Annotated in this window: 51 protein-coding genes (2 of these 51 only partly in view); 30 read left to right on the top strand and 21 right to left on the bottom strand. The window is 63.8% G+C overall.

Annotated elements, in window-relative coordinates; translation table 11 throughout:
• Positions 1 to 453, top strand: partial view of a uracil phosphoribosyltransferase gene (upp, locus tag AC1D75_RS23975; protein WP_495517843.1) — the 3' portion only. 171 nt of this gene lie to the left of the window's left edge; only the last 453 of its 624 coding nucleotides appear in the window; the start codon falls outside the window, past its left edge; it ends in the stop codon at positions 451 to 453.
• Positions 454 to 469: 16 nt separating this feature from the next.
• On the opposite strand, the gene AC1D75_RS23970 is transcribed toward upp, so the two are convergent.
• The 5 genes from AC1D75_RS23970 to AC1D75_RS23950 are packed head-to-tail and all read right to left on the bottom strand — an operon-like array spanning position 470 to position 4831.
• Positions 470 to 883, bottom strand: a complete 414-nt coding sequence (locus AC1D75_RS23970; RefSeq protein WP_495517842.1) for a VOC family protein — start codon at positions 881 to 883, stop codon at positions 470 to 472.
• A 30-nt stretch (positions 884 to 913) separates the two neighbouring features.
• Positions 914 to 1723, bottom strand: a complete 810-nt coding sequence (locus tag AC1D75_RS23965; protein WP_495517841.1) for an ABC transporter ATP-binding protein — start codon at positions 1721 to 1723, stop codon at positions 914 to 916.
• 2 nt (positions 1724 to 1725) lie between these two features.
• On the bottom strand, positions 1726 to 2325 hold the full coding sequence (locus tag AC1D75_RS23960; RefSeq protein ID WP_495517840.1) for a hypothetical protein: 600 nt from the start codon (positions 2323 to 2325) through the stop codon (positions 1726 to 1728).
• Positions 2326 to 2334: 9 nt separating this feature from the next.
• Entirely contained in the window at positions 2335 to 3966 is a 1632-nt protein-coding gene (locus AC1D75_RS23955) for a phospho-sugar mutase (protein ID WP_495517839.1), read from the bottom strand.
• A gap of 25 nt (positions 3967 to 3991) precedes the next feature.
• The gene (locus AC1D75_RS23950) at positions 3992 to 4831 is read right to left on the bottom strand and encodes a purine-nucleoside phosphorylase (RefSeq protein ID WP_495517838.1); all 840 of its coding nucleotides are present in this window, start codon (positions 4829 to 4831) and stop codon (positions 3992 to 3994) included.
• A gap of 110 nt (positions 4832 to 4941) precedes the next feature.
• Between AC1D75_RS23950 and AC1D75_RS23945 the strand changes: the two genes are divergently transcribed.
• Genes AC1D75_RS23945 through AC1D75_RS23935 form a run of 3 tightly spaced genes read left to right on the top strand, consistent with a single transcriptional unit; the run spans position 4942 to position 8092 of the window.
• The gene (locus tag AC1D75_RS23945; RefSeq protein ID WP_495517837.1) at positions 4942 to 5634 is read left to right on the top strand and encodes an enoyl-CoA hydratase/isomerase family protein; all 693 of its coding nucleotides are present in this window, start codon (positions 4942 to 4944) and stop codon (positions 5632 to 5634) included.
• A gap of 41 nt (positions 5635 to 5675) precedes the next feature.
• A complete protein-coding gene (locus AC1D75_RS23940; protein WP_495517836.1) occupies positions 5676 to 6875 on the top strand; it encodes an amidohydrolase in 1200 nt (399 codons plus the stop codon).
• Between the two features lie 35 nt (positions 6876 to 6910).
• On the top strand, positions 6911 to 8092 hold the full coding sequence (locus AC1D75_RS23935) for a M20 family metallopeptidase (protein ID WP_495517835.1): 1182 nt from the start codon (positions 6911 to 6913) through the stop codon (positions 8090 to 8092).
• A 25-nt stretch (positions 8093 to 8117) separates the two neighbouring features.
• Here the strand turns inward: AC1D75_RS23935 and AC1D75_RS23930 are convergent, their stop codons facing one another.
• Complete coding sequence (locus tag AC1D75_RS23930; RefSeq protein ID WP_495517834.1) at positions 8118 to 8606, bottom strand: gamma-glutamylcyclotransferase; 489 nt, start codon at positions 8604 to 8606, stop codon at positions 8118 to 8120.
• A 119-nt stretch (positions 8607 to 8725) separates the two neighbouring features.
• On the opposite strand from AC1D75_RS23930, the gene AC1D75_RS23925 reads away from it, so the two are divergent.
• The 6 genes from AC1D75_RS23925 (at position 8726) to AC1D75_RS23900 (ending at position 15522) form a co-directional block, all read left to right on the top strand.
• The gene (locus AC1D75_RS23925) at positions 8726 to 10144 is read left to right on the top strand and encodes an NAD(P)H-quinone dehydrogenase (RefSeq protein WP_495517833.1); all 1419 of its coding nucleotides are present in this window, start codon (positions 8726 to 8728) and stop codon (positions 10142 to 10144) included.
• A gap of 145 nt (positions 10145 to 10289) precedes the next feature.
• A complete protein-coding gene (locus AC1D75_RS23920) occupies positions 10290 to 11465 on the top strand; it encodes an aminotransferase-like domain-containing protein (RefSeq protein WP_495517832.1) in 1176 nt (391 codons plus the stop codon).
• A gap of 76 nt (positions 11466 to 11541) precedes the next feature.
• On the top strand, positions 11542 to 13101 hold the full coding sequence (locus AC1D75_RS23915; RefSeq protein ID WP_495517831.1) for an HNH endonuclease signature motif containing protein: 1560 nt from the start codon (positions 11542 to 11544) through the stop codon (positions 13099 to 13101).
• A gap of 120 nt (positions 13102 to 13221) precedes the next feature.
• Entirely contained in the window at positions 13222 to 13536 is a 315-nt protein-coding gene (locus AC1D75_RS23910; RefSeq protein ID WP_495517830.1) for a hypothetical protein, read from the top strand.
• The gene (locus AC1D75_RS23905) at positions 13533 to 14135 is read left to right on the top strand and encodes a DUF3558 family protein (protein WP_495517829.1); all 603 of its coding nucleotides are present in this window, start codon (positions 13533 to 13535) and stop codon (positions 14133 to 14135) included. Before AC1D75_RS23910 ends, AC1D75_RS23905 begins: the two co-directional genes overlap by 4 nt.
• A 94-nt stretch (positions 14136 to 14229) precedes the next feature.
• Complete coding sequence (locus AC1D75_RS23900) at positions 14230 to 15522, top strand: hypothetical protein (RefSeq protein ID WP_495517828.1); 1293 nt, start codon at positions 14230 to 14232, stop codon at positions 15520 to 15522.
• A gap of 39 nt (positions 15523 to 15561) precedes the next feature.
• Here the strand turns inward: AC1D75_RS23900 and glpK are convergent, their stop codons facing one another.
• Positions 15562 to 17070 carry a glycerol kinase GlpK gene (glpK, locus tag AC1D75_RS23895; RefSeq protein WP_495517827.1) on the bottom strand — a complete coding sequence of 503 codons (1509 nt, stop codon included), beginning with the start codon at positions 17068 to 17070 and terminating at the stop codon, positions 15562 to 15564.
• Between the two features lie 141 nt (positions 17071 to 17211).
• Here glpK and glpD point away from each other — a divergent pair, with 141 nt between their 5' ends.
• Positions 17212 to 18957: a glycerol-3-phosphate dehydrogenase gene (glpD, locus tag AC1D75_RS23890; RefSeq protein WP_495517826.1), complete on the top strand. Its 1746-nt coding sequence runs from the start codon at positions 17212 to 17214 to the stop codon at positions 18955 to 18957.
• A gap of 28 nt (positions 18958 to 18985) precedes the next feature.
• On the opposite strand, the gene AC1D75_RS23885 is transcribed toward glpD, so the two are convergent.
• From AC1D75_RS23885 to AC1D75_RS23870, 4 genes are all read right to left on the bottom strand, one after another.
• Entirely contained in the window at positions 18986 to 19393 is a 408-nt protein-coding gene (locus AC1D75_RS23885) for a Zn-ribbon domain-containing OB-fold protein (protein WP_482138495.1), read from the bottom strand.
• Between the two features lie 14 nt (positions 19394 to 19407).
• Positions 19408 to 20619 (bottom strand): thiolase family protein, encoded by a 1212-nt coding sequence (locus AC1D75_RS23880; RefSeq protein WP_495517825.1) that lies wholly within the window; start codon positions 20617 to 20619, stop codon positions 19408 to 19410.
• Positions 20620 to 20683: 64 nt separating this feature from the next.
• Entirely contained in the window at positions 20684 to 21295 is a 612-nt protein-coding gene (locus AC1D75_RS23875) for a TetR/AcrR family transcriptional regulator (protein WP_495517824.1), read from the bottom strand.
• Between the two features lie 126 nt (positions 21296 to 21421).
• Positions 21422 to 26008 (bottom strand): ATP-dependent helicase, encoded by a 4587-nt coding sequence (locus tag AC1D75_RS23870; RefSeq protein ID WP_495517823.1) that lies wholly within the window; start codon positions 26006 to 26008, stop codon positions 21422 to 21424.
• 348 nt (positions 26009 to 26356) lie between these two features.
• Here AC1D75_RS23870 and AC1D75_RS23865 point away from each other — a divergent pair, with 348 nt between their 5' ends.
• The 8 genes from AC1D75_RS23865 (at position 26357) to AC1D75_RS23830 (ending at position 33851) form a co-directional block, all read left to right on the top strand.
• Positions 26357 to 26527 (top strand): CbtB domain-containing protein, encoded by a 171-nt coding sequence (locus AC1D75_RS23865; RefSeq protein ID WP_495518399.1) that lies wholly within the window; start codon positions 26357 to 26359, stop codon positions 26525 to 26527.
• Positions 26528 to 26542: 15 nt separating this feature from the next.
• Complete coding sequence (locus tag AC1D75_RS23860; RefSeq protein WP_495517822.1) at positions 26543 to 27355, top strand: CbtA family protein; 813 nt, start codon at positions 26543 to 26545, stop codon at positions 27353 to 27355.
• Entirely contained in the window at positions 27256 to 27873 is a 618-nt protein-coding gene (locus tag AC1D75_RS23855; RefSeq protein ID WP_495518398.1) for a histidine phosphatase family protein, read from the top strand. The genes AC1D75_RS23860 and AC1D75_RS23855 overlap by 100 nt, the downstream gene beginning before the upstream one ends.
• Positions 27874 to 27963: 90 nt before the next feature.
• Positions 27964 to 29196, top strand: a complete 1233-nt coding sequence (locus AC1D75_RS23850; protein ID WP_495517821.1) for an acyl-CoA dehydrogenase family protein — start codon at positions 27964 to 27966, stop codon at positions 29194 to 29196.
• A gap of 239 nt (positions 29197 to 29435) precedes the next feature.
• Positions 29436 to 29963, top strand: coding sequence for a TetR/AcrR family transcriptional regulator (locus AC1D75_RS23845; protein ID WP_495518397.1), 528 nt, complete (start codon positions 29436 to 29438; stop codon positions 29961 to 29963).
• A complete protein-coding gene (locus tag AC1D75_RS23840) occupies positions 29960 to 31498 on the top strand; it encodes a flavin-containing monooxygenase (protein WP_495517820.1) in 1539 nt (512 codons plus the stop codon). The genes AC1D75_RS23845 and AC1D75_RS23840 overlap by 4 nt, the downstream gene beginning before the upstream one ends.
• Positions 31495 to 33201, top strand: a complete 1707-nt coding sequence (locus tag AC1D75_RS23835; RefSeq protein ID WP_495517819.1) for a GMC oxidoreductase — start codon at positions 31495 to 31497, stop codon at positions 33199 to 33201. The genes AC1D75_RS23840 and AC1D75_RS23835 overlap by 4 nt, the downstream gene beginning before the upstream one ends.
• Entirely contained in the window at positions 33201 to 33851 is a 651-nt protein-coding gene (locus AC1D75_RS23830) for a hypothetical protein (RefSeq protein ID WP_495517818.1), read from the top strand. The genes AC1D75_RS23835 and AC1D75_RS23830 overlap by 1 nt, the downstream gene beginning before the upstream one ends.
• A 26-nt stretch (positions 33852 to 33877) precedes the next feature.
• On the opposite strand, the gene AC1D75_RS23825 is transcribed toward AC1D75_RS23830, so the two are convergent.
• The 3 genes from AC1D75_RS23825 to AC1D75_RS23815 are packed head-to-tail and all read right to left on the bottom strand — an operon-like array spanning position 33878 to position 38795.
• On the bottom strand, positions 33878 to 36610 hold the full coding sequence (locus AC1D75_RS23825; RefSeq protein WP_495517817.1) for a molybdopterin-dependent oxidoreductase: 2733 nt from the start codon (positions 36608 to 36610) through the stop codon (positions 33878 to 33880).
• A gap of 14 nt (positions 36611 to 36624) precedes the next feature.
• On the bottom strand, positions 36625 to 37437 hold the full coding sequence (locus tag AC1D75_RS23820; RefSeq protein WP_495517816.1) for an FAD binding domain-containing protein: 813 nt from the start codon (positions 37435 to 37437) through the stop codon (positions 36625 to 36627).
• Positions 37437 to 38795 (bottom strand): 8-oxoguanine deaminase, encoded by a 1359-nt coding sequence (locus tag AC1D75_RS23815; RefSeq protein WP_495517815.1) that lies wholly within the window; start codon positions 38793 to 38795, stop codon positions 37437 to 37439. The genes AC1D75_RS23820 and AC1D75_RS23815 overlap by 1 nt, the downstream gene beginning before the upstream one ends.
• 134 nt (positions 38796 to 38929) lie before the next feature.
• On the opposite strand from AC1D75_RS23815, the gene AC1D75_RS23810 reads away from it, so the two are divergent.
• From AC1D75_RS23810 to AC1D75_RS23800, 3 genes are all read left to right on the top strand, one after another.
• Positions 38930 to 40411, top strand: a complete 1482-nt coding sequence (locus tag AC1D75_RS23810; RefSeq protein WP_495517814.1) for an APC family permease — start codon at positions 38930 to 38932, stop codon at positions 40409 to 40411.
• Positions 40368 to 40622, top strand: coding sequence for a citrate/2-methylcitrate synthase (locus AC1D75_RS23805; RefSeq protein ID WP_495517813.1), 255 nt, complete (start codon positions 40368 to 40370; stop codon positions 40620 to 40622). The genes AC1D75_RS23810 and AC1D75_RS23805 overlap by 44 nt, the downstream gene beginning before the upstream one ends.
• 106 nt (positions 40623 to 40728) lie before the next feature.
• Entirely contained in the window at positions 40729 to 44112 is a 3384-nt protein-coding gene (locus AC1D75_RS23800) for a pyruvate carboxylase (protein ID WP_495517812.1), read from the top strand.
• Positions 44113 to 44167: 55 nt separating this feature from the next.
• Here AC1D75_RS23800 and AC1D75_RS23795 read toward each other — a convergent pair whose 3' ends face one another.
• A complete protein-coding gene (locus AC1D75_RS23795) occupies positions 44168 to 46096 on the bottom strand; it encodes a flavin-containing monooxygenase (RefSeq protein ID WP_495517811.1) in 1929 nt (642 codons plus the stop codon).
• Between the two features lie 215 nt (positions 46097 to 46311).
• Here AC1D75_RS23795 and AC1D75_RS23790 point away from each other — a divergent pair, with 215 nt between their 5' ends.
• The 4 genes from AC1D75_RS23790 (at position 46312) to AC1D75_RS23775 (ending at position 50353) form a co-directional block, all read left to right on the top strand.
• Entirely contained in the window at positions 46312 to 46950 is a 639-nt protein-coding gene (locus AC1D75_RS23790) for a nitroreductase family protein (protein ID WP_495517810.1), read from the top strand.
• Positions 46951 to 47037: 87 nt separating this feature from the next.
• A complete protein-coding gene (locus AC1D75_RS23785) occupies positions 47038 to 48624 on the top strand; it encodes a class I adenylate-forming enzyme family protein (RefSeq protein WP_495517809.1) in 1587 nt (528 codons plus the stop codon).
• Positions 48621 to 49244, top strand: coding sequence for a TetR/AcrR family transcriptional regulator (locus tag AC1D75_RS23780; RefSeq protein WP_495517808.1), 624 nt, complete (start codon positions 48621 to 48623; stop codon positions 49242 to 49244). Before AC1D75_RS23785 ends, AC1D75_RS23780 begins: the two co-directional genes overlap by 4 nt.
• A complete protein-coding gene (locus tag AC1D75_RS23775) occupies positions 49241 to 50353 on the top strand; it encodes a CaiB/BaiF CoA transferase family protein (protein ID WP_495517807.1) in 1113 nt (370 codons plus the stop codon). Before AC1D75_RS23780 ends, AC1D75_RS23775 begins: the two co-directional genes overlap by 4 nt.
• Positions 50354 to 50373: 20 nt before the next feature.
• Here the strand turns inward: AC1D75_RS23775 and AC1D75_RS23770 are convergent, their stop codons facing one another.
• A complete protein-coding gene (locus AC1D75_RS23770; protein ID WP_495517806.1) occupies positions 50374 to 51270 on the bottom strand; it encodes a hydroxymethylglutaryl-CoA lyase in 897 nt (298 codons plus the stop codon).
• A gap of 128 nt (positions 51271 to 51398) precedes the next feature.
• On the opposite strand from AC1D75_RS23770, the gene AC1D75_RS23765 reads away from it, so the two are divergent.
• Genes AC1D75_RS23765 through AC1D75_RS23755 form a run of 3 tightly spaced genes read left to right on the top strand, consistent with a single transcriptional unit; the run spans position 51399 to position 53582 of the window.
• The gene (locus tag AC1D75_RS23765; RefSeq protein ID WP_495517805.1) at positions 51399 to 52043 is read left to right on the top strand and encodes a GntR family transcriptional regulator; all 645 of its coding nucleotides are present in this window, start codon (positions 51399 to 51401) and stop codon (positions 52041 to 52043) included.
• 52 nt (positions 52044 to 52095) lie between these two features.
• The gene (locus AC1D75_RS23760) at positions 52096 to 52263 is read left to right on the top strand and encodes a hypothetical protein (RefSeq protein ID WP_495517804.1); all 168 of its coding nucleotides are present in this window, start codon (positions 52096 to 52098) and stop codon (positions 52261 to 52263) included.
• Between the two features lie 26 nt (positions 52264 to 52289).
• Positions 52290 to 53582: a DUF222 domain-containing protein gene (locus tag AC1D75_RS23755; protein ID WP_495517803.1), complete on the top strand. Its 1293-nt coding sequence runs from the start codon at positions 52290 to 52292 to the stop codon at positions 53580 to 53582.
• Positions 53583 to 53963: 381 nt separating this feature from the next.
• On the opposite strand, the gene pucL is transcribed toward AC1D75_RS23755, so the two are convergent.
• From pucL to uraD, 3 genes are all read right to left on the bottom strand, one after another.
• Positions 53964 to 54905, bottom strand: a complete 942-nt coding sequence (gene pucL, locus AC1D75_RS23750; protein ID WP_495517802.1) for a factor-independent urate hydroxylase — start codon at positions 54903 to 54905, stop codon at positions 53964 to 53966.
• 24 nt (positions 54906 to 54929) lie between these two features.
• A complete protein-coding gene (uraH, locus tag AC1D75_RS23745; protein WP_495517801.1) occupies positions 54930 to 55256 on the bottom strand; it encodes a hydroxyisourate hydrolase in 327 nt (108 codons plus the stop codon).
• Positions 55257 to 55317: 61 nt separating this feature from the next.
• Positions 55318 to 55857 carry a 2-oxo-4-hydroxy-4-carboxy-5-ureidoimidazoline decarboxylase gene (gene uraD / locus AC1D75_RS23740; protein WP_495517800.1) on the bottom strand — a complete coding sequence of 180 codons (540 nt, stop codon included), beginning with the start codon at positions 55855 to 55857 and terminating at the stop codon, positions 55318 to 55320.
• A 269-nt stretch (positions 55858 to 56126) separates the two neighbouring features.
• Between uraD and AC1D75_RS23735 the strand changes: the two genes are divergently transcribed.
• Positions 56127 to 56708: a nucleotidyltransferase family protein gene (locus tag AC1D75_RS23735; protein ID WP_495517799.1), complete on the top strand. Its 582-nt coding sequence runs from the start codon at positions 56127 to 56129 to the stop codon at positions 56706 to 56708.
• A gap of 87 nt (positions 56709 to 56795) precedes the next feature.
• On the opposite strand, the gene AC1D75_RS23730 is transcribed toward AC1D75_RS23735, so the two are convergent.
• Complete coding sequence (locus AC1D75_RS23730; RefSeq protein WP_495518396.1) at positions 56796 to 57140, bottom strand: hypothetical protein; 345 nt, start codon at positions 57138 to 57140, stop codon at positions 56796 to 56798.
• A gap of 10 nt (positions 57141 to 57150) precedes the next feature.
• Positions 57151 to 57671 carry the 3' portion of an acetyl/propionyl/methylcrotonyl-CoA carboxylase subunit alpha gene (locus AC1D75_RS23725; protein ID WP_495517798.1) on the bottom strand. Its footprint extends 1267 nt past the window's final position, so the window shows 521 of its 1788 coding nt (coding positions 1268-1788); its start codon lies off the right edge, out of view — the gene reads right to left on this strand; its stop codon occupies positions 57151 to 57153.

Here is a 57671-nt window from a genome sequence, read left to right as displayed (position 1 = left end):
GTGACCGAGACCACGGGCGTGCGGCTGGCTGCGCCTCCGCTACTGGTACCCGTGCTCCGCGCCGGTTTGGGCATGGTCGAGCAGGCGCACGCCATGGTGCCCGAGGCCAACGTGGGATTCGTGGGTATCGCTCGCAACGAGGACACCCACCAGCCGGTGCCGTACCTCGAGTCGCTTCCCGACGACCTGTCCGGCCAGCCGGTTTTCGTCCTCGACCCGATGCTTGCCACCGGTGGTTCGATGATCCACACGATCGAGTTGCTCGTCACCCGCAAGGCCACCGACATCACCGCGGTGTGCGTGGTGGCTGCGCCCGAAGGTGTGGCAGCGCTGGGTGATTCAGGTCTTCCGGTTCGCCTGGTGACCGCGGCCATCGACGACGGTCTCAACGACGTCGCCTACATCACGCCGGGTCTCGGCGATGCCGGTGACCGCCAGTTCGGACCCCGCTGATCCGACTGCGGCCTGATCAGGTGGCCGGACGGCGAGTGTAGAACTCGAGGGCGATGCCATCGGGGTCGCGGAAGGCGATGAGTTGTCCGATCATCCCCGTCACGATCCCGTTGTGTTCGATCTGGGCATTGTCGAGTATCGAACGCCAGCGTTCCAGTTCGTCGAGGTCGGCGACTTCGAACGCCAGGTGATCGAGACCGGGCCGGAATTCGGAGAAGCCGTCCGGGGTTGCGCGAGGACCGTGTGAAATCAGACTGAGGGTGAGCCCGCCGGGATGATGGAGCATTGCCTTGTCGGCATCGTCTTTCTGTTGGCGCGAGGCGACCTCGAAGCCCAGGACCCATCGGTACCAATCGATGCTCCGGTCGAGGTCGACAACAGTGATGCTGACGTGATGGATGGCACCGATCGCCGGGAAGTCAGCTGTCATGGGATTGCCTCCGATCGTGGGTTTACGGATCTAACGACTGCGCGCCGCCCACCGACCACCATCGCGCCTGACCTGGACCGGGTGGTCGAAGCACTTGGTGATGGTCGCCGATGTGAGAGCCTCGTCGACGCTGCCCTGGATGACCGTTTCCCCATCACGCAGCAGCAGGGCATGACTGGTGCTGGTCGGCAGGTCTTCGAGATGATGGGTGACCATGACGCTCGCCAGATCGGTGACTTCTTTTCGGAGTTGGTCGATGCTGGTCAGCAGCTGTTCACGGGCGGCGAGGTCGAGGCCGGTGGCGGGCTCGTCGAGCAACAGCAGTGACGGTCGCGGCATGAGAGCCCGCGCGATGAGGGTGCGCCCGCGTTCGCCCTGACTCATCGTGGTCCACACCGATTCCCGGCGCGCAGACATTCCGAGTAGCTCGAGAAGATCGTCGGCATGGCGGTGATCGGCAGTGGTGTACGTGCGGCGGGGGTCGAGCTCCGGGGTGTTGGTCAGCCCGGTCAGGACGACGTCATGCGCCCTCAATGGAAGATCGAGGCGGTGCCGCGGGTCGACATGTCCTATGTGCGTCCGCAATTCGCGCATGTCGACCCGGCCCAGACGGTGGCCGAGAACGTCCACCGTGCCGCGGGTCGGGTGCCCGAACGCGCCGAGGATGTGTAGAAGCGTCGACTTGCCTGCGCCGTTGGGGCCAAGGAGCGCCCAGTGCTCTCCGGGACTGACGGTGAAGTCGATGTCGCGCAACAGGTATCGCCCGCCGCGCACCACGTCGATTCCGGCGGCGTGCAGAACTTCGGGCCTGGGGTCGGCATTTGATTCGGATGGCATCATGATCAGTTCGTCCAGTAGTAGAGCATTGGTTCCTGCGAGACGACCACGCCGTTCGTTGCGATGGTGAGGGACGTCGGTGTCATCTCATAGGTGGTGTCGCGGTTCAACGCCACGAACTGGTTCCCGGAGCGCGTCGGATCCGGGATCTCGACGCCCAGGCCGTTCGCCAGACCCTTGTAGTAGTAGCGACCCGACTGATTATCCGACTGGCAGACAACAATTTTCGACTGATCTGTCTGGCCGACCATGACCACCGTGTCTTCTGGGCCGTTGCAGCGTGGACCGCTGACAAAGCCTTGCTGATCTGCGCCGGGGACATTCGGCACCGGAACAGCCGGTGTCGAGGTCGTTGTGGTCGGCGTCGGCGAGGGGGTCGCGGTCACGGTCGACGGCTCGGCCGTCACGGTGTGCGTCGACACCCGCGGGCCGGCTGTGGTGCTGCTGCCCTCGGCTTCGGACGCGGGGTCATCCGACGGGATCAGGAGAAATCCGAGGAGGATGGCCAGCGCCAGTACGAGTACGCCGGCCACGATCGCACCGATCACAACCGGTGACGACCATGGAGATCGCGGTGGGGGTGTCGGGTAGTAGTTTCCGCTCACGCGCTCACCCTACCGGCGACCCCCGGCACAGTAGGCGGTGACTTGGGAGGTGATCGTGGCCATTCGAGCCTCCGCCGAAGCTCGTGCGGTTGCCGGAGGTGGGCCGGGGGATTCGGCGACCTCGAGATAGAACTTGAGTTTCGGCTCGGTACCCGAGGGCCTGGCGATCACCCTGATCTGGCCGGTCTGAGAGGTACCGGTGAGCTGCACCGCGTCGGTCGACTGACCCGGCGCGCGTTGGAGGAGATCCTCGGCGTCGACCGCGATCCCGTCCAGGTGCTGCGGTGGGTTGGTCCGAAGGTTCGCCATCACCTCGGTGATCTGAGCGAGGTCGTCGACACGCAGTGAGTACTGGCCTGTCAGATGGACACCGTGCTCGGTCGCGATTTCGTCGAGACGGTCGGCCAGGTCTCGGTCGGAGTCGGAGAGCTGTTGGGTCAGGACACTGAGCGCGACCGCGGCGCTGATGCCGTCTTTGTCTCGGACTCCATCAGGGTCGACGCAATGTCCGATGGCTTCTTCATAGGCGTACACCAGTCCTTCTCCGGCTCGGACCAGCCATTTGAAACCGGTCAGCGTTGCCGCGTACCGAACGCCGGACGCCTTTGCGATCTTGCCCAACAAGCTGCCGGAGACGATCGTGTTGGCCACCAATACGTCTTCGCCGGTGTGCTGGGCGATGATCTGGGAGCCGAGCAACGCGCCGGTTTCATCGCCGGTGAGCATCCGCCATATGCCGTCGATCCGCGTGCCGACCGCACAACGGTCGGCGTCGGGGTCAAGGGCGATCGCGATGTCGGCGTCGATGTCGACGGCCAGTTCGAGCAGCAGGTCCGCAGCGCCCGGCTCCTCGGGATTGGGAAACGCGGCGGTGGGGAACGCCGGATCCGGGGCATGCTGCAATCCGACCACCGTGACATTGTGAAATCCGCACTCGCGCAAGGCCTCTACCGCGAGATCGCCGCCCACACCGTGCATGGCGGTCAGCGCGATCCGGATCGTTCGATGCTCGTGGTGACCGAACCGGGTCACGATTCGAGCCAGGTAGTGCGCAATGTTCTCGTGCGCGCGATCATCCGGCGCCACCGGTGTCCGCGGGATACGGTTGGCCGGTCCGGTGGCCGCGATCAATTGCTCGATCTCTGCGTCGGCCGGCGGAACCAGTTGCGCCCCTTGATCCAAGTAGACCTTGTAGCCGTTGTCGGCAGGCGGGTTGTGCGAGGCGGTGATCTGGATCCCGGCGACAGCGTCCAGGTTTCGGACGGCGAAGGCAACCAGGGGTGTCGGTCCTGGACCGGGCAGCGCGACCACGTCGAACCCCTGCGCCGCAAGGACTTCCGCGACCGCGTTGTAGAAGTCCTCGGAACCGTGGCGGGCATCGCGACCGACAACCACTGTGCCACCTGCATGACCGTGGTCGATCAGCCACTGCCCGACCCCGGCGGTTGCCTTGGTGACCACCGCGACGTTCATCCCCAGCGGCCCGGCGCGGACCGGGCCGCGTAGGCCTGCGGTCCCGAAATGCAGGGTGTCGGAGAACCTCTCGTCGATCTCGTCGGTGTTGAGCGTGGCGAGTTCGGCTCGGGTACGCGGATCGGGATCGGCGTCGATCCAGGCCTGGACTGCTTCGAGCGGCGTCATGAAAAGTCCTGTGTCATGTGGGGTCTCAGATCTGTTCGATCACCTGGGCCAGCAGGTGACCCATCCGGGTGGCCGAGGCGCGGCCGACTTCCAGGACTTCTTCGTGATTCAGCGGTTCGCCGGTGATACCCGCCGCAAGATTGGTGACCAGCGAGATGCCCAGGACCGACATGTTTTCCGCACGGGCGGCGATGGTCTCGTGCACGGTCGACATGCCCACCAGGTCGGCTCCCAGGACCCGCAACATGTTGATCTCGGCGGGTGTTTCGTAGTGGGGCCCGGGAAGTCCCGCGTAGACGCCTTCGGCGAGGGTGGGATCGACGGCCTGAGCGATCTTCCTCAGCCGCGGTGCGTAGGCGTCGACGAGGTCGACGAACTGCGCGCCGATGAGAGGGGAGCGGGCCGTGAGATTCAGGTGATCACTGATCAGGACCGGCTGGCCGACCGTCATGTCGTGCCGCAGACCGCCGGCCGCGTTCGTCAGCACGATCGTCTCCACCCCGCACTTGGCGGCGGTCCGGACCGCGTGCACCACGCTGCCCAGTGGATGTCCCTCATACGCATGGGTTCTGCCCAACAACACCAACACCGAACGGCCGCCGATGCGCAACGAGTGGACGGTGCCGGAGTGTCCGGCCGCGCTCGGCGGCGTGAAACCGGGCAGCTCCGCCATCGGGATGCTGGTGTCGGCGGTACCCAAAGCGGCAGCGGCAGGCGCCCATCCCGAGCCGAGGACGACGGCCACATCGTGGCTCGGTTTCCCGGTTGCCGCAGCGATCGCGTCGGCCGCCGCCTGCGCTGCGCCGGTGGGATCGATCGTCGGATCGGAACTGGTTGAAATCACGTCGGGTCCGTCGGTTGCCATGGGACAACCCTAAGACGAAAAGGGGCGGCTTTCGCACCCTGAGTCGGGTCCGGCGCAAACAGGGCTGTGTCCGTCGCATCGGGAATGGCCGGGACCGATAGGCTCGCGACATGCCGTACGTGACCACACATGACGCCGTCCACACCCTCTATCTGGGCACCGAGGGTGACGACAGTGATTCCGACAATCGTTTCGGAATCGACTGGCTCGACTCCATCAATGCTCGCCTCGATGAGGTCGCCGACAACAAGCCGGGCGCGTTGGTCATCACCGCAACCGGAAAGTTCTTCTCCAACGGCCTCGATATCGATTACATCGGCGCCAATGGCGACAAACTTCCGGCATACCTCGACCGCGTCCACGCCCTGTACACGCGGATCCTGACGTTCCCGCAGCCCACCGTTGCTGCGATCAACGGCCACGCTTTCGGCGCCGGTGCCATGTTGGCGCTATGCGCCGACCACCGGGTGATGCGGACCGAGCGGGGTTTCTGGTCGCTTCCCGAGGTGATGCTCGGAATGCCGTTCACCAAGGGGATGGCGACATTGATCCGGACCCGGCTGCCCGATGCCGCCGCCACCGAGGCCATGACCACCGGACGTCGGTACGGCGGCCTCGATGCGGTTGCCGCCGGAATCGTCGAGCAGGCCGTCGATGTCGATGTGCTGACATCCACGGCCTCCGACATCGCGGCCGGGCGAAGTGCCCTGGCCGGACCGGCCCTGCAGATGATCAAGAAGGGTCTCCGCGAGCCCCTACTCGCCGACCTCGCCTACCTGACCCCGGCCAACCTGGTTGGTTAACTCGGATCAGGCCGCAATCGCGATGGTGAGACAATGAACCGATGACACAGATCGGGCAGCGAGGCGCGCGTGCCGTACAGGCAGTGGCCGGTGACCTGATCGAGTTGTCTCATTCGCTTCACGCCGAACCGGAACTGGCGTTCTCCGAACACCGCAGCGTCGCCAAGGTGACAAGCCTGCTCGACGGCTACGGATTCGAGGTCACCACCGGCGTTGCCGACCTTCCCACCGCTTTCACCGCCACCTACGGTTCGGGTGACCTGGTGGTCGGGCTCTGCGCCGAGTACGACGCGTTGCCCGGTTTGGGGCATGCGTGTGGCCACAACATGATCGCCGCGACCGCGGTCGGTGCAGCGCGTGGTCTCGCGGAGGTCGCCGATGAACTCGGCATCACCGTCCTGGTCCTCGGCACTCCCGCCGAAGAGACCGGGGGCGGAAAGATCGTGATGGCCCGCGCCGGGGTTTTCGATCCCGTTGCGATGGCCTTGATGGTGCACCCGGGTCGGATGGACGAAGTGGCCAGCCGGTCCTTGGCATTGGATGATCTGGCGATTCGATACACCGGTGTCGAATCCCATGCCGCGGCTGCGCCCGAGCGCGGCCGCAACGCCGCGGATGCGGCCACCATCGCGCAGGTTTCCCTCGGGCTGTTGCGCCAACACCTGAAGGCCGGCCAGCAGATTCACGGAATCGTCAGCGACGGCGGCAGCGCCCCGAACATCGTGCCCGGGCACAGCGAGCTGCTCTATTACCTGCGAGCTGTCGACGAGGCATCGCTGGCCGACCTGCGTGAGCGCGCCGAGGCGTGTTTCGCGGCCGGTGCGATGGCGGCGGGCTGCACGTACGAGATCTCGACCGTGTCGCCGACTTACGTTGAACTCCGGCACGATCAGCGACTACTCGCGGCGTACCGGGGTGCGATCGCCGACCTCGGACGCGAAGTGATGCCGGCAGCGCTGGAGGGTGTGCGTCCACTCGGCAGCACCGACATGGGCAACATCAGCCATGTGCTGCCGTCCATCCACCCCATGATCGGCATCGAGAGCAACGGCGCCGGAACCCATGAAATCGAGTTCGCGGCCGCCGCTGCGTCGCCGTCGGCCGATCAGGCGGTCGTCGACGGGGCGCTGGCCCTGGCAGCCACCGCCGCTCGGGCGGCGGCAGATCCGCAGTGGCGCGAAGACCTCCTGCAAGAGCAGGAAAAACGAATTGGTTCAGTCCCGCGTGATGCGGGCAGATGACGATGAGTGTGTAACGAGATATGAGTGGGCAACACGTGGATGTAGAACGTTTCCTGAAGGATCTGGACGGTTGGATCAACGCCAACACCGCGCAGTTGGTCGCGTGGCGTCGGGACTTTCACTCCCACCCGGAACTGTCGCGAAGTGAGCTGCGCACCACCGGCTTCGTTGTCGACGAACTGACGAAGGCCGGCCTGTCCCCACGGGTTCTGCCCCAGGGCGTCGGCGTGGTCTGTGACATCGGCCCGGCCGGACCGTTGGTGGCGTTACGCGCCGACATGGATGCACTGCCGATCTCCGAGCTGACCGGTCTGCCGTTCGCGTCCACCGTCGAGGGTGTCTCGCATGCCTGCGGGCACGACGGACATACCGCGATGTTGTTGGGTGTGGGTAAGGCGCTGGCATCGATGGATGACCTGCCGATCGGTGTTCGACTGGTGTTCCAGGCGGCCGAGGAAGTGATGCCCGGTGGCGCTCTCGATGCCGTCACCGCCGGCGTCACGCGCGGTGTGTCGCAGATCTACGCCCTGCACTGTGACCCGAAACTCGAGGTCGGCAAGGTGGGACTACGGCGTGGTCCGATCACCTCGGCTGCCGATCATGTCGAACTGGTGTTGCACTCGCCGGGTGGACACACCTCACGACCACACCTGACCGCGGACCTCGTGTACGCCATGGGAACGGTGATCACCGGTCTACCCGGAGTGCTGTCACGGCGCATCGATCCGCGCACCAGCACCGTGATGGTCTGGGGTTCGGCACATGCGGGCGATGCGCCCAATGCGATTCCGCAAGAGGGTCGTCTGCGCGGCACGGTGCGTACCGGTGACCATGCCACCTGGGCGCTGCTCGAACCGATCGTCCGCGAGATCATCGAAGGGTTGCTGTCGCCGTTGAGCGTGCGCTACGACCTGATCTACAAGCGCGGCGTCCCGCCGGTTGTCAACGATTCGATCTCCACCGAGATCTTCCGCGACGCGATCTTGTCGGTGAGCCCCGACGCGCTCGCCGACACCGCGCAATCCGGTGGTGGAGAAGACTTTTCGTGGTACCTGGAGAACGTTCCGGGTGCGATGGCGCGGCTCGGCGTGTGGTCTGGCCGCGGACCGCAGGTCGACCTGCATCAGCCCAACTTCGACCTCGACGAGCGTGCGCTCGCGGTGGGCGTGCGGACGCTGGCCGGGATCGTCCTGCAGGCGAGCCTGCGCAGCCGATGACAGTCGCGGGGCCCGCCGGTCTGAACTAGTGGTCCGGTCCCGGGCTGTCGGGTCCTGGCCCCACATTCCGTGATTCCCGGACCCGCAACTGATGCACGTAATCGGAAGGTGCACCGGCGATTTCAGCTGCCTCGGACATGACGCCGAGGTAGCGCGCGGAGGGTAGGCCACCTTCAAATGCGTCCAGGACATACAGCCATGCCAGCACCGGTCCGTTGGGTGTGGTGATGCGGCAACGGATCTTGCGGTGGATCCCGAGTTCGGAGCCCTCCCAGCGGTCAAGGCTGGATTCGTCGTCGTCGGTGACGTCGTACAAGACGACAAAAACGCGGGCATCGGGATCGTCGCGATCTTCGGTGACTGTTGCCAGTGCGCCTTCCCAGCCGATGTCGCCGCCACCGAACGTCAGCCGCCACCCATACAGCCAGCCGGTGCCCGCCATCGGAGAGTGGGGGGCACGCATGAGCATCTGTTCGGGATGCATGTTTGAGCCGTAGGCCGCGTAGATAGGCACGGAGAGGAGCCTAGAGGGTCAGCTCCCCATCGGGAAAGTGCAACAGGCGATCGACTAGATTCTCAAGTGGCGCCACCCCGCCGGCAGGCCCATCCGACATCCCTGGGAGTTGACCTGAAATGACCAAAATCGTGATCCTCGGTGGAGGACCCGCCGGCTATGAGGCGGCACTCGCCGCCGCCACCTATGGTGCCGACATCACCATCGTCGACAGCGACGGCATGGGCGGTGCCTGCGTCCTGTGGGACTGCGTCCCGTCGAAGACCTTCATTGCCTCGACCGGGATCAGGACGGATGTGCGCCGTGCCGTTGACCTGGGGATCAACCTGCAATATGACGGTGCGCTCGTGTCGTTGCCGCAGATCCACGAGCGGGTCAAGGATCTCGCCTTCGCCCAGTCATCCGACATTCGCTCGCGGCTCCTGAGCGAGGGTGTGCGGATCATTCACGGTCGCGGCCGTCTCGCTGCGCCCGAGGCCGGATTTGCCCGACACAAGATTCTCGCCACGCCGTTCGGGACCGACGGCAGCGACGACACCGAAGAGATTCTCGACGCCGATGTGGTGTTGATCGCAACCGGCGCGTCGCCCCGAGTTCTTCCTGACGCCCAGCCTGACGGTGAGCGGATCCTCACCTGGCGTCAGATGTACGACCTCGATGAATTCCCCGAACACCTGATTGTCATCGGTTCGGGTGTCACCGGTGCGGAGTTCGTGCACGCGTACACCGAGCTCGGTGTCCCGGTGACGTTGGTCTCCAGCCGGGACCGGGTCCTGCCCCATGAGGATGAAGACGCAGCTCTTGTCCTCGAGGACGTGTTGGCCGAGCGCGGCGTCACGTTGGTGAAACACGCACGTGCCGAAAAAGTCGAACGCACCGCCGACGGCGTGAAAGTCACCCTTGCCGATGGGCGCACCGTCGAGGGCTCTCATTGTCTGATGACTGTCGGATCCGTTCCGAACACAGACGATCTCGGACTGGAGAATGTCGGCCTGGAGCTCGCCCGCGGTGGCTACCTGAACGTCGACCGGGTATCGCGGACCGCAGTGCCCGGTATCTACGCCGCCGGTGACTGCACCGGGCTGCTGCCGCTGGCATCCGTGGCCGCCATGCAGGGGCGAATCGCGATGTACCACTCGCTGGGTGAAGGTGTGTCGCCGATCCGACTCAAGACCGTTGCGTCGGCGATCTTCACCCGACCTGAGATCGCCACCGTGGGTGTCAGCCAGCAGGCCATCGACTCCGGCGAGTATCTGGCCCGGACGGTGATGTTGCCGCTGGCGACCAACGCGCGCGCAAAGATGAGCGGTTTGCGGCGTGGCTTCGTGAAGATCTTCTGCCGTCCGGCAACCGGTGTGGTGATCGGTGGAGTTGTGGTCGCTCCCAATGCGTCTGAGCTGATCCTTCCGATCGCGCTCGCAGTGCAGAACAAGCTGATGGTCGGCGACCTGGCGCAGACATTCTCGGTCTACCCGTCGTTGTCCGGATCGATCACCGAGGCCGCTCGTCAGCTGGTTCGTCACGACGATCTGGACTGACCGTCCCATAATTTGGGAAATACATTTCATATTTCGGTTAAGGCGCGCTAGCCTGGGTTTTGCGACTCACACTGGCGCGCCTTATTCGGTGACCACTCTCATCACCACACTTTGTTGATAACTGCTGCTGTGGAGAGTGATTGCCGTGTCTGTTGTTGGAAGTCCTTACGCACCATCGCACGCGTTGGCGAATGTTCGTGGGTCAGCGATCCGTGATCTGCTGAAGCTGACCGAACAGCCTGATGTGCTCAGTCTCGCCGGCGGATTGCCCGCCACCGAACTGATTCCTGCGACGCGAATCTCGGAGTCGGCCGCACGCATCAGCGCTGATCCGGCCTCGTTGCAATACACCGCGAGCGCAGGGGTGTACCCGTGCCGCGAAGCGGTGGCCCGGTACGTCGGCGCCGATGATCCAGGTCGGGTTCTGCTCACTCACGGTTCGCAACAGGCTCTGTCCCTGTTGGCGCATGCGTTGGTGAATCCGGGTGACCTGGTGGTGGTCGATGACCCGGTGTACGTGGGTGCGCTGCAGGTCTTTCAGTCGGTGCGGGCACGGGTGCGTGCGCTGCCGATCACCGCATCTGGATGTGATGTCGGCGCGCTGCGTGAGTTGCTCGAAGCCGGCGAGCGACCGCGGATAGTGCATACCGTCAGCAACTTTCACAATCCTGCCGGGGTGACGGCCACAGCGCAGACCCGAATCGAATTGGCGCGGTTGGCCGATCACTACGGCTTCATCGTGGTCGAAGACGATCCTTACGGGCGACTACGATTCTCTGGTGCGGAGATCGAACCGATTGCGGCGCACGGCGATCGAGTTGTCCGGCTGGGGTCGGCATCGAAGATTCTGGCACCGGCGCTGCGCGTCGGTTGGATGAGCGGCCCGCCTGAGGTGATTGCAATGGTGGAACTGCTCCGTCAGGGTGCGGATCTGTGTGGGTCTACCTTCAGTCAATTGATGGTTGCGGAGTTGCTCGATGACCAAGCGTGGCTCGATGAGCATATTTGTCATGTGCAGTCTGAATACCGCCTGCGTGCAGCTACTTTGGCTGACGCGTTGCACCGTGAGCTGGGGGAGAAGGTTCAGTTCTCTGAGCCCGAGGGTGGCATGTTCTGCTGGGTTCGGATGCCTGGTGTCGATACGTCGCGGCTACTGACGGATGCGGTCGATGCCGGTGTGGCATTTGTGCCGGGTGCGGCCTTCGCAGTGGAAGAAGATTTCAGTGATTGCCTGCGGCTGAGCTTCTGCACTCTCCGACCTGAAGGGTTGGACGAAGCGGTTCGGAGATTGGCTGCGGCTGTGGAAAGTTCGTCGAATTAGTTCGAAAAAGTGTTCGACTTGCGGTGTCTCCTGAGGTAAACTGATTGAAAGCGTTCGATCAGATGTGCTGGGGGGCATGATGACTGACGATCCATCTGATGAAGTCGGGGTTGGTTCTTCTTCGGTTCCGGTGTTGGTGCGTAAGTACCTCGAGTTGGAGTTGCTGGTTGCCGATATCGCGGACTGTGCTGATTCCGATATGTCTGGGGCGGAAGTCAATGAGCTTGTGCGGGTGCATGAGCGGATAGTTCGCAAGCTGGAGTTCATCGGGTTGGGTCACCTGTTGCGGGTTTCGGATCGGTCATCGTTTACCGAAGCCGGGTACTCGTCGCTGTTCGGTTTCACCCGTAGCGAGTTGCGGCTGACCAAAGGGCAAACCATGTCCCGGATCCGGGGCCTGGAGGCGGTCGGCCGGTTTCACACGATGCAGGGTGAGGAGTTGGCGCCGAAATGCCCTGCCGCCGAACAGGCCTGGGCTCACGGGTTGATCGGCGGGGCGCATATGGATGTGATGTTGGATGTGCGCAAACACATTCCGTCTGCTTCCGATCCGGCGGTGTATGACGTGGTCGATCATTGGATGACTGAAGAAGCTGTCGGCCAGGACCCGACGCAGTTGGCGGCATCGGGTCGTGCGGTGTTGGCGCGGGTTGATCCCGATGGCCGGCTGACCGATGATTCGGATCGCGCGCGTAAACGGTCGGTGAGTATCGGTGGTCAGGGCGTGGATCTGATGGCGAAAATCTCCGGCACCCTGGATCCGGAAACCCTGGCCTTGTTGCGGACGGTGATGGATGTGTGGGCTGCCCCGGGGATGAATAATCCGGCCGATCCGAACTCGCCGACCGGTGCGTCCGATGATCCGAAACAGGATGCTGAACTGGTCAAGGCTGCCGCTGAGCGTGATATCCGTTCGACGGGCCAACAGTGTCACGATGCGTTGAAGGCGATCCTGAAGACGATTTTGGAGTGCAATCTGCTCGGTAAGTCTCATCGGGGTTTGCCGGCGCAGTTGATTATCACGATGACCAAAGAGCAGCTCGACGACTGTGCGGGGATCGCGAGAACTGCGTCCGGGGTTGATATTCCGGTCAAAGAGGCCCTGCACCTGGCAGCCCGGTCCGACAAATATTTGGCGGTGTTCGCTGACCACTCCGCGGAGGTGTTGTATCTGGCCCGGACCAAACGGACCGCGCAGAAGGGTCAGCGGTTGGCTTTGTTCGTCCGGGATCGGGGTTGTTCGTACCCAGGCTGCACCAATCCAGCGACCTGGGTCGAGGCCCATCATCTGATTGCCTGGATCAACGGTGGGCTGACCGACATCAACATGATGGGTTCCGCGTGCCCGCCGCACCACAAGTTGGTGGGTGATGGCCCGGGCCAGTGGCAGACCATCATGATCACCGAAGGCCCCGACAAAGGCCGGGTCGGGTGGATACCCCCGGCAAGTGTGGATCCGGAACGCACACCGCGGGTCAATCGCGCCCAGCACGTCAACGAAACCTTCGCAGCGGCCTGGCAAAAAGTCCTCGCCGACCGCCAGGCGGTGTTGGCCGAAAAGCTGGCGGAACCGACCGGCAGCGATCCGGAGGTCCAACCCGATCCGGACCCGGATAGTCCTGACCAGGGCGAATAGCTGAACGAGTGTTGGACCGCGCCATGGTCTGGGTCTAGATATCGAGTTCAATGCTGGTTGGAACCGATCGCCACCGGCTAACGTCGTACCTCAGGTGGGAGATCTATGCGAGGAGGGGACATGGCCGACGAAGTGCAGTTCACTGATGAACAGTGGGAGACGGTAGCGACGGCTGCGGAGGTGTTCGCGGAGGTGTTAGCCGAGGCGCAATTGAACCTTAGCGGGGTTATCGATTCGAACTGGGCCGGTGAGTGTGCCGAGGGTGAAGGCACTATCGAAAACTTGCGTTCCTTGCTGCGTGGTGACACGGGGTCGTTTTCGCAGGCGATCGTGTCTGAAGCTGACTATCTTAAGGTCGTGGCAGCGCAATGTAGAGCATCCAAGTTGTCGTTGCAGTCAGCCGATGAGGCAAACTCAAGGCAGTTTCGCAAGTGAGGTTGCGGATCGCATCCTTAATTTTGGTAGTGTTTTGCGCTGCCGCGTGTGCAGTCGATGATCCTGGAACACAGCCGGTTCCGGTTATGCCAAGCACAACCGATCCGGCTGAGTCTGAAGAAGTTCCGTTGCCTTTTCACAATCCGTTTCCAAATCGCTGGAATTCATCGAATGATGGAACGCCCTTTGAGCCCTGCGTCGCTTATGCGGATGAGGAACTTCTGCGATTTGGCATAGACCCGCGGGTGATTGAGGATTCGGCAATGGTCGACGGGCAAGGTATACGCGGATGCAACTGGTTTATGCCTGACACGATTTCCCTTACCAATGTCGTTACCAACGCGACTTCGCTTTCGGCGTACAAGGCTGGGACCGGTGAGCTCGCGTGGAAGGATGACTTTCTTATCGGTGATCGAGCCGTGGGCCTCGCACAGTTAAATGGCGAGGATCGGACCTGCAAGACATACGTTCAATCGTTACGATCAATAGTGGTTATCACGATCATTGTGACGGGCGGGGTTGAGGCGCGTAAGCAGTTTGACCCGTGCGAGATTGCAGTTGAGTTTACAACTGCGTATATCGACAAGATTCCTGACTGATTCACTCTGCAAGTGTGCGGACCCGAAGGGTGCATTGGATAGACTCTGCGCAAGTCAGTGCTGGGGAGTGCTGTGAGGGGGATTGGGGGAGAACGTGGCGCCGAAGTCGATTGATCCGACGGACTGGGTCAGCCATGCGCTCGATGAGATGCGTCGGGTGTGCGCGAGCATGCAACCCAGTTCGGCGGAGGCTGATGCTGAGGCGATCAGGCTGATCGCGAGTCGAATCCAGGCGGCTGCGGCGGTGTACGAGTCAGCCCTTCCGAAGTTGTATCCGGAAGGTGAGTTCAGCGGAGAGACAGTCACCGGATCGCACCGCGCAACTGTTGCCGGTATCCGGCACACGGATAGCTCGGCGGCAGTTGGGCTCAAGATCGCGGACCAGATTTCGGCCATCGCGGGGATCCTTTCGCAAACTCAGGGCAACGTTGCGGACCTGGACGCCACATTCGGTGACGGTGGCGGCGACAACACGATGGAGCGGGCAGTACATCGAGCGCTGATTGCCAAGACGATGACGGATTCGTACAGCAACCCGGTCATCGGCGCGAATGGCTCATTGCCCGAATACGACGCCGCCCCGCTGCCGCAGCTCGGTACAGGCTTTGAGCCAAACTTCGCGGAAGCCCTCGGCGGAGCCGGCTCCGGTAGCGGATCAGGGGACACCAGTCCGGCACTGCTCGCGGGAGCCGGCACCCGAGGTGAGAACGGTCCCGACGGGCCGGGCGGCCCGAACGGACCCGGCGCTGACCAAGCCGCCTATATGGGAGGTCAGGCCGGAGACACGCCCTTCACCCTCGGAAGTGGCGGCGACGCATCGGGCGCAAGCGGAGACGGATCCACACCGGGCCCGCTCAATGGCGCTTTTGGCGCACCGGTGGCAGGTGGCGCGGGCACAGGCGGACTGACGTCGGCCGCAGCGTTGAACAGTGCGCGCGGTGGGGCCTCTGGTAGCGGCTCGGGAAGTAGCGGCTCGGGAAGTGGTGGCTCGGGCGGTGGTCGCGCCGCAGGCAGTGGCTTCGGCGGAGTCGGAGGCGCCGGTTCGGAAGCGAACCCGCTCGGCCGTCGTACGCCCGCATCGCTGGTCACACCGGCAACCGGCGCCAATCAATCGGCCGGGGCGACGCCGTCAGGCGGCTCGCGGGGTGGCAGTCCGATGGGGTCGCCCGCCGGTGGCCGCGGAGCAGGGAAAGACAAGGACGGCGAGCATCGCGCGCCGTCGTACCTGCACACCCGCGAGAACGGGGAAGAGATGGTCGGACGCCTGCCGCTGGTGGGACCGCCCGTCCTCGGCGATTGGGCTCGTGTCTTGGACCTCGGTCCGGCCGGTGAGAGCGCAACGCCCGACGCGCCCGATGGCAAAGGCCCTGACGACAAGCAGCATTAGCGCACTTCGCAGCCGGTCGCTGGTTGTGGTCGCGCTCGCTCAGGCCAGGTCGTAGCTTCGTTCGACGGCGGTGTTCCATCCGGCGAAGCGCTCATCGCGATCATCGGCGGGCATTGTGGGTTCCCAGGATTTGCCCTCTGCCCAGTTGTCACGAATCTCTTGTTCGCTGTCCCAGTAACCCACCGCGAGCCCGGCCGCGTAGGCAGCACCCAACGCTGTCGTTTCGTTGACAACCGGCCGGACAACCGGAACGCCGAGGATATCGGCCTGGAACTGCATGAGCAGCTCATTGACGACCATGCCGCCGTCCACCTTGAGGGTCGACAACGTAACGCCCGAATCTGCTTGCATCGCCTCGATCACCTCGCGCGTCTGAAAGGCGGTGGCCTCCAGCGCCGCACGCGCAATGTGACCCTTGTTGACAAAGCGCGTCAGGCCAACGATCACGCCACGCGCGTCGGGCCGCCAGCGCGGCGCGAACAAACCGGAAAAGGCCGGCACGAAGTAGACCCCGCCGTTGTCATCGACAGTCTGGGCGACCCCTTCGATATCTCTTGCAGCACTGATCAACCCAAGATTGTCGCGCAGCCACTGGATCAGGGATCCGGTCACCGCGATTGAACCCTCCAGTGCGTAAACGGGTTTGTTGTCGCCGATCTGGTAGCAGACGGTTGTCAGCAGTCCATGGTCGCTGTGGACCACTTCCTCGCCGGTGTTGAGCAGCAGGAAATTGCCTGTGCCGTAGGTGTTCTTGGCTTCGCCCACCGCCAGGCAGGCCTGCCCGAACGTGGCTGCCTGCTGATCGCCGAGAATGCCGGCGATGGGTACGTCGGCGAGCGGGCCCCGCTCGCGGACATGGCAATACACCTCGGACGAACTGCGGATTTCGGGCAACAGGCTCATCGGGATCTGCATCTCCCGGCAGATCTCCTCATCCCAGGCGAGCGTCTCGAGATCCATCAGCATGGTGCGGGAGGCGTTGGTGACATCGGTCAGATGCTGTCCACCGCTCGGGCCGCCGGTCATGTTCCAGATGAGCCAGGTATCCATTGTGCCGAAGCACAATTCGCCGGCCTCGGCGCGTTCTCGAACGCCATCGACGTTGTCGAGAATCCACCGGACCTTCGGCCCGGAGAAGTAGGTGGACAGGGGGAGTCCGGTGCGCTGCTGATACCTGCCCGCGCCGTGATCGCCGGCCAGTTCCTCGCACAGTGCCGCGGTGCGCGTGTCCTGCCACACGATGGCGTTGTACACGGGCCGACCCGTCGATCGATCCCAGACCACGGTGGTCTCACGCTGATTGGTGATTCCCAGCGCGACGATGTCGGCGGTCTCGAGATCTTCCGCTGCCATCGCGGCCGCCACCACACGGCGCGTATGCCGCCAGATCTCCACGGCGTCGTGCTCGACCCACCCGGACTGCGGGAAGATCTGCCTGTGTTCGACCTGTTCCGAACTGACGACACGTCCGGAATGGTCGAAAATCATGCAACGCGTCGACGTTGTGCCCTGGTCGACCGCGGCTACGTACCCGGTGGTGTTGCTCACGTCCCCGAGTGTTCCATGAACTGCCCGTAGAGTCCGCTGTGTGGACCATCGACGTGTCACCGAAGCGCATTGGAGTGGCCGAACGGTTACCTGCGGGTAACCTGGCACAAGAGTATCCGCCCAGCTGAATGGGAGATCGCGATGAGCGCAGCAACTTTCGATCCGGATCGGCCCGCAGACCTCGGTCCCCGCTACCGGGAAAACGCCTGGCAGCGCCTCTCGACCGAACAGTTCGACGTTGTTGTCGTCGGCGGTGGCATCGTCGGGGCCGGAACTGCGCTCGACGCCGCAACCCGCGGCCTGCGGGTGGCCCTGGTCGAGGCCCGCGACATCGCATCGGGCACATCAAGTCGCTCGTCGAAGATGTTCCATGGCGGATTGCGCTACCTCGAACAACTCGAGTTCGGCCTGGTCCGCGAAGCGCTGCACGAACGCGAACTCTCCCTGAGCACCCTGGCGCCGCACCTCGTCAAACCCCTCCCGTTTCTCTACCCACTGACCCACCGGGGCTGGGAGCGCCCCTACGTCGCGGCAGGCCTTTTTCTCTACGACTCGCTGGGCGGATCGAAATCAGTTCCCGGACAACACCATGTGACCCGTTCCGGGGCGCTGCGCATTGCGCCGTCGCTGAAACGGAACTCGCTCACCGGCGGGATCACCTACTACGACACCGTGGTCGACGACGCCAGGCACACCTTGACCGTGGCGCGCTCTGCGGCCCACTATGGCGCGGTGATCCGGACCTCGACGCAGGTCACCGGCTTCCTACGCGAAGCCGACCGTGTCAGTGGTGTGCGCGTTCGCGACACCGAGACCGGCGAGACCGCCGACATCCGCAGCCACTGCGTGATCAATGCGGCCGGGGTCTGGACCGATGAGATCCAGGCGTTGTCCAAGCAGCGCGGCCGCTTTCGGGTCCGGGCCTCCAAAGGTGTGCACATCGTTGTCCCGCGTGATCGCATCGTCAGTGAATCGGCCATCATTCTCCGGACAACCAAGTCTGTGCTGTTTGTGATCCCGTGGGAAACCCACTGGATCATCGGCACCACCGACACCGACTGGAACCTCGATCTCGCTCATCCGGCTGCGACCGCCGCCGACATCGACTACATCCTCGAACGGGTCAACGAGGTGCTGGTGACACCTCTGACCCACGGCGACATCGAAGGCGTCTATGCCGGCCTCCGCCCACTCCTGGCCGGCGAAAGCGACGAGACCTCGAAACTCTCCCGCGAACATGCGGTTGCCGAGGTCGCGCCGGGTCTGGTTGCGATAGCCGGCGGCAAATACACCACCTACCGGGTGATGGCCGCAGATGCCGTGGACGCCATCACCGACTTCATCCCGGTCCGGGTGGCGCCGTCCATCACCGAGAAGGTGCCGCTGCTCGGAGCCGATGGCTATCACGCGTTGATCAATCAATGCGATCAGCTCGGACAACGACATGGGCTGCACCCGTACCGTATTCGTCGCCTGCTCAATCGCTATGGCTCGATGATCGACGAGGTCTTGGACTACGCCAAGAAAGATGCAAGCCTGCTCGAACCACTGACGGGTGCCCCGCAATACCTACGGGTCGAGGTCGTGTACGCCGTTGTCAGTGAGGCGGCGCTGCACCTCGAAGACATCCTGGCGCGCCGTACCCGGATCGCGATCGAGTACCCCGACCGCGGCGTGAACTGCGCAGCCGAAGTCGCGGATTTGGCTGCGCCACTGCTGGACTGGGATGCCGAGCAAACCGCGTTCGAGGTCGAGACATACCTGGCCCGTGTAGTCGCCGAAGTCGCCTCGCAGCGTCAACCTGACGACGAATCTGCCGATGCCCTACGTGCGGCCGCTCCGGAATCACGCGCCGAACTCCTTGAGCCGGTGCCGGTTCCGGACTGACACTGCCCAGAAGTCGGCAGGCGTCAGGTCAGGCGGGCTCGTAACGCAAAAGTGTGACGTCGTCGTCCGGGTAGTCGAAGAACACCGGCTTGACCCGCATACCCACCGTGATGTCTTCCGGTGCGACGTTGACCAACTCGGTGGACAGGCGGGGACCTTCGTCCCACTGCACGACGGCAACAAGCTGCGGCACCGAGTCGGCGAAATGCGGCGACACCGGCTTGCGCGCGATGGTGAACGTGTAGAGCGTCCCGAGGCCGGAGATCTCACGCCACTCGAGGTCGTCGGCGAGGGTGCCGGGCGCCAGGACACGCGGATAGAACACGTACTGCTGCAGCGACGGTGAATACTGGATGCGGATCTTGTGCTCTGCCAACGCATCCCAGAAGGGTGCGGTCACAGGCGTTTTCACCGGCATCGGTTTGGTGAACGTCATGAGGTGATCGCTTTCTAGTCGCCCTGGAGAACAAGTGTGGTCTGTTCGCCCATCACGCCACCGTTGCCGGAGACGAATGCGCGGTTGCAGTCGTCGACCTGTGCGGCCCCGGCCCGGCCCATGATCTGGCGGGTGGCGTCGCACACGTGGTGCATGCCGCCTGCCAGTCCGGCCTGTCCGAATCCGAGCTGGCCGCCTGCGGTGTTCAGGGGGAAGTCGCCGCGGAACGTCAGGTCATGTGAGTTGACGAACTCCATGCCCTTGCCCTTTTCGCAGAAACCCGCGTCTTCCAGGCTCATCAACACCGTGATGGTGTAGCAGTCGTAGATGGAGACCATGTCCATGTCACTGCGCTCGAGACCGCTCATCGTGAATGCGGAGTTGGCAGCCTGCGTGATCGGCGTCTGCAGCAGATCTTCGGCATAGCTGGGGGTCTTGTAGGCGACGTGCTCGCCAAAACCCTTGATCCACACCGGCCGGTTCTTGCTCTTCTTCGCCAGCGCGGCCGAGGTGACCAGCACCGCGGCGCCGCCGGAACACGGCATCACGATCTCGAGGCGGCGGAGCGGGTCGGCGATCATCGGGCTTGCCAGTACGTCGTCGATGGTCAGCGTCTTGTCGTAGAAGATCGCATCGGGAGTGTGGTTGGCGTTGACCCGTTGATCCACAACAATTTTCGCCAGCGCGCGCTCGTCGTATCCGTATACGGAGCGGTACAGCTGAGCGATCTGCCCATACGGACCGTTCTGCCCGAGATTGCCGAACGGGATGTCGAACTCGGCCTGCGGTGAGCCGTAGCGGTTCGATGACGACCCGTACAGCAGGATGTCGGTGAGACTTTCCGGCAACGGCTTCTTCTCGTTGTACGGCACGCCGTAGTCGGCGGGAAGGACACACAGGACCGCTTGGCAGATGCCGAGTTCCACCGCCGCCGCGGCACGCCAGACCATCGCGGACGCCGATGCTCCACCGAGGTCGACGATCTCGGCAAAGTTGACCTTCGCTCCGAGGTACTCGGCAATGGTGGACGGTACGAACATCTCGGACTCGAGCAGAGTCGAGGTGACGATCCCGTCGATCGCGATGCCGGTCAGTCCGGCGTCCTCGATCGCCGATGCCGACAGGGTCGCCCACTGTTCAAGTGTGAAACGGGGGGTCCTGGTGGAGACCTTCTGTGGTGGCAACTCCGTATATCCGACAATTGCCGCATCGCCCTGAAAACCCATGGATGCTCCTGCGCGTGGAGAAAGTGGAAGAGACGGTCGTCCGCCAACCTACTAGAACCCGAATCTAGTTTTCAACTGTTTGCTCGGCCGGGCCGAACAGGAAGTCCATGAATCGGTTGCACAGCCGGTAGACGTCGTCCATCGTTCCGTCGTGATAGATCGCTGAGGTGAGGGCGGTGTTGATGATCGACCACAACATGATCGCGGCGTCGGCGGCGGCGCCGGGGCCGAGCCGGGCGAAGTCGCCGGCCAGGGTCTGCTGGCAAACGGTGAAGAATTCGCCGAGCAGCGCTTTTGCGTTGGTGTCCGAACTCGACTGCAGGATCACGTGCACTTTGAAGAAGTGCGGTCGACGCTCGAACGACGAGATGACCGCGTTCATCTTGGTCCGGATCTGATGCTCGGACAGGTTGTCGCCGGACCGCGCGTAGGCCGGTGCTGCCCAGTCCAACAGCACTGCCGCGTAGAGATGCTCTTTGGACGAAAAATAGCGGTAGAGAGTGCCCAATGCGACCCCGGCTTCCTGCGCCACGTCGCGGATCTGGATCTGCTCGTACTCCTGGGCCTTGAGAGCGGCGTTGGCGGCCTTGATGATGCTCATCCGTCGGGCCTGCTGCCAGGCGGGCAGCTCCGAACTGAGCGTTGCCGCCGCAGTGGAGGGTGCCTGTTGCGCCATGGAAGAGTTCCTTTGCGTATGCGGGCCGTTGCCCGTGTGAGCCATCCGGTGATAGCCGAGCTAGGTACACAGTAAATTGTGCCGACCTACCGTGTCCGCCACACCGTGAGGTTCCGGTGATCCGGGTCAGCCGGTTCGGCGTAGTCGCAACCCTCGGGGTGTGGCCGCGAATCCGCTCTCGCGTAGATGTGCGGCGAGGTCGCTCGTCTGCACCGGGTCGCCGTTGACCCGTTCGACGTGTAGCCGGTCGACCTGACCGCGGATCACGACCTTCGCCAGAGCCCCGGACGCCGCCTCCAGATGCGCGACGTTTTCGCTGAACGTCAGAACCGTCTTTCCGCCGCGCTCGACAAACAACACCAGATGCCCGTCCACGAGAACCACCAGCGCGCCCGGCTTGCGGCCGGGCCGGTGTCCCTCGGCCTGTTTCGGCCATGCCAACGCCGCGCCATACGGGTTGGCCGGGTCGGTGGCCGCGAGTGCCAGAGCGAAGGTGCCGGTCGTCTCGACCTCGTCGCGGAGACGATCGACTGTGGTGGTCGCAGCGAACTGGGCGCCGCCGAGCCCGTCGATGTAATACCCGCGCCGGACCTTGCCGCTGTCCTCGAATCCACTGAGCGCCTTGTATACCCGCGAGAATCCGCCGGCGATGCCCTCGGTCATCACCGCCCCCTTTGTCACCACGCCATACCGGTCGAGCAATGCCGAACACTGAGCGGCCACCGCTCGTGTCGGATCGGATGTGGGCTCGGGCAGGGCGAACCACCGCCCGGTCATCGACAGTGGCGCAGTGCGCGGTGTGCGGGCGAACCGACTGCGTCCCCGATGCGCCGGGGCGCTGCGGGTGGCGCCCGATTTGCGACCGGGACCGAGCAGCGCCCGCACCGGACTGAAGGTGTCGTTGCTGATCCGCCCGGCCCACGCCAGATCCCACAACGCCGTCTCCAGATCTGAACCGAGCGGAGCCACACCGCCGAGGGTGAGCGCGTCGCTGAGTTGCCGAAAGAAGAAGGCGCCGCCGGAGGAGAGCTGTTCGAGTAGCCGGTGATGCAACTCGCTCGTGTCGATATCGACCGGGATCGGGAGACTGTCTTGCGCCACATCCGCCGGATGCAGACTGATCCAGCCGTCCGATCCGGACAGCCTTCCGTGACCCGCCCAGAGCACCTCGCCACCGGCGGTCAATTCGTCGAGCATGTCGGGGCGATAGTCGGCCACCCGTGCGGGCAGGACCAGCGACTCCCACGCCGATGCCGGAATGGGTACTCCGGCAAGCTGATCGATCACCGCGGACACGCCGTCGATGCCACGCAGCCGTGACCGTGCGGTGACGTGCTGCCAGCCGGTGACGAATCGGGCGTAGGTCTCGTGACTCACCGGTGCGATCTCCGCGCGGCTCGCGGCGAGGGAACCTCGTCGCAGCACGGCGAGTACCTCGGTGTTGCACCACTGTTCGGCGCCGCTCAGAGTGCCTGCAGGTTCGGGCCGGAAATCTCCCTCGACCACTCGTCGTTGTCCGGCCAAGCGCACCAGGGTGTCGCGGACGACGGCGACGCCGACTCCCAGCGCCTCGGCCGCGTCGGATGCCACAAACGGTCCGTGGGTACGGGCATAGCGGCCGACGATGTCGCCGAGCGGGTCGTCCACCGGTTCGAGGAATGCCAGCGGAAGTCCCTGCGGCGGGGGGATACCCAAGCCGTCACGCAGGCGTCCGGCATCCTCTGCGGCCGCATACAACTGTGCTTCGCCGCGCTGGATCGTGATGGCCCGGCCCGAGGCCACGAGTTCGTCGAGCAGAGGTTGCGGATCGTCGCCGGTGAAGCGCAGGCCCACATCGGAGGCGCTCAGTGGTCCGAGCCAGCGCAACAGGTCGGCGATGCCTTCGATGTCGCGGGCCTGGCGATCGGGATGCAGGCGCTGCAGCTTGGCCTCGGTATCGGCGATCACCTTCGCGTCGAGCAACTCTCGCAGGTCGACCCGTCCCAGGAGCTGGGCCAACAACGCGGTGTCCAGGGACAGGGTGGCGGCGCGGCGCTCGGCCAGCGGCGCGTCGTCGGCGTACATGAAGGCGCCGACATATCCGAACAGCAACGACGAAGCCATCGGAGACGGAGTCTGCGTTTCGATCTCGATGATCCGCAGGCGTCGTGTTGCGATCCTGGTGAGCAGATCGGTCAATGCGGGGAGGTCGTAGACGTCCTGCAGACATTCGCGAAACGCCTCGAGGATGATCGGGAACTGCGGGTATTTCCGGGCCACATCGAGTAGCTGCGCACTGCGTTGGCGTTGCTGCCACAGCGGCGCCCGACGTCCCGGGTTGCGGCGCGGCAAAAGCAGCGCCCTGGCGGCACATTCGCGGAACCTGGAGGCGAACATGGCGGACCCGCCGAGTTGCTCGGTGACGATCTGCTCGATCTCGTCGGCCTCGAACCCGAACAGTGCCGCGCCGGGAGGCTGGTCGTCGGTGTCAGGTAGGCGGACGATGATGCCGTCGTCAGCTGCCGAGACGGCCCCGTCGATACCGTAATCCTGTTCCAGGCGTGCCGCGACCGCACTTGCCCACGGTGCATGCACCCGTAAACCGAAGGGGGAGTGCAGGATCACCCGCCAGTCACCGAGCTCGTCGCGGAATCGCTCGACCAGCAGGGTGCGGTCGGTTGGCAGGTGGCCGGTGGCGGCCTGCTGCTCGGAGATCAGCTGGGCGAGATTGTCGCGGGCAAAATCGTTGAGCCCCAGGCGCTTCGCGTGTGACTCCAGCTTCTTGTCGTCGATGAGTTCGCCGACAAACCGGCCGATGGCCTCACCCAACTCGGCCGGCCGGCCGATGCTGTCGCCATGCCAGAACGGCAAACGCCCGGCCTGCCCGAATGCCGGCGTGACCAGGACCCGGTCGTGGGTGATGTCCTCGATTCGCCAACTGGTGGCACCCAGCGCGAACACATCGCCGACCCGCGATTCGTAGACCATCTCCTCGTCGAGTTCGCCTACCCGGGTTTGCTTTTCGCCGACCATGTAGACGGCGAACAATCCGCGGTCGGGGATCGCGCCGCCCGAGGTGACGGCCAGGCGTTGCGCTCCGGGCCTCCCGGTCAACGTGCCCTGCGCGCGATCCCAGACGATCCGTGGCCGCAGTTCGGCGAACTCGTCGGACGGATAGCGCCCCGACAACAGGTCGAGGGTGGCGTCGAATACCGGCCGCGCCAGCGTTGCGTACGGCGCGCTGCGGCGCACGAGCTGATACCAGTCGTCGACGCCGATACTGCCGGTGGCGCAGGCGGCGACGGTCTGCTGCGCGAGGATGTCGAGCGGATTCGCCGGCACCGTGAGTTCTTCGATGAGTCCGTCGGTCATCCGTTCGACGGCAACCGCGCAGCGCAGCAGGTCGGCCCGATGCTTTGGAAACAGGACGCCCTGACTGATCTCGCCGACCTGGTGGCCCGCCCGGCCGATCCGCTGCAGGCCGCTCGCCACCGACGGCGGTGCCTCCACCTGGATGACCAGATCAACTGCGCCCATGTCGATGCCCAGCTCGAGACTGCTGGTGGCGACCACACAGCGCAGGCGTCCAGCTTTGAGCTCTTCTTCGATCTGTCCGCGGACCTCTTTGCTGACCGAACCATGATGTGCGCGGGCGAGCAGGGGGGCGGCACCTTTGCTGGCGCCGCTGGCCATCACCTGGGCCGGTGCGCCGCCGGGCACCCGCGGATTCGGGCGCGATTCCGGGGCTTCGCCGATTCGGGTGGCGTGGACTTCATTGAGCCGGGCCGTCAGCTGTTCGGCGAGTCGACGCGAATTGGTGAAGACGATGGTGGACCGGTTCTTCTCGATCAGATCGACGATGGAGCTCTCGACATACGGCCACAGCGATCCGGCAACCGGTGCCGATGCCTCATCGTCGAACCCGTCGGTGCCCGCGATCACCGGGATGTTGGTCATGTCGGCGACGGGGACATCGACGGACAGGTCGAATGTCTTCTGCGCAGGCGGCTGCACCACCGTGCACGGGCGACTCCCGGACAGGAACTCGGCCACGCGCTGCGGGGGCCGCACGGTCGCCGACAACCCGATGCGCTGCGCGGGCTTGTCCAGGAGTGCATCGAGACGTTCCAAAGAGACCGCGAGGTGCGTCCCGCGTTTGGTCCCGGCCACCGCGTGAACCTCATCGATGATGACGGTCTCTATCGAGGTCAACGTCTCTCGGGCCGACGACGTCAACATCAAGAAGAGTGATTCGGGTGTGGTGATGAGGATGTCCGGTGGCTTGCGCAGCAGTTGCCTGCGCTGGGCGGGCGGCGTATCACCAGAGCGGACGCCAACAGTGATCTCGGGGACGGGTTCGCCCAGATCCTGCGCCGCCCGGGTCAACCCGATCAGCGGTGCACGCAGGTTGCGTTCGACGTCGATCGCCAGCGCCTTCAGAGGGGACACATAGAGAACCCGGGTACCCGCAGGCTCGGCTCCCTCCGGGGTGGGATGGGCAGCGAGCTGATCGAGCGCCCACAAGAAAGCCGACAGCGTCTTTCCGGACCCCGTCGGTGCCACCACCAGTGTGTTCTGGCCGTCGGCGATCGAGTTCCAGGCACCCAGTTGGGCCGCGGTGGGTTCGGGAAACGCAGCGGTGAACCACGCCCGGGTGGGCGCGGTGAACCGGCCGAGGACCTGCTGGGTGTCGATACCGGCGGACTTCGGCGGTGAGGGCTTGCGGGCGGCCATTGCTCCATGATCCATGAGTGGTCTGACAACGGCGCCGGGGATCGATATGACAGATGGTCTGCACCGTCCGCCTTGACCGGGCAAAACGCGCAGGTTTAGAGTCAGCCCCAACGCTGTGTGGACGGGAAATCCGGTGAGAGTCCGGAACGGTCGCGCCACTGTGAGTTCAACGGAGTCACCAGCATCCGGGGAACGAGTCAGAGCACCTACACCCAGCGAACATCCATCGAAACGCGGGCGCGTCTACCCGCGAGAGGAGTTCAGTTGTCGAGTCCTTCAGTATCCCAAGCATTTTCAGCGGCACAGCCAGGTCCTGGTGGTGCCAGGCTCGCAGTCGCCGTACCTGATGTGTCGGTGGTCAACACCGCGCTATGGCTGACCGCGACCACCTTCGTCGCGGCGCTGGCCTACTACTTCCTCGGCTACGACCAGGGCGCGGTGTCCGTGTTCGGCGCCGACACCCATGTGCACGAGTTCGTGCACGATGCGCGCCATTTCCTCGGCTTCCCGTGCCACTGACGGGCGCCTGAGACCATGGAAAAGAAGTTCATAGGGGCCGGCCTGGTCGCGGGGATCGTGGCCGGGTTGTTCTCCTTCGTGTTTGCCCGCATCTACATCGAACCGCTGGTGGACCGGGCCATCGCCTACGAGGGTGAGCGTTCGGACGCCGAGATCGCCGTCGCGGGCGGCGTCCACGAACACGGCGAAGAGGTGGTCAGTCGCACCATCCAACAGAATTTGGGTGTTGGCGTCGGGACGGTTGCCTTCGGTCTGATCATGGGCGCGTTCCTGGCAGTTGCGTTCACCGTCGCCTGGGCGTACGTCGGACGTCGCTACCCGCAGGTCGACCCCCGTTCGGTGGCCGGTCTGCTGGCGCTGTCCGGGTTCGTCGCGGCTTACCTGATCCCGTTCTGCGCATACCCGGCGAATCCTCCCGCGGTCGACCTGGAAGGCACCATCAACGGGCGAACCAGTTCGTTCCTCACGATCACGGTGCTGTCGGTTGCGTTCATGGTCGCCGCGTGGGTTCTCGCGTTCTACCTGGCACCGAAGATCGGTGGACTTTACGCGGCGATCGTTTCGGGCGCGGCTTACCTGGTGGCTGCCGGCGTCGCGATTCTGCTGTTGCCGAAGTACGACGAGATACCGGGTGAACTCCTGGACGGAGACACCATTGTCATGTCCGGGTTCCCGGCCGATGCCTTCGGTGATTTCCGCTTCTATTCGGTTCTGAACCAGGTCATCCTCTGGACTGTGCTCGGGCTGGCGTTCGCGGTGATCTTGACCGTGATCGGCAAGCGTCAGACACGTGCGGCTCAGGTTCCGGCATCTGCGAGCGTCGGCTGAAACTGCGACTGGTCACCGCGGCCCGGACCGGGCCCAACGCGGCACTGAGATTTGGTGCCGATGAACCACTCGACAAACGCGGTCGCGCCGATTGTGCGCGGCTGCGTTTGCCGTATCCGGACCCGGTGCATATTGCGCCCGAGCGTGCGGCCATCGAGACCGCTGAGCAGATCGGCGCCATCGGCCCGGTTGAACCGCGGCTGGGGGCGATCGACCTCGGGACGTGGAACAAGCTGGCCCCCGAGCAGGTCGATCCGATCGAGCTCCGTACCTGGCTGACGGACCCGGATTTCGCCTCGCACGGCGGCGAGAGCGTTGCTGCTTTTGTTGCACGACTTGATGATTGGCTCATCGGCTGTGCGGAATCGGGCCTGACCGCGGTGGTGACGAGCGGGACCGCGCAAGGGGTCGTCGCAGCTGCGCTTGGTTGCGATTTCTGGAGTGTCGAGGTTGCGCCCAATCAAGTCGTGAACCTGTCTCGACGCAACGGGCGGTGGCGGGTCCGGTTCGGGGGCTAGGAGTTGGACCCGATTCCTGAACCAGGCACACGAACTGGAACTTGTTCTAGTGTTGGTATCGAGTGGATACGCCAACGGTAGGGGATTTGAATGTTCGAGTGGTCCGAAGAAGACCTGATGGTGCGGGATGCGGTCCGGAGCTTTGTCGACAAGGAGATCCGGCCCCACGTCGATGAGCTCGAGACCGGAAATCTGCCGCCTTACGACATCATCCGGCTGATGCTCAAGTCGTTCGGAATTGATGCCATGGCGGCCGACGCACTCGAGAAGGACCTTGCTCACGAAGAGGCGGTGGCGCGCGGCGAGGCCGAGCCGAAGTCGGGGTCCGGCGGGGGTATGACGTCGATGGCGTCGATCTTGAACATCGAGTTGTCCGGGGTGAGTCTGGGCATCGTCGCGTCGATGGGGGTCAGCATGGGCCTGACACCCTCGACCATCAGATCACGGGGAACGCTGGCCCAGAAGAAGCGGTGGCTGCCCGATCTCGTCACCTTGAACAAGGTCGGGGCATGGGCGATCACGGAACCGGATTCGGGTTCGGATGCGCTGGGCGGCATGAAGACAACGGTTCGGCGCGATGGTGACAAGTACATCCTCAACGGGCAGAAGACGTTCATCACCAACGGGCCGTACGCCGACACCGTGGTCGTGTTCGCAAAGCTCGACGAGGGTGATCCCGACGTCGACCGGCGACACCGCAAGGTCCTCACGTTTGTGCTCGACAAGGGCATGGAGGGTTTCACGCAGGGCAAACCGTTCAAGAAGATGGGCATCATGTCGTCGCCGACCGGTGAGCTCTTCTTCGACAACGTCGTGCTCGAAAAGGACCGCTTGCTCGGGGAGACCGAGGACACCGGAAAGGGCAGCGGTGGCGAAGGTGCCAAGGCGGGCTTTGCCATGGAACGGGTGGGGATCGCGACGCTGTCGCTCGGCATCATCAACGAGTGTCAGCGGTTGTCGATCGATTACGCGAAACAGCGCACGTTGTGGGGCAAGCCCATCGCCGATCTGCAGTTGATCCAACTCAAGCTCGCCGAGATGGAGGTGGCCCGGTTCAATGTGCAGAACATGGTGTTCCACGCGCTCGAACGCTCGAAGGCGGGTAAGCCGCTCGATCTGGCCGAGGCGTCGGTGATGAAGCTCTACTCGTCGCGGACCGCCACGGACGTCGCGATGGAAGCCGTGCAACTGTTCGGCGGCAACGGCTACATGGCCGAATACCGCGTTGAGCAGCTGGCCCGCGACGCCAAGTCGCTGATGATCTACGCCGGGAGCAACGAAATCCAGATCACCCATGTCGCGAAGGGTGTGTTGGCCCGCTAGACCCGCAAAAGCACACGGTCCAGTCATAAGCACACGTTTCAACGTGTGCTTATGACTGGACCGTGTGCTTCTGTCGGAGCCAGAACCCCGAACTCAACTTACAAACAGACTGGACTGTTTCTTACTTCTCGGTTACTGTCGCTCGTGTGGCGACAAACACATCAACGACCGATGACACAAAAGGGTCCGCCGACCCGGATGTGACACCCAGCCGTACCCAGGCTCAGCGCACCGCGCAGATGCGGGCCCGACTGCTCGACGCGGCGATCAGCTGCCTCATCGACAAGGGTTACGCCGGGACGAGTACCCAGGAGATCTCCCGTCGCGCGGGGGTTTCCAGAGGCGCGCAGCTGCATCATTTTCCGACCAAGGAGTCGCTGGTGGTCGCGGCGGTCGAGCATCTGGTGGAGCAGCGACTGGCCGAGATGCTCGACGCCCATGTGGCGGACGACAACGCCGGGGTCGAACTGTTTCTCGATGCCTTCTCCGGGCCGCTGTTCTATGCCGCGCTCGAACTGTGGATCGCAGCGCGTACCGATCCGGTGCTGCACGCCGCGGTGCTACCCCTCGAGGCGCGGGTGAACGAGGCCATTCAGGCAGGCAGCGCGGCGATCTTCGGTGACCGGATGTCGCCAGAAGCCATCGAGATCAGCGTTGAACTGGCCAGGGGACTGGCGGTTTCGGCTCTTTTTCGCAATGACACAACCGACCGGGAGATGCGCGCGCGCCTCGTCCCGATATGGGAGGCAATGGTGACCCGCACATGAGTACATCGCCCGCACGCACGGCCCCACTGACAGCATTGCCTGCGCAGGTGCACACGCTGATCGTCGGAACCGGCTTTGCCGGGATGGCCGCGGCGCACAAGATCCTGACCGAAAAGACCTCATCCGACGTGGTGCTCATCGAACGTGCGTCGGATGTGGGCGGAACCTGGCGTGACAACACCTATCCCGGTGCGGCGTGCGATGTTCCGAGCAACCTGTACTCGTTTTCCTTCGCGCCGAGTCCGGCGTGGACACACAACTACGCCCGTCAGCCGGAGATCTTCGACTACCTGAAGTCGGTGGCGGACCAGCACGGGATGCGCGAGCGAACCGTGTTCGACTGCGAGTTGCTCACTGCGCACTGGGATTCGGTGACCTCGCGGTGGCAGGTCGAGACGTCCCGCGGTGTCACCTCGGCCCAAGTGTTGGTTGCTGCCACTGGCACCCTGTCGAATCCGAGCTTTCCGGACGTCCCCGGAATCGGAGATTTCACCGGGACGATGTTCCACAGCGCCACCTGGGATCACAGTTTCGACCCGGCAGGCAAGCGCATCGCGGTGGTCGGAACCGGTGCATCGGCCATCCAGTTCGTCCCCGAATTGGCCGATCCCGCAGAACATCTGACCGTCATCCAGCGGACACCGGCGTGGATCATCCCTCGGCTTGATCGTTCGATCGGCACACTGGAGCGCACCCTGTACAAGGTGTTGCCCCCGTCGCAGAAGCTTGCCAGGGGTGGCCTCTACGTCTACCGCGAGGGCTACGTCCTCGCGCTGGCGAAGTTCACGTTCCTGTTGCCGCTGTTCAAATTGCTCGCCAAGAGCCAGTTGCGCAGACAGGTCAAAGATCCGGTGCTGCGGAAGAAGTTGACTCCGAAGTTCACCATCGGTTGTAAACGGATGCTGCTGAGCAACACGTGGCTCCGGACCCTCGCCCGACCCGATGTGAACCTCGTGGACACCGGGATGGCGGCAATGACCGCGGACGGGGTTGTCGATGGAAACGGGGTGGAACACAAGGTCGACGCGGTGGTCTTCGGTACCGGCTTCACCGCGACAGAGCCGCCTGTGGCACAGGTATTGCACGGCGCCGACGGCCGTAGCCTTGCCGAATCGTGGAACGGCAGTCCCAGTGCCTATCGGGGGACGTCGGTGAATGGCTTCCCGAATCTGTTCCTGATGTATGGCCCGAACACGAACCTCGGACACAGTTCCATCGTGTACATGCTGGAATCTCAGGCGAACTACATCAATTCGGCGATCGCGCAGATGGCCGACCGGAAGTTGTCGAGCATTGATGTCAAGCGTGAGGCGCAGGAGGCCTACAACGCGGATATCGACGAGAAATTGACGGACACCGTGTGGAACGCCGGCGGATGCTCCAGCTGGTACTTCGATCGCAAGGGCCGCAACTCGGTCATGTGGCCGACGTTCACCTGGGAGTTCCGCAAGCTCCTGCGCACAACAGATCTCAACGACTTCGAACTCGGCAGCGGTGCAGTGGTTCCGCAGCCACGGGAAAGCGAGCCTGCATGAACGACTATGACGTGGTGGTTGTCGGATCCGGCTTCGGTGGATCGGTTGCCGCACTCCGTTTGGCGGAAAAGGGTTACAAGGTAGCGGTTCTCGAGGCCGGACGCCGCTTCGAAGACGACGAGTTGCCGAAGACCAGTTGGCGATTGCGAAAGTACCTGTGGGCACCGTGGATGGGTTGCTATGGCGTGCAGCGCATCCATCTCCTACCCGATGTCCTGGTGATGGCAGGGGCGGGGGTCGGTGGCGGATCGCTGAACTACGCCAACACGCTGTACCAGCCGCCGAAACGCTTCTTCGAAGACCCGCAGTGGGGCGACATCACCGATTGGTTCGACGAACTGGACCCCTACTACGACCAGGCCCGTCGAATGCTGGGCGTTGTCGACAACCCGAGTGTGACGGCCGCCGACAAGGTCATGCGCGAGGTGGCTGATGACATGGGTGTCGGCTCGACGTTCACCACCACACCGGTGGGTGTTCTATTCGGTAATCCCGGTGAGCGCGTGGCAGATCCGTTCTTCGGTGGGGCCGGCCCCGAGCGGACGGCCTGCACCGAATGCGGGTCCTGTATGACCGGATGCCGGGTGGGCGCCAAGAACACCCTGGTGAAGAACTACCTGCATCTGGCCGAGAAGGCCGGGGTGACGGTACTGCCGTTGACCACGGTGCGCGCGGTTCGGCCGTCCGACGACGGATACGAGATCGTCACCCGGCGCACAGGTGCCAAGCTGCGTCGTCGCGAGAGAAGCATCTTTGCCGGCCAGGTGGTGTTCGCGGCTGGAACCTATGGCACGCAGAAATTGTTGCTCGCGATGAAGGAGACCGGGGAACTGCCACAGCTGTCCGATCAGCTGGGTTCGGTCGTGCGCACCAACTCCGAGGCAGTGCTGGCCGCGACCGCTCGCAACCGGGATATCGACTACACCAACGGTGTCGCCATCACGTCGTCGTTCCATCCGGACGACCACACGCACATCGAGCCGGTTCGATATGGCAAGGGCAGCAACGCCATCGGGTTGTTGCAGACGGTGTTGTCCGACGGCGGTGGCCGGACGCCACGGGTCCTCAAGACGGTCGGGGTCGCACTTCGCCACCCGGGAGCGTTCGTCCGGAGTCTTTCGGTGCGGCACTGGTCGGAGAAGACGGTGATCGCACTGGTGATGCAGACCGATGACAACTCACTGGAGCTGGCGTCCAAGCGCGGCATCTTCGGCCGGAAGCTGACGAGTCGGCCCGGTTCGGGAAACCCGCCCCCCGAATGGATTCCACAGGGACATACGGCGATCCGATTGCTCGCCGACAAGATCGACGGCGATCCGGGCGGTTCGATGGCCGAAGTGGTCAACATCCCGATGACTGCTCATTTCCTGGGCGGTTGCGTCATCGGAGCGGATTCGGAGCGGGGTGTGGTCGACCCGTATCACCGTGTCTTCGGACATCCGGGGCTGCATGTGGTCGACGGGTCGGCGGTGAGCGCCAATCTGGGTGTCAACCCGTCGCTGACCATCACCGCGCAGGCCGAACGTGCGATTGCGCTGTGGCCCAACAAGGGTGAGGTCGACCAGCGTCCGGAGATCGGCGAAGCGTACGTGCGTGTCACCGCGGTAACGCCAACATCACCCGTGGTGCCGGTAGATGCGCCAGGGGCGCTACGGCTACCTCTGTTCGTGACCACCTCTGCAGCGTCGAAGGACGCCTGCTGATGTGGAGCGTTGTCGAATCCGAAAGTGCCCCGGCGCAGTTGCCGGTCAGCTCTCCACCGCCATGGCCCGCGTCGGTGCGGGCCACACTCTGGTGGCATCGGGCAACCGACGAAGCCATCGCCCTCGGCGGCCGAGAATCGACGATCAACATGACCGTGGGAATGGTTGTCGACTACCTGGACTCGCCGGTCGGACCGTATCGCGAAATCCTCGCCAGTCCGGTCCTGCGGCGGCCGGGTGGTGGGCTCGGGATGATGCCTCGGTTGTCGGTGCCGTTCATCGCCGTCGACTCGGCCGCCTCGGTGCACGGTGGTCGCTTCCACTGGCAGTTGCCAAAGGTACTGGCCGACTTCACCGGTGACGTCCTCGAAGGCGCCGGTGTCTCGGCACGCGATTGGCTGGTGCAAACCCAGTCCGATGGGCGCGGGCCGTCGTTCCCGATCAAGGGTTCTCTCGGTTTTGCCCAGCCGGTTGACGGCGGCGTGGACATCGCGGCGACCAAGCTGACGGGACGGGCCCGCTATGCAAAGGTCGCTGTTCTTGCCGAGGGCCCGACCCTGTCTCGCTGGCTCAAGACCGGGACCCACCACGGCTTACAGATCGTCTCCGGCAAGATGGAAACCGGTACGGCTCGGACCATTTCGTCCTGACCCACCCACTTTTGCACCGGGTGTGGTCAGGGGGTGAGGGCTCGCCAGACCCTGGGCGGGTTCATCGGCAACTCGTGGATCCGGACGCCGATCGCGTTGCGGATGGCGCTTTCCAAACCCGGTGCAACCGGGTTGTAGGGCGCCTCGCTCATCGACTTCGCGCCCAGTGGGCCGATGGAGTCATAGGTGTCGGCGAAGTACACCTCGGTGCGGGGCACATCGGCCAGCGCCGGGATGTGATAGTTCCGAAGCACCTGCGTGATCACGTGACCTTCGTCGATGATCATCTCCTCGTACAACGCCGTACCGATGGCCTGGGCCGCACCGCCTTCGATCTGTCCGCGACATTGCCCGGGGTTCATCACCACACCTGCGTCCGCGGCCTGCAGCGACTGCAGGATGCGGACCTCACCGGTTGCAGTGTTGACCGCGACCCGGAAGGCGTGCACGTTGTATGCCACCGACCGCGGGCTGCCATTGTGGGTGCCTTCGCATTCGACCGGTCCACCGGCGGCTGCGGCGATACCGGCAAGATCGATGAAGGCGGCTCCGGCCTGCACGCCCTGGGGTCCCAGAACGCACTCGGATTGATCTGCCCCGAGTTCGGTGGCCGCGATCTCGAAGATCTTCCGGCGGAGTTCGTCCGCGGCCAGGCTCAGCGCCTTGCCTGCAACGACGGTGCCGGCCGAGCCGAATGCGCCGGTGTCGTAACCGATGACGTCCGTGTCGGACTGGCGGATGACGATCTGGGTCGGCGCGCAGCCCAGTGCCGACGCGGCGATCTGGGTCAGAACGGTGGTGGTTCCGTTGCCGAACTCGGCAGTACCCACGGCTGCCACGAACAGGCCATCAGTGGTCAGCGACATCCGTGCATCGGCGTAGTGGCCGCGCGGCGGATTCGTCGCGATCATCGTGGAGGCCATACCTTCGCCCACCCGCCAATGCGGCTGGTCGGCAAAGACTTCGCCATTGCGCGTGGGATCGGTGCGAGCCGAATGTAGTGCCTCCTGAGCCAGGTCCAGACACTGGTCGAGGCCGTAGCTGCCGAACTCGAGGTCGTCGTCCTCGACTTCCCACGTCACGAACGGGTCACCCGGAACCGTGGTGTTGATCCGGCGCATCTCGAACGGATCGATGCCGAGCTGCGCGGCCAATTCGTCGATCGCACCCTCGATCCCGAAGGCGACCTGCCCGAGCCCATAGCCGCGGAACGCTCCGGACGGAATGTTGTTGGTGTACACCGCACGTGCGTCGACGCGCTTGTTGGCACACCGATACAGGGCGACGGATTCACTACATGAATGAAACAACACCGGGATGCTGTGGTTGCCGTACGCGCCGGCGTCGGACAGCACCGAGACCGAGAGTGCGGTGAGTACACCGTCGGCGCCTGCGGCCGCGGTCACGTCGACGCGCATCGGGTGACGGCACGTCGCGATGGTGAACTGATCGGTCCGGGTGAACTCGTAGACCGCCGGACGGCCGGTCTTGATCATCGCCAGGACCACCAGGTCTTCGGTCAACAATTCCTGTTTACCGCCGAAGCCGCCACCGACCCGAGAGGTGTAGACCCGGACGTCGTCGACGGCCAGGCCGAAGATGTGGCACAGCCCATCTCGGGTCAGGAACGGGACCTGAGTGCTCGAGCGAATGACGAAGCGGTCGTTCTCATCCCGCCAGCCGACGGCACCGTGGGTCTCGAGATGTGTGTGCTGGATCCGTGCGGTCTGCCAGCGTCCGGACACCACGGTTCCGCCCGCTGCTCGGGCCGCTTCGACACCGGCCTCCACATCGCCGGTGGTACCCCCGAATTCGACTACGAGGTTGCGCTGCGGATCCGCGATGCGGGCATCGGTGGTCTTGTCGCCGTGGACCAGGGGCGTGCCGGGTTCGGTGGCCAGTGCCGGATCGAAATTGGCGGGTAGGACCTCGTATTCGATGACGATCAGCTCTCCGGCCCGGCGGGCGATGGTCATCGAATCGGCGACCACGGCGGCGACCCGCTGCCCGACGAAACGAAGGGTGGTGTCGAAAACGTAGGTGTCGTCGGGATTGTCGAGACGGTTCTCGTGGCGCGCCGTGGAAAAGGGCACCCCGGGATCGTCCCGGTGGGTCAGTACCGCGCGCACTCCGGGCAACTGTTGCGCAGCTGTGGTGTCGATCGACACGATCCGGGCATGCGGATGTGGGCTTCCGACGACGGCGATGTGTCCGAGATCGGCGGGAAGCCGGTCCATCGTGTACGGCTCGGTGCCGGTGACGATGCGCGCGGCAGCCGGTGCCGGGATCGACCGGCCCACCGAGGGCCCCGGATCTCCTGCGGAGACCTTCTCGACACCCACGACTCCGTTGATGGCATCGCAGATGGAGCGATATCCGGTGCAGCGGCAGAGGTTTCCCTTCAGACTCTGCGGCAGATCGTCTCGTTGAGCCTGATCGAGCGCGCTGACGGTCACCACCATCCCGGCGGTGCAGAAGCCGCACTGGAAGCCGGCCGCGTCGACGAAGCGCTGCTGCAGCGGATGCAGGTTGTCGGGGGTGCCGAGCCCGGCCACGGTGGTGATCTCGGCATCGGCCACCCGGAACGCGGGGATCAGGCATGAATGATGTGGCTCGCCGTCGATCAGGACCGAACAGGCACCACAGTCGCCGGCGTCGCAACCCTTTTTGACACTGTCCTCACCCTGGTCGCGAATGAACGTGCGCAGGCACTGCCCGGGGGCGGGGCGGCCATCGACAGGTTTTCCGTTGATCTTCATATGTATTTTGTCCTTCACGAACCGGCGAGCTCGGCAACAACATCCCGGATGAGAACGCCGGTGACGTGACGGCGCCAGTCGGCGGCGCCGTGTGGATCGGAATAGTAGGCCTGCAGGGGTATGGCCGAATCGACATGGGCTGCAACCTCATCGGGCTCCGTCGATTCCGTGGCGATCACATAGGGGACACGGGTCGCGGCCGTCACCGAGATCAACGCGCCTGCCGGCCGGCTCCGCCCGACGACCACCACGCCGGAGCGTCCCAGCGGCGACATGGCCATTTTGCGCAGCGCGGTGGGCTGGGTGAGTGCCGCAGCCGGAATCATGATCGAGCGCAGTACATCTCCGGGTTCGAGAATGGTCTCGTTCTGTGCGACGACGAACTGCGGCACCGAGTAGATACGATCGCTGCCGTCGGCTTTCCACACCAGAAGTCGGGCGTCGAGCGCAGAGGTCATCGAGATCATCGCGCCTGCGGGGAATCCGAGGCAGATGTTGCCGCCGACACTGGCGTTCTTCCAGATCTTGAAGGACGCGAGCAGCGCACGCGCGGCGGCGGAAAAGAGCGGGGTGGCAACCCATTCCGCCGGGTAGCGTGCCGAAATGAGTGTCTCGATGGTGCAGGTGGCGGCAATCTCGAGGCCGTCGTCGGTGATGGTGAGGTCGGGCCACCCGAGTCCGCGCAGGTCGATCAATCGCCGCAGGTGCATCTGCGGTTCACTCATCAACCAGGTACCGCCGGACATCAGGCCGTCGGTGGCGCTCAGGCCCGTCAGATCGGCGCGGGTACGTGGTGTTTCGATGCTTTCGATCGTGTGGAGATCCATTATCCTGCCTTGGCGATCAACGCGGTGTGTGCGGCCGCGACTTTGCGTGCGGTGTCCTCGGCGTCGATGGTGACGAGTTCGCCGCCGCTGACAACGGTCTTCCCGTTGACCCACAGTCGTTCGATGGGCGGGATGTCGCCGAGTACCAGTGCTGCCACCGGATCTTCGATACCGCTGTGGCCCAGGCCATCCAGTCGCCAGAGCACCAGGTCGGCGAGTTTGCCGGGCTCGATGGACCCCAGCGTGCCCTGATATCCGAGAACGCGGGCCCCGCCCAGGGTTGCCAATTCGAGGGCCTCCCGGGTGGTCAGCGCGGTGGGACCGCCGATGGCGCGGGCCATCAACACTGCCTGGTGGGCTTCTTCGAGCAGGCGGCTCGATTCGTTGGAGGCTGCGCCGTCGACGCCAAGACCGACGGGTACGCCGGCCGCGATCAGGTCGCGGGTGCGGGCGATCCCGGCTCCCAGTCGGCCATTGGAGGTGGGGCAGTGGGCAACTCCGCTGCCGGTTGCGGCGAGTGTGGAGATCGCCTTGTCGTCGAAATGAACGCCGTGGGCAAACCAGACGTCGTTGCCGAGCCAGCCGACACTCTCCATGTATTCGAGAGGCGTGCAACCGAAATGTTCCGCGGTGTAATCGGATTCGTCGACGGTCTCGGCGAGGTGGGTGTGCAGTCGCACGTTCTTCTCGCGGGCCAACTCCGCCGACGCACGCAAGAGGTCCGCGGTCACCGAGAAAGGGGAGCAGGGGGCAAGGGCGATCTTGACCATCGCATCGGGCGACGGGTCATGCCAGCGGTCGATCGCATCGGAGCTCGCGGTGAGGATCTGATCAATCGTCTCGACCACACTGTCGGGCGGTAGTCCGCCGTCCTTCTCGCTCAGATCCATCGATCCGCGGGTGGGGTGAAAGCGCAGTCCCACCGATTGTGCGGCGAGTATTTCGGCGGTCAGCAGGTCGCCACCCTCTTTGGGGAAGACGTAATGGTGGTCAGTGCTGGTTGTGCACCCGGTCAGCGCGAGCCGGCCCAAGGCGCCCATGGCGGCGACGTGGACACTTTCTTCGTCGATGCCCGCCCACACCGGGTACAGCGTGGTGAGCCACTGGAAAAGCGTGTGATCGGCGGCGAGGCCGCGGGTGATCCATTGGTACAGGTGATGGTGGGTGTTGATCAGGCCCGGTGTCAGGACGCAGCCGGAGCCGTCGATCACCTCGGAAACGGCTGCGACCTGTGGGTCGACGCGCCCGTCGACGACCGCGGTGATCATATTGCCGTCAAAGACCACGGAACCGGAGCGCAACTCCCGCCGCCCGGCATCCATGGTGACAATGTAGGCATTCTCGATCACAGTGCTCATGGCGTCACCGTACGACGAGCGGGTTACAAAGAAATGACAACGAGCTGTCTGGGCCTGGGTGAGGAATATCATCATTTCCGTCGGATACAGCGGTTGCGGCCGGTAGGCGGCGCCTGGGGACCGGAGGGTCTGAAATGACAGAAACCACAGTTGATCCCGCTTCCAAATCTGAACCCGAACTGAAGCGGGTGATGGGGCCCGGCCTGCTGCTCCTGTTCATCGTCGGTGACATTCTCGGGGCGGGGGTCTACGCGGTCACCGGTCAGATGATCGACAACGTCGGCGGGATGGCATGGCTACCCTTCATCCTGGCGTTCGCGGTGGCCACGTTGACCGCATTCTCGTACCTGGAGCTGGTGACCAAGTTCCCGCGATGTGCGGGTGCGGCGCTGTATACGCAGAAAGCCTTCGGTATCCACTTCGTCACCTTCCTGGTGGCATTTGCGGTGGTGTGCTCGGGTATCACCAGTGCGTCCACCTCTTCCAACGTCGTCGCAGGCAATCTGCTCGCGGGACTGCACGAATCATTCAGCAGCGCGGACGGATTGGGTTGGTTCGACGTACCCACCGGTGAGGGTGCGCAGCTGGCGGTGGCGCTCGGCTTCATGCTCGTTCTGGCCCTGGTCAACCTGCGAGGGGTCGGTGAGTCCGTACGGTTCAACGTGGTCCTGACCGCGGTGGAGATCCTCGCCCTTGCGATCGTCATCGTCATCGGTTTCGTGGCGGCCGGACGTGGAACCGGTGAGGGCGACATCGGAAATCTGGTGGTGTTCGAGGACGCCAACGACAAGGGATGGTTCCTGGCCGTGACCATCGCGACCACGATCGCGTTCTTTGCGATGGTGGGTTTCGAGGACTCGGTGAACATGGTGGAGGAGACCAAGGAACCCCAGAAGATCTTTCCCAAAGTGATGCTGTCGGGATTGGGGATAGCCTGCCTGATCTACGTCTTTGTCGTTGTCGCGGTGATCGCGGTGCTGCCGCTCGACTACGACTCGGGTGACGAGGGCATCCTGCTTCACGTGGTCGAGATCGGAGCACCGTCGGTGCCGATCGACGAGATCTTCCCGTATCTCACTGTTTTTGCCGTGGCCAACACTGCGCTCATCAACATGCTCATGGCCAGCAGGTTGATCTATGGAATGTCCAAACAGCGGGTACTTCCGCGAGGACTGGGCAGGGTCCTGCCGAACCGCCGGTCGCCGTGGAGCGCGATCATCTTCACCACGCTGCTCGCGTTCGGACTCATCATCGTGGTGAATCAGTTGTCGGGCAACGATGTTGTCGCGGCCTTGGCGGGCACCACGGGGCTGCTGTTGCTCTGCGTGTTCGCGGTGGTGAACGTCTGCTGCCTCATCCTCAAACGTGGTGACGACAAGACTTTCTTCCGGGCACCGGTCTGGATTCCGGTACTGGGTGCGATCCTGTGCCTTTTCCTGGCCGGTCCGTGGGCTCGCACCGACTCGCAGATGATCCAGTACAAGATCGCGGGCGTGATGTTGCTGCTCGGAGTGGTGCTCTGGGGCGTGACCTACCTGGCGAACCGGATGGACAACGGCCCGCGGGACGTCGATGACGTCGACGCATTCGTCGACGATCCGACCTCGAAGACATAGACTCCGCGACCGGATCACATCCGATCTCGATATCCGAACCGGACCTGCGTATCACTTGATGGGATTTGCGCTCGGATCACTCACCTCCGCTTTTGTGATGCGCCGAATAGTCGGATGGACGGCACACGTCATTGAACAGGCCGGATCCAACGCACTCATCCGTCCGCCCGGTGAGTACGGCGGTTACAAACAGCGCACAGTCACGGCCTGAATATTTGTGAGGATGTAGTCGGGTCGTAGGGTTTCTTTATGCAGGGTTCTGTCCGGTTCCCGCGGTGGGTGCAGTGATCGGCGCGAATGAAGGTGGAGGCGGGTTGATGTTTCGTAAGGTGCTGGTGGCCAATCGTGGTGAGATCGCGATTCGTGCGTTCCGTGCGGCGTATGAGTTGGGTGCCGGCACGGTGGCGGTGTACCCGTATGAGGATCGCAACTCGATTCATCGATTGAAGGCAGATGAGGCCTACCAGATCGGTGAGCCCGGTCATCCGGTCCGCGCATATCTATCGGTGGACGAGATCATCGCTGCGGCCCGTCGCGCCGGGGCGGACGCGATTTACCCCGGATACGGCTTCTTGTCGGAGAACCCCGATCTGGCTGCGGCGTGTGAGGCTGCCGGGATCACGTTCATCGGGCCCAGTGCTGCGGTGTTGGAGCTGACCGGGAACAAGGCACGAGCAATCGCTGCTGCCCGTGAGGCGGGTCTGCCGGTTCTGGCGTCGTCACAGGCGTCCGATGACGTCGAAGAATTGATGGTTGCAGCCGAATCGATGACGTTCCCGGTGTTCGTCAAGGCGATCGCCGGCGGCGGGGGCCGCGGGATGCGCCGGGTCGAGACGATCGACGAGTTGCGTGAGGCCATCGAAGCTGCTGGCCGTGAGGCGAAGTCGGCATTCGGTGATGCGTCGGTGTTCTTGGAGCAGGCGGTGATCGAACCACGTCATATCGAGGTTCAAATCCTTGCCGACGGCGCCGGCAACGTGATGCATCTGTTCGAACGCGACTGCTCGGTACAGCGGCGCCATCAGAAGGTGATCGAGTTGGCGCCTGCACCGCATCTACCGCAGGAGCTGCGCGAAAAGATGTGCGCGGACGCGGTGGCGTTTGCCAAGCAGATCGGTTACTCGTGTGCGGGCACGGTCGAGTTCTTGCTCGACCGCAACGGCAATCACGTGTTCATCGAGATGAATCCGCGGATCCAGGTCGAGCACACGGTCACCGAAGAGATCACCGATGTGGATCTGGTGCAGTCGCAGATCCGGATCGCGTCGGGGCAGACGCTGTCCGATCTGGGGTTGTCGCAGGACACCGTTCAGATTCGCGGCGCGGCGTTGCAGTGCCGGATCACCACCGAAGATCCGACCAATGGCTTCCGCCCCGACACCGGCCGGATCACCGCATATCGCACACCTGGTGGTGCCGGAATTCGGCTCGATGGTGGAGCGACTCTTGGCGCCGAGGTCAGCGCACACTTCGACTCGATGCTGGTGAAGCTGACGTGTCGCGGTCGCGATTTCGAGACAGCGGTGGCCCGCGCCCGGCGCGCGGTTGCAGAGTTCCGGATTCGTGGCGTGGCCACGAACATCCCGTTCCTGCAGGCAGTTCTGGACGATCCGGACTTTCGGGCCGGGAATGTCACCACCTCGTTCATCGAGCAGCGTCCGCAACTGATGACCTCGCGGGTCTCTGCTGACCGCGGTACCCGGATCCTGAACTATTTGGCCGATGTCACGGTCAACAAGCCTCATGGTGAGCGGCCGGCCACGGTCTATCCGCGCGACAAGCTCCCCGACATCGACATCAGCTCACCGGCTGATGGCTCGCGGCAACGGTTGCTGAAGCTGGGGCCGGAGGGTTTTGCCGCAGATCTGCGGGCTTCAAAGGCGTTGGGGGTCACCGACACAACCTTCCGTGATGCCCATCAGTCGTTGCTCGCGACCCGGGTACGGACGTCCGGATTGCTCATGGTGGCCCCGTATGTGGCCGCTGCGACACCGCAGTTGTTGTCGGTGGAGTGCTGGGGTGGGGCGACCTATGATGTGGCGCTGCGGTTCCTGAAGGAAGATCCGTGGGATCGGTTGGCGCAGTTGCGTGAAGCGATGCCGAACATCAACCTGCAGATGCTTCTGCGGGGTCGCAACACCGTCGGCTACACGCCGTATCCCGAAACGGTCACCAAAGCGTTTGTGGCCGAGGCGGCTTCGACCGGTATCGACATCTTCCGGATCTTCGACGCGCTGAACAATGTTGATCAGATGCGGCCGGCGATCGACGCGGTCCGCGAGACCGGCACCACGATCGCCGAGGTCGCGATGTCGTACACCGGGGATCTGTCTGACCCGAACGAGAAGCTGTACACGCTCGATTACTACCTGAAGCTGGCCGAGCAGATCGTAGAGGCGGGTGCGCACGTCCTGGCGATCAAGGACATGGCCGGCCTGCTGCGCCCACAGGCCGCCACCGCGCTGGTCACCGCGCTGCGCAGCAACTTCGATCTGCCGGTGCACGTGCACACCCATGACACCCCGGGCGGTCAGCTGGCCACCTACTATGCGGCCTGGCAGGCCGGCGCGGACGCGGTCGACGGTGCATCGGCGTCGATGGCCGGGACGACCAGTCAGCCGGCGTTGTCGGCGATCGTGGCGGCCACGGCCAACACCGAGTTCGACACCGGTCTCGATTTGGGTGCCGTCTGCGATCTCGAGCCGTATTGGGAGGCGTTGCGGAAGGTGTACGCGCCGTTCGAGTCCGGGTTGCCGTCGCCGACGGGCCGGGTCTACACCCACGAGATTCCCGGTGGGCAGCTCTCGAATCTGCGTCAGCAGGCCGTCGCACTGGGACTGGGAGATCAGTTCGAGCAGATCGAAGGCGCCTACGCCGACGCCGACCGGATGCTCGGACGGCTGATCAAGGTCACCCCGTCGTCGAAGGTGGTCGGAGATCTCGCTTTGACTCTGGTGGGTCAGGGCGTCAGTGCCAAGGAGTTCGCCGATGATCCGACGTCCTACGACATCCCCGATTCGGTGATCGGATTTCTGCGCGGCGAGCTGGGGGATCCGGCCGGTGGTTGGCCCGAACCCCTGCGTAGCCGGGCGCTGGCCGGGCGGGCGGAGCCCAAACCCGAAGTCGCACTGTCGGATCAGGACACGGCCAATCTGCAGGACCCGGATGCGGCGTTGCGTCGGAAGACGCTGAACCGCTTGCTGTTCCCGGGCCCGACCAGGGACTACGAAGAGCACAAGGTCGCATACGGCGACACCTCGACGTTGTCGGCGAACCAGTTCTTCTATGGCCTGCGCTACGGCGACGAGCATCGGGTGGAACTCGAACCCGGTGTCGAGTTGCTCATCGGTCTCGAGGCGATCAGTGAACCGGACAAGCGGGGGATGCGTACGGTCATGTGCATCCTGAACGGGCAACTGCGGCCGGTGCAGGTGCGTGACCGTAGCCTCGATGTCACCGAAGCGGTGGCCGAGAAGGCCCAGACCGGGAATCCGAAACACATCGCCGCACCGTTCGGTGGTGTGGTCACGATTGTGGTTGAACCCGGGGAGAAGCTGGCGGCCGGAGCTGCGATCGGTTCGATCGAGGCCATGAAGATGGAGGCCGCGATCACCGCGCCCACCGGCGGCACCGTCAAGCGGGTCGCCATCACGTCAGTGTCGCAGGTTGAAGGCGGCGACTTGCTGGTCGAGCTGGAATAAGACTGTGCGGTAAACAGATTCGCCGGCGCCCTGATGGGCGCCGGCGAACTTGTGTCTATCGCCTTGCGGGCTCTGTCACGTACTCCGTCAGATCGGCGTGGCGGGTCATGGACCAGTAGTCGATGATTCGCCACGGCAGGACGGCAACCACGCGGCCGTCGGCGTTGCGGTACCAGTTGCTCATGCCGGGGTGGGTCCACACCATCGACGCGTGGGCGTCGTCGACCGACTGGTTGTAGTCGTCGTGGACGTCTTGACGAGGCTCGATGGCACCGAGGTCAGTATCGACCATCTGCGTCAACGCGTCCATGATGTAGCGGATCTGGCACTCGAGCATGGTGATGAAGCTGCCGCCATGGCCAAGGGCCGTGTTCGGTCCGGTCATGATGAACAGGTTCGGGAAGTCGGGCACGGTGACGCCGAGGTACGCGCGGGCGTCGTGCTCGCCCCACACCTCACGGGTGCTGGCACCGGAACGCCCGACCACATCCATGGGGTAGAGCAGACGGTCGGTGTGGAATCCGGTGGCCATGATGATGACGTCGAACTCGTGTTCGCGGCCGGCGCTGTCCTTGAGTCCGGTCTCGGTGATCTCCGCGACGCCTTCGGTGATGAGTTCCACCCCTGGGCGTTTCAGCATCCGGTACCAGCCGTTGTCGAGAAGCATCCGCTTCCCGAAGGGCGGGTAGTCCGGCAGGCACTTCTCGATGAGGTCTGGGCGACCTTCGAGTTCGTCGCTGAGGTAGCGCGTGTAGAACGCGCGGTGTCCATGGTTGGTCTTGTTGATCGAGAGCTTCGGCTCGGTCCACTCCGGGTCGACGGTCAGGGTCGGATGGACCTTGTCGTTGAAGATCCAGGACAGCCTCACCCGGTACCACTCGTGGTAGTACGGCACATGGTCCATCAGCCAATGAACGTCGTCGCCGACCTGCGAGAAGTACACGTCGTTGGGGGCGATCCACTGCGGTGAGCGCTGGAAGATGGTCAGTGAGGCAACCGAACCGGCGATGGCGGGTCCGATCTGCATGGCACTGGCACCGGCGCCGACAATGGCAACCCGCTTGCCCTGCAGGTCGATGCCCGATGGCCACTGCGCTGAATGGAAGAGCTCTCCGGTGAATGTGCCGAGTCCGGGTAGCGGCGGGATCTTCGGGCGGTTGAGAAGACCTACCGCGCTGATCACGGCAGTGGACGAGAGTGTGATCAGGTTCTTGTCGGTGTCGCGGGCGGTGATGTTCCACCGTTGTGCGGCTTCGTCGTAGACCACGCTGCTGACCTCGGTGCCGAAACGGATGTTCGTCCGCAGGTTGTAGGTCTTGGCGAAGTCTTCGAGGTACTGCTGGACCTCATCGCGTTTACCGAAATGTGTCGACCACGGGTGACGGAAGAACGAGTACGAGTACAGGTAACTCGGCGTGTCCACCCCGGCGCCGGGATAAGTGTTCTCCCACCATGATCCGCCGACGTTGTCGTTCTTCTCGAGGACCACGTGGCTGATACCGGCCTTGCTCAGGCGGACCGAGGCGAGCATGCCGGCGATACCGGAGCCGATCACCACAACCGAGAAATCCGTGGGAACCGCGCGGGTCGGGTGAGGTTCGGGCGTGTTGTCGAAACCCATCACCTCGGCCATCATCGGGCCGAACTCGTGCGGCACCGGCTCACCCATGGTGAACTCCATGACCTCCATGAGTTCTGAGGTGTCGAGGGCGAGGTGTGCGGGCTCTCGGCCGCCGGCCCAGGCGAGGACCGCGTCGACAGTTGCGGCTCGGACCTCGGTCTGGAGGTCGTCGGACAATCCGCCGGTGGCGTTGTCGTCCATGCCGCGGCTTCGGGTCGGCTGGTAGCGCGCGGAAAGCCACTGTCGATCGCCGGTCAGTTGATAGAGGACGGCGAGGAGTGTGGGGATGTTCGCTGCGTTGACTGCTTGACCCAGCCGGGCGGAGTCGATCCCGTTCGCGGGTGCGGATGGCTGAAGGTTCACGACACAAGACTAACCACGGATAGTCTAGGAAATGCAAGGGCTGGGAGAAATTCTGCGACGTGGGCGTGGATGGGTAGAAGAGACTTGACAGAACGGCGGTCTACTGGCGATGCTGTGACTGCAATCACGCTAACAGTGGTAAGTAGAAGCTGGTCAGTCATCCGCCGTCGGCTCTGGGCCACGGGCGGGGCCGATCCCGTAACAAGGAGATTTTGATGGAACTTTCCGAGGCGATGCGCACCACCGGAACCTGTCGGCACTACTCGGATACGCCGGTTCCGGAGAAGGTCTTCTACGACGCATTCGAAGTTGCCCGCTTTGGTCCGCAGGGTGGCAATCGGCAGCCGGTCCGCTGGATCGTGGTGCGCGACGATGCCAAGAAGAAGGCGCTGGCAGACCTGTACCTGCCGTACTGGGAGGCCTACTACAGCGCGATCAGTGACGGCACCAAAGACGTCGGTGCGGTACCCAAGACGATTCGCAGTGCCAACGAGTTCGCACACAACCTCGCGACGGTGCCTGCGCTCATCGTGGTGTGCGCCGAGATCGACGGGCTCCATCCCACCGACGCCGAGTTGGACCGCATCAGCGTGGTCGGCGGAGCATCCATCTATCCGACGGTGCAGAACCTGTGTCTGGCGTTGCGTGACCAGGGTGTCGGTAGTGCGGTGACCACGCTGCTGTGTCACGAGGAGCCCGCGGTCCGCGAACTGCTCGGGATTCCCGAGGGTTTCATCACCGCTGCCCACATCGCCGTCGGTTACCCCAGCGGCAAGTTCCCGACCAAGCTCACCCGAAGCCGTGTCGAGGACATCGTCTCGATCGATTCCTTCGAAACGCCAATGTTCGCTTAGTCGATCATTTTCCGTCCCTGCACTGCTGTGACCATCGCGGCTGCTGCGGCGCATTGGCTTCGCCAGATCATGGAGTACTGAAAAACAATGTCTTTGAACACGATTGCCTCGAGCCCACTAGGCCGGGCCACGCTCGGTGACCAGCTCCGCCGCCACGCCCGGACCCAGGGTGGCAAGCCGGCATTCATCAGCTACAACGTCGCCGGTGATCGCCATGTCTGCACCTACGCCGAGCTCAACGAACGGGCGAACCGCTGTGCCAACACACTGCGCGGCATGGGTGTGGGTAGAGGCGATCGTATTGCCGTGATGGCACGCAACCACGTCGACACCGTGGTTGCGTATTACGGCGCGCTCAAGATAGGTGCCTCGTACTCCGGTATCAACGTGATGTTCGGTACGGCCGAAGTCGCGCAGCAGCTTTCGCACCTGGAGCCGTCGGTGGTCCTCGTCGGCGCCGAGTTCACGCATGTGGTGGACGACGTGCGGGACAGCGCGCCTGTCGGTCACCACGTGGTGTTCGGCGGAACCGACGTCGCGGGATGGAAGTCGTTTGACGCATTGCTGGCAGCAGCGTCATCGGACGAACCGGACTGTGAGGTCGATGAACACGACCTGGCGATGATCGTCTACACCAGCGGCACCGAGGCGGCGCCCAAGGGCGTCATGATCACGCACCGCAACTACCTGATCTCCACCGGTCCGGCATGGAGCTGGGGTCTGCGTACTCAGCCGGACGACATCTGGCTGTATGTCATGCCTTTTCACACCATCGCAGGCATCGGATCGATGACCACACTGACGATGATGGGTGCAACCCTCGTGCTGCCCGCGACCACCGCTGCGGGCGCGTCGTTGTCGATGATCCGGGACGAGAAGATCACGGTCCTGGCCCAGACGCCGACCTTCTACATCGGTCTGTCCGGACATTCAGATTTCGGTCCGGAGACCGTGCGAACAGTGCAGCGCTGCATGACCTATGGCGGTCAGGTGTCGCCGCATGCGATCACGGCGTGGGCGGATGCGGCGCCGGGCGTCACCTGGGGCACGTACTGGGGCCAGTCCGAGCTGTCGCAGCTGGGCAGCGTGGGATGGTTCCACACACTCGATGACATCCCGGACGCCGATCCCACATGGATCGGAAAGCCTGTTGCGCATCTGGAGGTCGAAGTTATCGACGCCGAAGGGAATCCGGCGGAATCCGGTGAGCTGATCTGCCGTTCGCCGTCGGTGATGTCGGGGTATTTCAAAGACCCCGAACGGACTGCGCAGGTCATCCGGGACGGATGGGTGCACACCGGCGACATCGTGCGACGCGATGACGGCGGCAACCTGTTCTTCCTCGACCGCAGCAAAGACATGATAAAAACCGGTGGCATGAACGTGTCTTCCCAAGAAGTCGAGCGCGCCCTGCAGAGTCATCCCGACGTGGTGCGCGCCGCAGTGGTCGGCTTGCCCGACGACTATTGGTCCGAGGTTGTCACCGGCTTTGTCGTCCTGCGGGAGGAGTCGACGCTCGACGCCGACTCGCTCATGGCGCACTGTAAGCAGTCGATCGCAAGCTACAAGACCCCCAAGAAGATTCATGCACTGACCGAATTACCGGTCGACCCTCAGGGGAAGGTGCTCAAACGCGAACTTCGTCGCCTCTATGCCGAGGCGAGCTCCCGGTGACGGCGCAGCAGGCGCCGGCGGCGAATGGGCGGGGTGCGGGGCGTCGCGCCGAGATCGTCTCGGCCGCAGCGGATTTCTTTGCCAAGCAGGGCTATCACACGGTTGGCATGCGGGAGATCGGCGAAGCGGTGGGTATCCGTGGCGCGAGCCTGTACAACCACTTCGCCAGCAAAGAAGAGATCATGTACGCCATCGCGCTCCGCATGACACGCGACCTTCAAGACCTGCACATGCCACTCTTGGACGCTGCGGGAACTCCGAAGGAGCGCCTGTCGAACCTGATGCATGCACATATCCGGAGTCTGGCCGAGCATCAGACCGAGCATCTGGTGAGTCTGCGTGAGCAGACAGCGCTCACACCCGAACATCTGGCGGAGATCACCGATATCCGTAAGTACTACCAGCGACGGGTGCGCGACGTGATCGCCGCCGGTGTTGCTGCCGGGGAGTTCCATACCGCCAATCCTCATCAGGCGGCGGTGGCGATCCTGGACATGATGAACGGCATCAGCTGGTGGCTGCACGCCGGTCAGGACGTTGGCGCCCTTGCCGATACGTACACCTCGTATGCGATCGACGGTGTGCTGCAGAGCGGCTTACCCGATAGGAGTGACCGATGACGGGACCGCTGACCGGTATCCGAGTGGTCGAGATGGCCGGTATCGGTCCGGTACCCCACGCAGCGATGATCCTGGCTGATCTGGGTGCCGACGTGGTCCGCGTCGACCGCCGGGCCAAGGCGGCAGCAGCAGACGGTGTCGCCGACGCGGATCGAGCGATGTGGCGGGGCCGCGCACTGGTCACCGCAGACCTCAAGGATGAGATCGACCGGAACCACGTACTCGACCTGATCGCCTCTGCGGACGTGTTGCTCGAAGGCTTCCGCCCCGGCGTCATGGAACGTCTGGGTCTGGGTCCGGACAACTGTCACGAACGCAACCCGCAACTGGTGTACGGCCGGATGACCGGCTGGGGACAAACCGGACCGCTGGCACAGACCGCGGGCCACGACATCAACTATTTGGCACTGACCGGTGTACTCGGTGCGATGGGCCCGGCCGACGGCCCACCCGTGCCGCCGTTGAGCATGGTTGCCGACTTCGGCGGCGGATCGATGCTGCTGGTGGTCGGAGTTCTCAGTGCCCTGTGGAATCGGGACAGCGACCGGGCAGGCACCGGAGGAGGAGGACAGGTCGTCGATGCCGCCATGGCGGACGGCGCCAATCTGTTGTCGCAGCTCCTCTGGTCGTGGCGGGCCGCAGGCCGGTGGTCCGATGACCGTGGCACCAACCTGCTGGACGGATCGGCCCCGTTCTACCGCACGTATGAATGCTCGGATGGCGGCTACGTGGCGGTCGGATCGATTGAACCGCCGTTCTATTCGCAACTGGTGCGCGGCCTCGGACTGACCGAGGCCGACCTACCTGACCGCTGGGACAAGGAGCAGTGGCCGGTACTGGTCAAGACTTTCCAGGACGTGTTCGCCTCGCGTTCCCGGGATGCGTGGACCACGGTTTTTGTCGGCACCGATGCCTGTGTGACACCGGTTCTGGCCTTTGGTGAGGTTGCTGCGCACCCACAGATGGCCGACCGGGACGCCATCATTGTGGTCGACGGTGTGGTCCAGCCGGCGCCCGCACCACGCTTTTCCCGCACAGCCGTACCGGTGCCGGCGTCATCGACCGAACTCTCCTTGGGAGACGCGATCCGGAACTGGTCTGGGCGCTGACCGGCGGGCTGCGTTGATGATCAGCGAGCCGGAAAATTGCCTGCCCGGCTGAGTTGCCCTGACACGTCCTTCGAGAGCTGACCGCCGAGCCACACGGCCGTCTCGGCCAGGGATTCGAGCTTGACGCCGGTCGTGACGCCGGATCGGTCGAGTGCGTAGATGAGGTCTTCAGAGGCGATGTTGCCGGTGGCGGCAGGGGCGAACGGGCACCCACCGAAGCCGCCGATACTCGCGTCGAGGGCGCTGGCGCCGAGGTCGAGCGCGGTCAAGGCGTTGGCGTATCCGGTGTTGCGGGTGTTGTGAAAGTGCCAGCGCAGCGCCACATCTGGTGCGTTGCGGGCAGCGCCGGCGGCGAGTTTGCGAACCTGGGCGGGTACCCCGACACCGATCGTGTCGGCCAGTGCGATCTCGTCCGGGCCTGCCTGAGCCACCCGTCCGATCAGCTCGGTGACCCACGCGGGATCGACGTCGCCGGAAAAAGGACACCCGAACGCGGCGGCGATGGTCACAGTCGTGCGCAAGCCTGCTGCCTTCGCTGCGGCAGCGATGTCGCTCCACGCCGAAACACCCTCGGCAACAGTGCAACCCTGGTTCCTGGTGCTGAACTCGTCGGTTGCGACCACCACCACATTGACCTCGTCGACCCCGGTTGTCAGTGCGCGCTCCAGCCCACGTCGATTGAGGACGAGTCCGATATACGACACCCCGTCGACGCGGGGGACCTGGGCCATCACCTCTTCGGCACCGGCCATCTGGGGGACCCTGGCCGGATTGACAAAGCTCACGGCTTCGACACGTTTCACCCCGGCCGCGACACTTCGGTTGATCAGTTCAACCTTCGAGTCGACCGACAACACCGTCTTCTCGTTCTGCAGGCCATCGCGGGGACTGACCTCGACCAGTTGCACCGTATCCATCCGTCCATAGTGCACGTAGCCGAGGTTGTATGCACACGCTCGACGCGTAACCTGGTCGCCGGGGGCGGGAGACAAGACAAACTATGACACTCCGCCTAGATTGTGAACAACAATTGAGGGAGGTCCACGTGACCCGAGCGGTCGACAAGGTGTACGCGCATATCCGGGAGGGAATCTTCGACGGGAGATATCTTCCCGGTGCGCGATTGGGGGAGGTCGAACTCGCGGACGTGACCGGCGCGAGTCGTACGCCGGTCCGGGAGGCGCTGCGACAACTCGAGATGGAAGGCCTCGTCGAGGTCTTGCCGCATCGCGGCGCCCGGGTCTACGACTGGACGGCAGACGACGTCGAAGAGATCTACGACCTGCGAATGGTGCTCGAGGCGATGGCCGCATCGCGGGCCGCTGAGCGGATCGGAGCCACCGAACTGGACCGGTTGGCGGAGCTGTGCGATCTGATGGACTCCGCACTCGCCGATGAGCGGGTCGAGTTGGTCGCCCAGTGCAACGACGAGTTCCACTCGATCGTGCGGATCGCGGCGGCGAGCTCGCGATTGACAACGATGTTGGGCAACGTCATTCAGGTCTCACTGGTGATGCGCACCTTCCAGCGTTACGACCCGGAAGAACTGTCGCGCAGCTTTGCGCACCACCGTGACCTCGTCGCCGCCCTACGCAATCGTGACGCGCTCTGGGCCGAATCGGTGATGAAAGCGCACGTCCGCGCGGCCAAAGCTGTTCTGTTGCGGGAGTTGTCGCCCGAGGTGGGGTAGCCGCGTCTGGCGTTGGAATCGCTTGTCGTACCCCCCGTCTAGTCTCAAATGTATGTTCGAGGGGGAGATCGAAGATGCAGGTGGGGACGATGAAATCGGGCCTGTCGAGTCGCTGGGTGTGAATGAGTTGTTGCGTAACACCGAGCTTGCGATGGTTCAGCAGTCGCGGATGGAGTGGAGCGGTATGCCGCTGCGGCGATGCTGCACCGACATTTGGTAGAGCCGACTGCTGGGTCTGAGGCGGAGATGCGGGCGCTTGATCCGTTCGCGCAGTGTGCGGCGAGATTGTCTGCGGCACAGGGATTGACGCAGCGGACCGCGGAGCTGCAGATCAATCGCGGGGTGGCGTTGCGCGATCGTCTGCCTGCGGTGAATGCGTTGTTGAAGGTCGGTCGCATCGCCGCGCACCATATCCCTGACATCATCGCCCGCACCGAACTGATCGAAGGCTCGGCCCACATGGCCGATATCGATCGCGGCATCGCCGAAGCACTGGGCCGGCGGGGTTCGTGGTCCAAGGGCCGGATGCGAGACATGGTCGATGCCATCATCTTTCGTCGGGACCCGGACTTGGTGCGTAAGAACCGTGAGGATGCGAAGAACAATCGCGGGGTGTGGGCGAACAACACTGACCACGGGATGGCGGTGCTGGATGCGCATTCCACGGCTGAGGAATTGACGTTGATCATGGCGCGGCTGGAAAAGTTGGCGATGGCCACGTGTAAGGCTGATCCGCGAAAGAAGTCTGATCGGATGGCCGATGCGTTGTTCGCCACGGTGATGGGTCGCGAATTCCGTTGTGAATGCCCGAACGACCCGAAACATCCTTGTACCGCTGAGATTGTCACTGTTCCTGCGGGTCAGGTGGTCTCGGGTGTGGATGTGAAGATCGTGCTGCATGTGATCACTGATCAGGTCACCCTCGATGGTCGCGCTGAGAATCCGGGGTTCATGGATGGCCACGGTGTGATCTCCGGTGATCATATTCGTGACATCGCTGCCCGCCCGGAAACTGTGCAGCGGCCGATGGGCAACAAACCTGCACCTGCTCCGTCTGAGCCGGCACAGCCTCAGTCTGAGGCAGACTCGGCACCCGCGCAGTTCGAACCTGTGCAGCCTGAACCCGAGCGGCCCGAACAAAAGACGCCGAAGCCGAAGCGGCCGAAGATATACATGCGCGGACCGCAGAACCCACCAGCCGACAACCTCCCCGATGGCGGCGACGACAATGCGATCGCAGCGCCGTTCCCGCAGGTGATTCCGCTGCCGACCACCCAACCGGGTGACCAGTACCGTCCGTCAGTCGTCTTGGATACCTACCTCCGGATCCGGGATGTCTACTGCATGTGGCCCGGCTGTGAACACAAGGCCTGGGGAGCCGACCTTGACCACACCTGCGAGTACAACCACAACGAACCCCGATACTGGTGGTTGCACCCGTCCGTCAGAGATGAAGACGCTGTGCCGTTTTCACCGTCTGTTGAAGACGTACTGCGCGGAGACGAAGCGAAGCGGAGCTCGACCAATCGACTGGCTTGATGATCAGTACCCTGACCCACGTACCGGGCGGACCCGGTTGATCTTCACCACACCCGAACGCCGCAACTATCACGGTCCGGGGTGGACCGGCGACGATTTGTTCCCGACGTTGCGGTTGATCGTCTTCGACAACCAACGCGGCTCACCAGGCCGGCCACCACCAAGACCGTCGCCATCGCGCCCGCAGCACACCGACCGCCAACAGTCGCGTACCGCTGCCAAACATGCACGCCGCCAACAAGAACGACTCGCCAATCGTCGGCAGCGCGAACTAGCAGAGCAACTCAACCGGGAACGTCGCGAAGAGCGGGGGAGGAACGAACCGCCACCGACATACTGAGGATGGGAACAGCCTGGCGATTCGGTGGCCCATGTGGTCGGCTAGGCGAGCCAGGTGCGCTGGGGTGTCCAGGACGGTCCGGCGTCGGGTGCGTCGTCGCGGGTGACCGTGGCCTGGATCAGGCCATAGGGCCGGTCGTCGGCGTTGAACACCTCGTTGTTGTTCTCCAGACCGAACTTGGAGAGGTCATAGACGAAGTGGTGGATGTTCGGTGCCGACAATTTCACCTCGGCGATGTAATCGAAGGCCTCCAGGATCCCTGTGCCGATCTGAAACAGCGTCTGTTGCAAGGCCAATGAATGCACGGTGGCGAACTTCTCGATGATGATCTGCCTGATCGCGGGGTACACGGCCTCCCAGTCGACGTAGTCGTAGGGTCCGGCTCCGCCTTCGGCTTCGTGTCCGGCCGTGAAGCGCCACTTTGCGACCAAGGACGTCGACATCACGCGATCGTTGGTGGGCTCCAGGACCGTGTATTCGTCTTCGAGGAAGTCGTGGAACTCCGAGCCGGTCGACTTGAGGACCACCAGGTCCTTCAAACCGCCTATGACCCAGGTCTTTTGATCGTCACCCTTGCCTTCGACGGTGATGTCCGCGGTGCGGACTTCCTGTCCTTTACGGACCCAGGTGTGATCGTGTTCGACACCGTTGACGACGGCGCGTTCCCAGCTGTATTCCTCGACCTCGATCCGCGCGCCGATCACCGGTTCGGTGTTGTCGACGAACCGTTGGGCCAGTGCGAGAGCGTACTTCTCGATGCTCTCGATGCCTTTTTCTTTCGCGTACGCGTAGGCGGTCTGCTTCTGGGTATCGGTGGGCAACACCTTGCGCTGGTCACCGTCGGTGTGGGCGGCCGCGAAATCACCGCGCAGTGAGGTCCCGACGTTGATGTCCTTGATCTCGTGGCGGGGTGAATCCCGGTAGATCCGAACAACCCGGTTCTCGGCTTTTCCGTATTGGTTTTCGCCAAGGATGATGCCCATGGGTCTGTGTCACTCTCTTTCGGATCAGCTACCCCGATAGGTGGAGTAGGCAAAAGGGCTGAGCAGCAACGGCACATGGTAGTGCCGCGAGATGTCGGTCACCGCGAATGCGATCGACACCTCCGGGTAGAAATGCTCAATGTGCCGGGCGGCGAACCATGTTCCGGTGTCGAACGTCAGTCGGTACGTGCCTGCGGCGAGATCATCGTCGGCGATCGACTGTATTCGGCCATCGGAATCGGTTGTTCCAGACGCTATCTTGACTCCATCGAATGTGCTGAGTGTGATGTCCACATCGGCCGCCGGTAACCCCGTGACCGCATCGAGCACGTGGGTACTCAAGCCGCTCACCTTGTCACTTCGATCGTCCTCATACTCCAGATCACTCCTACCTCGACCGTCGTGATTCTGATCACGAGGTGTACGCGTCTTCCTCGGTCGCGTACCGTACCGCTGGTTCCAGCATGGCGGTGAGCCGCCGCCGATTGATCTTCGACAACTCCATCCGCAGGACGCGCCGCTCGGTCTCCGGGCTGTTGCTCATCCGTTCTTTGAGTATTGCCAGCAGTTCTCCGGCCGGGCGGCCGTTGGCGAACACGAGATAGACATGTCCGAACCTGGCCTCGTACTCGGCGTTGCACGTCTTGAGTTCGTCGAGGATCTCCGCGTCCGCACCCACGACACCGGACTGCTCACCGGCCGACGAGGCGTTGTCGGTTTTGTCACCGATTCGGGGGTGTCCGTCGAGCGCCTCGTCGAGATCGGCCTCGGTGAGTTCGGCCAGGATCAGGTCAGCGCGGTCGAACAAGGCCTCTTCATCGACGTAAGGGCGTCCTGACGCCACCCGGAGCGCCCAGATCGTGGACGTGCAACATTGGTACAGGGCGTGAATTGCTTGACTCTGCCGCAAGTCGTTGAAGCTCTCCAGGCCCCGCCAGTCAACTCGTCGCAAGTTGTGACCTCCGTCTTTTGTCTATGACCTGTCTTTCCCTCATGTATCAGCCCAATACGTCTCGGATCGAACCGCGCCGACGTGATGGGGCCTGTCCACTGGCTTCAAGGCGTTGCGAAGTACCCATTCTGCCGCACGTCGACTGCTTGGGCGCAGCGATGAGTTCGGTTTCTCGGGGCAGTGGTGGTGCGGTGACGTGATCATGTGTGATGGAGCGGCGAGGGTTGTTGTCGTGTCGGCGTAGCTGGCGAGAGGGTGGGGTGAGTCGCGTGGGAGTGGGGCACGAGGAGCGAGCCGGGGTGCCGGTCGTGGTCGGTGTGCTGCTGGCAGCCGGCGCCGGGACCCGATACGGAATGCCGAAAGTACTTGCTGCAGAAGGGGAGTGGTTGCGCTCGGGTGTTCGCGCGCTGATAGACGGTGGGTGCGCGGAGGTACTGGTGACCGTGGGCGCCGCCGACCCGGATATGCCGCCGCAGGCCCGCGCCGTACGGGTGCCGCGATGGCAGATCGGGCTCAGTGAATCAGTGCGGGCCGGCCTGAATCGAGCCCGTGAACACGCGGGGTTGGCCGGAGTGGTTTTACATGTTGTTGACATCCCGGATGCGACCGCGGGGCAGGTCGCCCGGCTGTTGGCGGCGGCAGGCCCGACACCGGCCGCGCTGGCCCGCGCAACACACTCCGGGAAGGCCGGACATCCGGTGTACATCGGTGCCGATCACCTGGACGCCGTGCTTGATTCCCTGGCGGGCGATCGCGGTGCCGGACCGTACCTGGCCGGCCGCGACGACGTGATCGACGTCGACTGCAGCGACCTCGGTAGTGGCATCGACCACGACTATCCGGACTCCTGAGCCGGAAAGCACAAACCACACGGTGCGGTCATTTCCGGCAGTTGCAACTGCTGGAAATGACCGCACCGTGTGGTTTTGCGTGAAGTGCTAGTCCTTGATCGTGAAGCCGAGGGCACCTTCACCGAATCGGCGGACCACGACCTTGGCGGCCTCGAGCGGTACCTCGAAGCCGTCCCGGGCGAACCCGGTCAGCGTGGCGAAGTAGGTGTCGGCCTCGGGTTCGAGCGCGACCTCGGCGAGCATCTCACCGGTGGTCGGTTCGCAGACCGCCCAGGTGAACCGCGTTTCGTTCGCCCAGCCCCGCTCACACGATCGGACGTAATCGGGGTCGGTGACACCGGCCAGCGCCAAGGCCGGCCGGTCCGACACCCGGTCGTCATCGCGGTACGCGCGCAGGTACCACGCGCCCGCGTTGATCTCGACCGCTTCGATGGCTGCGGTCCTACTTGAGCTCGAACAGGACGGTGCCCTGCGTGACGGCTGCGCCTGCCTCGATGCTCAGGCCGGTGACAACGCCGTCCTTGTGGGCGGTAACGGGGTTTTCCATCTTCATGGCCTCGAGCACCACGACCAGCTCGCCTGCCGCGACTTCCTGACCTTCGACGACGGCGACCTTGACCACGGTGCCCTGCATCGGTGCGGTCACGGAATCACCGGAAGCGGCCGAAGCGCCACCCTTGGCGCGGGTACGCGACTTCGGCTTCTTCTTGACCGCGCCGTTGCCACCACCGTTGCCGATGGCCAGATCGCCCGGCAGGGAGACCTCCAGGCGGCGTCCACCGACCTCGACCACCACGGTCTTGCGGGGCTCGGTCTCGTCTTCTTCGATCGGCTGTGCGCCGGTGTAGGGCTCGATCTGGTTGTCCCAGTCGGTCTCGATCCACTTGGTGTAGATGTCGAAGCCCTGGCCGTCACCGATGAAGGCCGGGTTCGACACGATGTGGCGATGGAACGGCAGCACGG

The organism is Williamsia sp. Y712 (genome assembly GCF_059445525.1).
Note: the sequence above shows the minus strand (reverse complement) of the source record. Positions and strands in the feature narration are given on the sequence as shown.

Excerpts from the sequence above, each read along its gene's own strand:
- AC1D75_RS23845 (WP_495518397.1), top strand. The coding sequence starts at position 29,436 with ATGCGGGCCCGACTGCTCGACGCGGCGATCAGCTGCCTCATCGACAAG.
- AC1D75_RS23925 (WP_495517833.1), top strand. The coding sequence starts at position 8,726 with ATGACCAAAATCGTGATCCTCGGTGGAGGACCCGCCGGCTATGAGGCG.
- AC1D75_RS23950 (WP_495517838.1), bottom strand. The coding sequence starts at position 4,831 with ATGGCAACCGACGGACCCGACGTGATTTCAACCAGTTCCGATCCGACG.
- AC1D75_RS23830 (WP_495517818.1), top strand. The coding sequence starts at position 33,201 with ATGTGGAGCGTTGTCGAATCCGAAAGTGCCCCGGCGCAGTTGCCGGTC.
- AC1D75_RS23785 (WP_495517809.1), top strand. The coding sequence starts at position 47,038 with ATGTCTTTGAACACGATTGCCTCGAGCCCACTAGGCCGGGCCACGCTC.
- AC1D75_RS23790 (WP_495517810.1), top strand. The coding sequence starts at position 46,312 with ATGGAACTTTCCGAGGCGATGCGCACCACCGGAACCTGTCGGCACTAC.
- pucL (WP_495517802.1), bottom strand. The coding sequence starts at position 54,905 with ATGGGCATCATCCTTGGCGAAAACCAATACGGAAAAGCCGAGAACCGG.
- AC1D75_RS23760 (WP_495517804.1), top strand. The coding sequence starts at position 52,096 with ATGTTCGAGGGGGAGATCGAAGATGCAGGTGGGGACGATGAAATCGGG.
- AC1D75_RS23880 (WP_495517825.1), bottom strand. The coding sequence starts at position 20,619 with ATGGGTTTTCAGGGCGATGCGGCAATTGTCGGATATACGGAGTTGCCA.
- AC1D75_RS23755 (WP_495517803.1), top strand. The coding sequence starts at position 52,290 with ATGCGGGCGCTTGATCCGTTCGCGCAGTGTGCGGCGAGATTGTCTGCG.
- AC1D75_RS23915 (WP_495517831.1), top strand. The coding sequence starts at position 11,542 with ATGATGACTGACGATCCATCTGATGAAGTCGGGGTTGGTTCTTCTTCG.
- AC1D75_RS23940 (WP_495517836.1), top strand. The coding sequence starts at position 5,676 with ATGACACAGATCGGGCAGCGAGGCGCGCGTGCCGTACAGGCAGTGGCC.
- AC1D75_RS23805 (WP_495517813.1), top strand. The coding sequence starts at position 40,368 with ATGACGTCGACGCATTCGTCGACGATCCGACCTCGAAGACATAGACTC.
- AC1D75_RS23850 (WP_495517821.1), top strand. The coding sequence starts at position 27,964 with ATGTTCGAGTGGTCCGAAGAAGACCTGATGGTGCGGGATGCGGTCCGG.
- AC1D75_RS23910 (WP_495517830.1), top strand. The coding sequence starts at position 13,222 with ATGGCCGACGAAGTGCAGTTCACTGATGAACAGTGGGAGACGGTAGCG.
- AC1D75_RS23885 (WP_482138495.1), bottom strand. The coding sequence starts at position 19,393 with ATGACGTTCACCAAACCGATGCCGGTGAAAACGCCTGTGACCGCACCC.
- AC1D75_RS23835 (WP_495517819.1), top strand. The coding sequence starts at position 31,495 with ATGAACGACTATGACGTGGTGGTTGTCGGATCCGGCTTCGGTGGATCG.
- AC1D75_RS23970 (WP_495517842.1), bottom strand. The coding sequence starts at position 883 with ATGACAGCTGACTTCCCGGCGATCGGTGCCATCCATCACGTCAGCATC.
- AC1D75_RS23860 (WP_495517822.1), top strand. The coding sequence starts at position 26,543 with ATGGAAAAGAAGTTCATAGGGGCCGGCCTGGTCGCGGGGATCGTGGCC.
- AC1D75_RS23875 (WP_495517824.1), bottom strand. The coding sequence starts at position 21,295 with ATGGCGCAACAGGCACCCTCCACTGCGGCGGCAACGCTCAGTTCGGAG.
- AC1D75_RS23965 (WP_495517841.1), bottom strand. The coding sequence starts at position 1,723 with ATGATGCCATCCGAATCAAATGCCGACCCCAGGCCCGAAGTTCTGCAC.
- AC1D75_RS23775 (WP_495517807.1), top strand. The coding sequence starts at position 49,241 with ATGACGGGACCGCTGACCGGTATCCGAGTGGTCGAGATGGCCGGTATC.
- AC1D75_RS23840 (WP_495517820.1), top strand. The coding sequence starts at position 29,960 with ATGAGTACATCGCCCGCACGCACGGCCCCACTGACAGCATTGCCTGCG.
- AC1D75_RS23870 (WP_495517823.1), bottom strand. The coding sequence starts at position 26,008 with ATGGCCGCCCGCAAGCCCTCACCGCCGAAGTCCGCCGGTATCGACACC.
- AC1D75_RS23810 (WP_495517814.1), top strand. The coding sequence starts at position 38,930 with ATGACAGAAACCACAGTTGATCCCGCTTCCAAATCTGAACCCGAACTG.
- AC1D75_RS23770 (WP_495517806.1), bottom strand. The coding sequence starts at position 51,270 with ATGGATACGGTGCAACTGGTCGAGGTCAGTCCCCGCGATGGCCTGCAG.
- AC1D75_RS23800 (WP_495517812.1), top strand. The coding sequence starts at position 40,729 with ATGTTTCGTAAGGTGCTGGTGGCCAATCGTGGTGAGATCGCGATTCGT.
- AC1D75_RS23825 (WP_495517817.1), bottom strand. The coding sequence starts at position 36,610 with ATGAAGATCAACGGAAAACCTGTCGATGGCCGCCCCGCCCCCGGGCAG.
- glpD (WP_495517826.1), top strand. The coding sequence starts at position 17,212 with ATGAGCGCAGCAACTTTCGATCCGGATCGGCCCGCAGACCTCGGTCCC.
- AC1D75_RS23815 (WP_495517815.1), bottom strand. The coding sequence starts at position 38,795 with ATGAGCACTGTGATCGAGAATGCCTACATTGTCACCATGGATGCCGGG.
- AC1D75_RS23820 (WP_495517816.1), bottom strand. The coding sequence starts at position 37,437 with ATGGATCTCCACACGATCGAAAGCATCGAAACACCACGTACCCGCGCC.
- AC1D75_RS23945 (WP_495517837.1), top strand. The coding sequence starts at position 4,942 with ATGCCGTACGTGACCACACATGACGCCGTCCACACCCTCTATCTGGGC.
- AC1D75_RS23955 (WP_495517839.1), bottom strand. The coding sequence starts at position 3,966 with ATGACGCCGCTCGAAGCAGTCCAGGCCTGGATCGACGCCGATCCCGAT.